The sequence below is a fragment of the Fictibacillus solisalsi genome (assembly GCF_900103485.1).
Classification (GTDB): Bacteria; Bacillota; Bacilli; order Bacillales; family Fictibacillaceae; genus Fictibacillus_C; species Fictibacillus_C solisalsi.
On sequence record NZ_FNHW01000001.1, the window covers coordinates 1,816,359 to 1,874,029 of the forward strand.

Here is a 57,671-nt window from a genome sequence, read left to right on the forward strand (position 1 = left end):
GGATTGTATTTATGATGCAGATAGCCTTCCTTTGTAAGGACATCGGAACACCGTCGGTAGAAGTTTTTCACCATTCCCTGGTAACCTGACTTGGCGATTGCCGCCGCAACCAGCGCACCGTCCCTTGGCCACATATAGCTGTAATGGTCCCTGTTATACTGCTGGATATCAGAATCATTTGCAGCCATGATATAGCCATTCTCATTGGTCTGTGTCCGCACAATAAGAAGGCTTCGTTTATAGAGAGAAAGGATTTCATCACTCAGGTCGGTTTCCGGTAAGTGAGACTTGTTTGCCCACCTTCGCCAGTAGATCAAAATTTTATCAATAGTTAAAGAAGGGCCGATTTCCTGGACATAGTCATTCAGGGCAACTACTTCATCACGGTTGCGGCCGATCGTCATCCAATAAAAGGCTTCAACCGTCTGCTCTCCGCCTACGGTATGTTCCACAGCAAAGGTACTGTCCACAGACCCCTGTGCAATAGGATTAATATGCAGGGATCCGTCCTCCGCATCCTTCCAGGTACCCTCTGCACTTTGAAACCGTTTAATACCGGTCGTATACTGCGAGATTCCGTTATTGCCAAAAAGGGCATTAAACAAAAAGTAGCGGTTCTTTTTATAGTGAACAATGGATTTTGAATCAGGAGCAAAATATGCAGTGTCCCCGACTTCTGTTTCATAAATATTAAGATCTTGGTGAAAAAACAGCCGGATCTTTTTTTCATGAGGTGAGGTATTCGTTACTTTAATTCTTCGTACAAACATGTTTTCACGCTGATGAACTCCGTCCTCAAAAACGAGGCGGAGGCCCATCTGCTTATTTTCTGCTGTACAGCAGGTCACAAGAGAATCTTTATGATAATCATTGTGAATCGACCAAGATTCAGAGGAAAGCCAGGAGAATTGGCCGTCTGACCAAATCCCCACTCTGTTGGCATGTCCTTGTACGTGATTTTGTTGTCCGACATATGGGTAATAGATATCTCTGATCTGAAGATGCTGATCGATGTTAACGAGAATCTTGCCGTTTCCGGCCACAAGCTCCCTTGGCATATTGGATCAGACCTGCTGATACTGCCGGATTTTGTTGATAAATTCCGCTGCAGCTTCTTTCGCTTGATCCATATCCGATCCCTGGGAATAGACGGTAAAGATCGGCTGCTCCACATCCGGCAGTATCAATGTCCATCCTCCCTGCGGATGAAAGACTTTAATCCCGTCAACCAGTTCTACATTGTTATCGCGGATATCTTCCATTAAGCGTCTCATGACTTTTCCTTTTTTATCCCACGGACAAGGTACATATTCTCTCAGCATATTTACATTCGGAAGTAGATCGACCAGTTCAGACAGCGAAATCTGCTGGGTCGACATCATTTCCAAAATGTGAATAAGCGCATACTGTGCATCGTATTGGAAGTTCATCACTCCACTGCCCACTTCCATGATCGACCGCGGATTCGCTTTTGTTCGGATGAGCCTTCCGTTCAGACGACCGGCCAGGCTGTCAAGATCGGATGATCCGTAAATTGGAATCGCCATTTCATTTTGTTTTCCTTCATAGAAGGTTACCAGAACATATAGGGAAAGCATTGTTTCTTCATCAAGCAGCTTTCCGGATTCTGTAATCAGGCTGAGTGTTTCTCCCGCTTCACCAACCAGAATACCGAGATTGGCATTGGTCACCCGCACAAATGATGCCATTTCCTCTGCTCCCGTCTGGGAAGGCACGGTTAAAAATTCGCAGTCCAGTTTGTTGAAAAGAATCGGAATAAAGCTCAAATATGGCTGGTGGTTATAGTTTACGACAATTCGAAACTTGGAATTTCTGATGCGCTTTGTGTTCACCGTTTGAAGGAGCGCTTCGATATATTCCTCATTTTTGAAATTGTTGTATGTCCCCTTTCCGATCATGTCAAAGGCTGCACGCCGGTAATCTTCCTGCCAATAAGCGTTTTCAATCTTTCTCTCAAAGTCAGGGTGGATAGGAAGTCCTTTGTGGTCATAGAACTCAATAAACACCTGCTTCTCTCCGCCTCTGTTCGAGAACCGGATGTACACACCGCCCTGGAGGTTCTCTTCTTCTATCGCAAACCGAACAACAGGTGCCACAGTTGGGCTTGTGTCGCATGTATTGATTCCGGAAGACAAAAGTCCCTGAATGAAGGCCCCTTTGATCAGCTCTGAAAAAGAATGGGAATCGCTTGCAATGGCAATGTGGCATCCGTGTGGAAGCACTGCTCCATAGGCTGATGCAAGTCTTGCGATATAATCCGGTGTAATTTCCACGTTGGCAATACCGGAAACCCCGCGTCCGCCGAACAGCGATTTGGTAGCTTTGCGTCCCCAGATCAATGAGGTATGAACCAGCGCTTCATCATAAATTTCTTTTTCCGGCCAGATTTTCACTTCCGGTTTTAAGGTGGAGCGTTTTCCGATTTTGCAGTGGTTACCCACAACAGCATGCTCATAAATGGTGGCTCCCTGTTCGACCATGATACCGTTGGCAAGTGTGGCACCTCTGAGCTCACACTCTGAACCCACATACACATCATGCCAGAGGATGCTCTTTTTTAAGGATGCCTGGGAGGAGATCACGTTGTTTCGGCCAATAACGGAGTAGCTTTTCACATCTGCACCTGATCGGATAACCGCACCGTCTGCTATATGAACCGGGCGTTCCAGCTTTGCCCCTTCTTCAATGACCACATTGTTTCCAACCCAGATTCCTTTATCGATTTCGTGGCCCGAAAATGGCAGATTAACCAGTCCGTCGAGCATGTCGCGGTGTGACTGGCGGTATTGCTGCAAGCTGCCGATATCGGACCAGTACCCTTCCGCAGGGAACCCGTACAGCGGGCGTCCTTCTTTCATGAGAAGAGGGAACAGGTCTTTACTGAAATCGGTTTGTACGTCCTTCTCCATATAGTTGAAAATCTCCGGTTCAAGTACATAAATTCCGGTGTTGACTGTATCACTGAAGACCTCGCTCCAGCTTGGTTTTTCAAGGAAACGGATGATTTCTCCATCCTGATTGGTCATAATAACGCCGTATTCCAGCGGAGACTCCACCTGTTTCATAAAAATGGTCACAAGTGAATCCTTTTCAGCATGATAATTAATGCCTTTTGACAGATCAAAGTCAGTTAATGCATCACCGCTGATCACAATAAAGCGCTCGTCCAAAAACTCTTCGGCATTCTTGATACTGCCCGCTGTTCCAAGTGGAGTGGTTTCCTCGAAATAATGGAGATTCACTCCGAAATCACTGCCATCACCAAAATAATTTTTGATCGCTTCAGGCATATAGTGAAGTGTGACAGCAATATCAGTAATGCCGTATTTTTTAAGCAATTCTATACTGTACTCCATAACAGGCTTATGAAGCAGCGGCACCATTGGTTTAGGTAAATTGCAAGTTAACGGACGAAGACGGGTTCCTTTTCCCCCAGCCATTATTACACCTTTCATTTATACACAGCCCCTTATACCGGATTTTTTTGTAAACATTGTTCATACAATGCGCTAGTTTGTTGAGCAATTTTATTCCAGTTAAAAACAGTTTCCGCTTCTCTTTTGCCGTTGCTGGCGAGAGTGCGCCTCAGATGTTCATTTTGAGCAAGCGTGAGGACTGCCCATGCTAGGCTTTCTGCATTACCCGGATAAATTTTCAATCCGGTTTCTTCATGACGGACAATGTCTTTCAAGCCGCCAGTGTCTGAAACAACGGTTGCTTTTCCTGCAGCCATTCCCTCCAGTGCCACAATGCCAAAAGGTTCATACAAACTTGGAAACAACGCGATATCACATTCAGACAGCAGCCGGTTACGGTCGTCATCTGAGACAAAACCGCTGAAGGTGACAGTGCCTTCGAGTCCTTCCTGATGGACCCGGCTGCGATATTCATCGAGCATCGGTCCTTTTCCGGCAATGATAAATTTGATATTGTGATTTTGCTGCCGGATTAATTGAGCCGCATCAATAATGGTTTGAAATCCTTTTTCTTTTACGACACGGCCGACAGAAAACACAAGCACTTCATGCGATTCCTTAAACCGGTAGCCATCGGTCACTTCTTCCGTTTGTATTAATTCAGGATCGACCCCGTTTGGAAGGACCGTGATCTTATCCTCCGGAACACTGAATACGGTCGCCACTTCATCTTTCATGTATGGGCTGCAAACAATCACTTCGCTCGCTTCATAACAAAGCTCCCATTCCTTCTGATTGATTTCGTATTGAAGCGCATTATGAATGCCATTGTTTCGTCCATGTTCCGTTGCATGGATGGTGGCAATCAACGGAATGTTCAGTTCATGCTTCAGACCCTTGGCCGCTACACAGACGAGCCAGTCGTGCGCATGAATGCAGTCGAAGTTAATTTTCTTCGCCAATTCCCTTCCCTGGTCCGCTATAGCCAGATTCAAACTTCCTGTCCAATGGAAAAATTGATCCGTTTGTGGCTGATTGGATTGTACACGGTACACATGAATTCCCTGATTCACTTCGTAGGATGGATATCCATCCACATGACACGTGATAACGTGTACCTCCTGACCCTGTTTTACAAGCGTTTTGGCGAGATCGAATACGTGCCGGGCCAGTCCGCCGACAACCATTGGCGGGAACTCCCATGAAAGCATTAAAATTTTTAATTTGTTTGTTTCAGAAATAGAGCTGTGATGGTGTTGGATATATTGGTCATGAGGAGTTTCAAAATAGCTGGTATCAATATCGTTTAAAAACGGAAAGTCCTGTTCAAAAGCTTCTATGGCTGCTGTGTCTTGAGGTGATTGATTTAACATTTCTCTAATGATATGGAAGCGTTCAATATGTGTGTTGAAACGCTCATTCGCATATTGTGCGGCCGTCTCATTGTCGACAATAAATGCCCAGTCTGAACTTGCGGCAAGCATCCATTCCCGGATCATCTGCTTGATGTAGCGTTTGGTAACCGGCGTAAGCGGCGAATGGGTGGCGGCAGCTGTAATGATTTCTCTTTCGCATTTATGCAAATGGCGGTACATCCAGGCATTTTTTTCGTTCAACCAGACCTCTCCGTATTCATTCCTGCCCCATGTTGAAAACGAGGCATGTACCGTTTGCAAGTCTTGATAATGACGGTTGATGAATGAATTCGGTGTTATCCATTCCACCCTTCCCTTGCAGGCTTCCTGGACAGCGGAAATCCAGTCTGTTCCCTCATACCACCAGTGACCGAATAACTCTGCGTCAAAAGGTGCAGTAATCAAATGCGGAGGAAAGCATTCCTCTTCTTTTTCGCCGAGCGTATGTTCCAGTGTTTGAACAAAATGCTCTGCATGCTTCTGTACTTTTCCTTCCGCCCATTCGCGAATATAAATTTGTTTTTGTTCAACAGGCCCGGTGATCCTGTGATACTTCAAACCTGTGTCAATCCTGATTCCTTCGGGGTGAATGTGAGGAAGGATGTAATCAAGATCCCTGTTATAAGCAATGTCGCGGTAAAACTCCCGATAGTCGGGGTCTCCAGGGTATCCGTCGACTGAACTCCAGACTTTTCCTGATATTTCGCGGTTTCTTGGAAAGAGCGCGATTCCGTGCGGTGAGAATACGGGGGATCCAATACCTCTTGTCGCTCTTGGACTGCTGTTCAGGAGAGTTTGTTCATCTACAAACGTATATCTTATGCCTTTTTGATGGAGCAGCTTATCAATGCCAGGAGTATATGCACATTCAGGCAGCCAAAAGCCCTTTGGCATTTCACCGAAGTATTTCTTAAAGGTTTTGATCCCCATATCCACCTGGGCCTCCAGCGCTTCCTGGGTTTGAATATAAGGCAAAAAGGCATGAGTTGCTGCTGTTGTAAAGCATTCAACCGCCCCACGCTGGTGATGATACTTAAATCCAGCGAGCAAATTCTGATTCCATTTGAAGAATGTCTCGCGGATGTTTTCATATCGGCCGCTGTAAAACCGAATCACTTCGGTTTCTTCTTGATCAAGGGATCGAAGCTTTTCTTTTTTGATTAAATGATCGATGCTGTCCAGATACTCCAGATATCTTCGTTGAAGCACAGGGTCTGACAGCATCTCCATTACTGGGGGAGAAAAGGAAATACTCCACGTAAAACCTTCAGGCTGGCGGTCAAGCGCCCAAAGCAACGGAATGTAGGTTTCTGTCATTGCTTCAAATACCCACCGCTCTTCCAGGCGATTGGCTTCCTTGTGCTTAACATATGGAAGATGGGCATGCAGTATAAATGTGAAATATCCACTTTTCATCGGTTAAAAGCTCCTATCTGATTTTTTGATAGTATGAATAGCTGCTGAAATTCTCCATCCACTCCGGTTCATATGCATTACCGTTTTTCCAATTCAGCACGTTTTGTGTTCGATGGTCGTTCGCAACGTCTCGCGGGGTTTCAATAGGGTTTGATCTCAATACAGTAAAGAAGCTTCCATCGAACGTTTTGGTGCCAATGTCGACCACATACGTACGGTCTGGCTCCAAATGCTGCAAAAACCAATTGTTAGTCATTTCCGGAAGGTCAATTTCAAAGCTTCGATGAGAGTTATGTCCTTGGAAGATGATATCTGTAACATCGTAGATTTTCATCTTTTTGGGAAGGTTGTTCCAGCTGGTCCGGAAATGATGTTCTACCATTTGTCGCTTCATGGCTGAAATGCTCCAATAGACAAAAATACTCGTTGGAGACTGCACCATCGCAAATAGAGTATCTTCGTCAAATTCATACGGCATTACCCAATGAATCTTGGGCGGATCTACAATCATTTCACTCGGTTCAGCCGGTTTTTCCTGAACATTGCCTTCCTTTTTGCTGTTTGGCTCCGATGCTTTACCAGCTTCCTGACGGTATTTGTTCCACCGGTATTGGACTTTGCCGATCGAGAGGTTCATCCTATCGGCAATCTGCTGAAGAGTCAGCCCTTTTTCCTTCATTTTGACAATTTCATTAATCATTTTCTTCACCCCGGTTTTTTGTCTCCAATCGCCTGCCACTTCTACCAAAATACTTTTAAAAGCCTACCGAATTATTTGAAAACATCGTATCATTATGCATTTATTTTCACAATATACAGAATTTGTAGAATTTTGTTGGTTGCTTGTCCTGTCTAAGAAAATCAATAATGTAAATTTTTTGTAACCGCTTGAATTCACTTCATTCGACAAAATCAAGGGATAAATTGGCATAATTCTACAAGAGACGTGTCACCAGCTTCTTCATACTGGAAATAACGCAGAAATCCTCGTCGAAATACCGCAAAAAGTTTAACGATTTGGCGAAATATCTACATTTCAAAGGAATACTATGGTATAAAAAATAAGGGGCAGGTTAAATATGAGGAGGTTTATATGAATATCATTATTTTTTCCTTGTTGGCTTTAGGACTGATTCTTCTTGCCATCTCTTATCGAAAAGATAAAGGAAACAATCTGGAAGTACAGCTAGAGAATTTTTCAATACAAATTTTAAAAGAAATGTACCAGCTAAAAAAGAAGCTAAAGGTCATTGAAGATGCAATGCCAACGCAAAATAAATCTAAATACTAAAATACTGGGGATTTGAGAATGACAAATACAACACTACGAGGTTTCGCTGCGGGAATGATTATATCTTCCGGATTGATCGCAGGCGTATATTATTCACAAACGCCACCCGAAAAGGAAGTAAAGGCCGAATTAAACGACAGCACAGTCAATACATATTTACATTCAAAGAACATGACAGCCATTACGACCGAAGAATTGCAGCGTCTGAAAGAAAACCGGGTGGCTGCGGCCGCTGAACCGCAAGGGCAGGAGAAGCCTGATGAAGGAAAACAAGAGAAAGAGAAACCAAAGGTTTATCAAGCGACCCTTCATGTGACAAGAGGTATGAGCACTGGAGAGGTTTGTAACTTTCTCGAAAATGAGAACATTATTAAAGACAGCAAGTCTTTCCTGAAATACTTGCGCAAAAACAAACTTGAAGGCCAAGTCCGATTTGGTACATTTAAGGTCAACAGCAGCATGGACTTTAAAAAACTCGCCGATGCCATCACATAACCTTTAAAATATTAAGAAGGGAGCCTGCAGCGTACAGGCTCCCTTCTTTGCGTCTATTCGTTTAAACCATAGCGTTTGCCTTTTACCAGGAAAATAATACTTTCAGCAATATTGGTGGCGTGGTCTGCTGTACGTTCAATATAACGGCATACAAACGACAGCTGTGTAATCTGAGCAAGAGATTCCGGATGCTTGGTCATCAGTTCCAAAAGCTCCCTGATGATTTTCCCATAGAGCTCATCAACGGAATCATCAGTATCAGCAAGATTCTTCGCCAATACAACATCTTCGTCCACATACGCTTTAATGGAATCGGAGAGCATGCCAATGGCAATCTCCGCCATTCGGGGCAGATCAACCAAAGGTTTAATCAGCGGCTTCTCTCCGATGCGAATGGTCGATTTAGCAATATTTACCGCAAAATCAGCCATCCGTTCCACATCGGAAGAGATTTTGATGGCGGCAATAATTCTCCGTAGGTCTGAGGCTACTGGTGCCTGCTTGGCGATCAGCAAAATGGCAGCGTCATTGATTTCATCCTCCAGTTGATTAATCCGCTGGTCATTCTCAATCACTTCAAGAGCTTTGTCTACATTCTGTTCTTTAAGAGCTTCAATTGATTCTTTTAATGCGTGCTCGGTAAGTTCTCCGATTTCCACAAGCATCGCCTTTAATTCGTTCAATTGAATCTGAAAGTTTTCCCGTACAACCATCTGCTTTTCACTCCTCTAATTTTTATCCAAACCGCCCTGTAACATAATCTTCTGTCCGCTTGTCAGAAGGAGCCGAAAAGATCTTGTCTGTTTGATCATATTCGATCAGTTCACCCATCAGGAAGAAGGCCGTTCGGTCGGAAACACGTGCTGCCTGCTGCATGTTGTGCGTAACCATGACAATCGAATAATTTTTTTTCAGTTCAAGTGCCAGTTCCTCTATTTTAATAGTTGAAATAGGATCGAGTGCAGAAGTCGGCTCATCCATCAAAATGACATCCGGCGTTGTAGCGATAGCTCTCGCAATACATAGACGCTGCTGCTGTCCACCTGATAGACCTAAAGCAGATGTATTCAGGCGATCCTTCACTTCATCCCATAAGAATACATCTTTTAATGAACGTTCTACAATTTCGTCCAATTTTCCTTTTTTCTTAATCCCATGGATTTTTGGCCCGTACGCCACATTTTCGTAAATGGATTTCGGAAATGGGTTGGCTTTTTGAAAAACCATCCCCACTTTTTTCCGTAAATCCACCAGATCCACCCTGTCATGCAGCAGATTTGTTTGTTCATAATTAATCTCACCAGACATTCTTACACCGGGGATATTTTGGATCATCAAATTCAAGGTTTTAATAAACGTAGATTTCCCGCAACCGGATGGACCGATGATAGCTGTAATTTCATTATTGTAAATTTTAAAGTCAATATCCTTCAATGCAAGGTTTTTGCCGTACCATAAATTCAAATTCCTGATATCAAAAACCGGTTTTTCCATTACTGGTTGTGTTGCTGTTGCTTGTCCCATTTTCTTCCCCCCTTATCCGAACCGTCCGGTAATATAATCTTCCGTATCTTTTTTGGATGGATTGGTGAAAATTTTATCGGTCTTGTCAAATTCCACTAATACACCATTTAAAAAAAACGCAGTCTTGTCCGAAATACGGGAAGCCTGATGCATGTTATGTGTTACGATGACAATTGTATACTCTTTTTTCAATCCCATGATCAAGTCTTCAATTTTGGCATTGGAAATAGGGTCCAGTGCTGACGCAGGCTCATCGAGCAACAGAATATTCGGTTTCATGGCCAGTGTTCTCGCTATGCACAAACGCTGCTGCTGTCCTCCCGACAAGGAAAGCGCGGATTCATGCAGCCTGTCTTTTACCTCATCCCACAATGCAGCTTTGCGTAAACTTTCTTCCACAATTCCATCGAGCTTTTTCTTCGAACGGATTCCGTTAAATTTTAACGCATGAACGATATTGTTATAAATGGACTTTGGAAACGGATTTGGCTTTTGGAACACCATACCGATCTCTTTTCGCAGTGCCACGACATTGATGTCATCACCGATCAGGTTGACATCATCATACTGAATCTCTCCTGTGCTCCGTGCACCCGGAATAAGATCATTCATCCGATTGATTGAGCGCAGAAATGTAGATTTCCCGCACCCTGAAGGACCGATCAATGCTGTAACCGTATTTTGGTCAATCGAAAAATTAACATCCTTTACAGCATGGTTCTCACCATAATAGATATTTAAATGTTTAACATCCAAAGCAACCGGCTTCTTCTCTGTTTTTTCTGTTAGCGGCTGTTCGGCAAAAGTTGTATTCGTTCGTTTTGGTTCCATCACAGTTTTCATGTTACCCCACCTAATTTCTAAAAATTTATTTAGAAGCTGTTATCTTTTTGTGTACGATACTGCCAATCCAGCGGGCAAGCAGGTTGAAAAGCAACACAGAAATAATCAGCACAGCAGAAGAACCATCCGCCACTTCTCGAACATCCGGGATCAGTCCTTGTGTATTGACAGCCCAAATATGGACAGCCAGGGTTTCAGCCGGCCTGAAAATATTCAAAGGCGATGTCGCATCAAACGGATTCCAATTGGAGAAATCCAGTGTTGGTGTTGTTAATCCTGCTGTAAACAGCAATGCAGCCGCTTCCCCGAATACACGTCCGGAAGCAAGAATCGCTCCTGTCAGGATGCTTGGAAAGGCTGCAGGTAAAAGAACCGTTTTAATGGTGTGCCAGTGAGTGATTCCCAGGGCCAGACTCGCTTCTTTTTGATCTCTTGCCACTGTACGCAATGCGTCTTCACACACACGGACCATAACAGGAAGGTTAAATACGGTAAGTGCAAGGGCACCACCAAGAATGGAGTAACCCCAGCCTGTCAGGTTAACGAACATCAACAATCCAAACATGCCGATTACAATAGAGGGAAGTGAAGCCAGTACTTCAATACATGTTCTAATGGCGTTCGTCAGCCTTCCTGGACGTGCGTACTCAGCCATGTAAATGCCGCCACCAAGACCAAGAGGTACAGTGAACACCATGGTTAAAAAAAGGATATAGAAAGAATTAAACAACTGGTTGCCAATTCCCCCTCCCGCTCTGAATGAGCTGGACGGTGACGTTAGAAAATCCAAATTCAGTTTGGAGAAACCATGATAAATGATATAGCCTAGCAGTCCCACCAGTACGGTTACGATGGTCGCTGCAATCAAGTAAAAAATCGTGGTTGCGATACGGTCTGCAACTTTACTGTTCATTAGAACTGCCTCCTTGAAGAAAGATAACGGATCAACAGTATAAAGATAAAGGACATAACCAACAAAATAAGGGCAAGAGACCAAAGAACATTGTTTTCAACACTTCCAAAGGTCGTGTGTCCCATATTCAACGTAATAATGGTCGTCAGTGTAGCCGATGGATCAGTAATAGCAGAAGGCAAGGAACGAACATTACCGATAACCATCTGAACCGCCAGTGCTTCTCCGAAGGCACGGGCCATTCCAAGAACGATGGCTGTTAAAAGCGTAGGCATAGCTGCCGGAACGAGTACTCTCCAGATCGTTTGCCACCGTGTTGCACCAATTGCATAGGATGATTCCCGCAGTCCTTTTGGAAGAGAACTCATCGCGTCTGTGGCAATACTTGTGACGGTTGGCAAAATCATAATGGAGAGAACGATCATTCCAGCCAGCAAGCTGAATCCTTGTCCTCCAACCGTTTCCCGAAGGAACGGAACGAGAACAGAAAGGCCGATGAATCCATAAACAACAGATGGAATACCAACAAGCAGCTCGATAACCGGCTGAAGAATCTTTTTTCCCCATGAAGGAGCAATTTCCGTCATGAAGATGGCGCCGCCAATACCGAGCGGAGCCGCTATTAAAGCGGAAAGAATGGTTACTGCAAAAGATCCTAGTATAAACGGAACCGCACCATACAATGGATTCTCAGCAGTTGGATTCCACTTCGTGCTGGTTAAAAATTCATATATACTTACGCCGTTGCTGATAAATGCCTGCAACCCTTTGGAACCAAGAAAAATGGTAATTGCAATAGTTGCCGTGATAATCAATAGAGCACTGGCCAACACCAGGTATTTTCCCCGCTTCTCTTTTTGTAGCGCGGATTTGTTTGATTTCTTTAGCAGCCTTTGACTGGCTGCCAGGGTCATTGTTTTGTTATCCATTTTCGTACCTCCCCAAAACGCCCTAACAGGGTAAATATCCACTTTCATCGGACACTTACCCTGATTTCAGGCTGCTTAACGGTTTAATCCGTTACTTCTTTGTAATCTTACCCTCTGCATCACGCTTAACTTCCATTTTGTTAGCAGGGATATATCCTTGCTCAGGTACAAGATTGTGTTGGATTTCGTCACTCATCATATAGTCAAGGAACTCTTTTTCCAATCCTTTAGGCTCGCCTTTCGTATAGGAGTGCTCATAAGCCCAGATCGGAAATTTACCTTTTTGAACATTTTCGTCTGTCGGTTTTACACCATCAATGCTAAGCGGAGTAATGCCGCTGTTGTCAGTGAAGTAAGAGAATGCAAGGTACCCGATGGCTCCAGGTGTTTCCTTGATCAATTTTTGAACAGTGTTTGAAGAATCTTCTGTTGCTGCACCTTCGACCGGTTCTTTGCCATCAAGAGCATATTTTACAAAAGTAGCACGTGTTCCAGAGGAGTCCGGACGGTTGATCAATGCAATCTTTTGGTCTTTTCCGCCAAGCTCTTTCCAGTTTTTCACTTCGCCAGTAAAGACTTTAATCAGGTCTTTTTTGGAAATATCCTTAATACCTACCTCAGGGTTTACTGCTGCAGACATACCGACTACTGCGATTTGGTGATCTTTAAGCTTGTCCGCCGGGATGCCTTCTTTCTCTTCAGCAAAAACATCAGAGTTACCAATCTTAACCGCGCCTTCTGACACTTGGCTTAAGCCTGTTCCGCTTCCGCCAGCTTGTACTTGAATGTCAGCATCAGGGTTCTTTTCTTTGAATTGTTCAGCGGCTGCTGCTACAAGCGGCTGCATTGCACTTGAACCGGAAACAACAATTGAACCGGATGCCGATTTACTGTCGCCGTTTGCGTTCCCCTCTGTGCCTTTGTTCCCACATGCCGTGGCAACAACCAGAATCAAAGCCATTACTGCCAAAAGATAAACGGATTTCATTTTCTTCATTGTCTTAGGTCCCTCCACATGTTTTAAAAGATTTTTTATTGATAGAGATCTTGCTATTTCTATACTGTCTTTGTCTCTATCGCCCACCCCCAACAATCGGTTAATCACTTTACATCTACTACAATAAGCGACCATTATTAATGCTGTTTGAACCTAATGTTAAGAGATTGTAAAGAAAGCACGACATCTGTACTAGTGTTTCTGGCAAAAAATGATTTATGCACACAAAAAAACGCGCCCAAAGGACGCGTTTTCTTTACAAACAGCTAGTTATTTCGTCTTATTTCCGTCTTTTTTCAATTTAAAATAGGCATCAAGTGCCCCTGCACCAATCTCAAGGTTGATCGAACCTTCTCGGACCTTTGGAACCACAACCGCAAATGAGACTTCCGGGTTGTCATACGGTGCATAACCAACAAGGGTTTTATTGTTTAATCCCGACTTTACATCAACCTGAGCAGTACCTGTCTTTCCTGCCGGCTGATAACTCTTGTTTTTAAAATACGCAGCCGCCGTACCATGGCTTCCCACCATAACCTCTCGGAAGCCCTGATGGACCACATCGAGGTATTCCTGTTTCATTTCAATTTTGTTCATAATATGCGGTTCAAATTTATAATCCAATTTGCCAAGCTTCCCTGGTTGAGTGGAAGGTTCCCGCACTTCTTTTAAAAGATGCGGCTGCATCCGGTAGCCATTGTTGGCAATGGTCGATACATACTGGGCCATCTGCAGCGGTGTGTACGTATCAAACTGTCCGATGGCAAAGAACATCGCCTGGGCAAGCTGATCGCTCATTCCTGTGTTATAGCCTGTCGCCTCAGAAGGCAAATCAATACCTGTTGGTACGCCGAGACCAAATTGGCTGTAAGAATCCCGCAGTACTCTGAACGCCTCGTCTACGTGGTGGTCAATAAACCGTTTATGTGAATAGTCATAGCCAGCAAGCTTCATTGCGACATGCCACATATAAACGTTGGAAGAAGCCTCGAGTGCTTCCACAGGTCCGATGCTGCCAAGACCGGAGTGCGCTGATTTCATTTTTCTTCCGTCACCGAATACGAGTGGAGCATCGTAGAAATGCGTGGCTGGTGTAATCGCCCCCTGCTGCAATCCAGTGAGCACTGTCGCACCTTTTACCGCTGAACCCATTTCAAACGAGTTATACACAGTACCGAATGGCGCGTTTTTATATTGGCCGGTTTTTTTATCGTATTTTTTTCCCGCCATGGAAAGAATCTCTCCATTTTCAGGATTCATCATAACGACATAAGCTTCCGTTAAATCTCGGTTGGCATAGGCAGAACCACCGGATTTTGCTTTTTTCATGGCTTTTTCAATAACGTCTTCCACTTTCTGCTGAAGCTCCATATTAACGGTAAGCGTAAGGTCCTTGCCTCGTGAACCTTCTACTTCTACCGGTTCGCCAACCGGGTTGCCTGCTTTGTCTGTTACATATTTAACGCTTGATTTTTTTCCTCTGAGCAAAGATTCGTATTGCTCTTCAAGAAAACTTGTTCCGACTAAATCATTTCGTTCGTTTCCCCGTGATAAATAAAAATCCATTTTGCTGGAAGGAATTTGTTTCACCTGTCCAAACAACGCTTTGAATGTATCACCATATGGATAATCCCGTTTGGCATCCGGCTTAATATCAATGCCGGGCAGCTCGGAAAGATGCTCACTGATCGTGGCGATCTCCTTTTGAGTTGCACCGATTTTTATACGCTGTGGTGTCAGGGCATAACCGCTGTCCATTTCCCTCTTGATTGCCAGTACTTCAATTTGGTGAGAAGTAAAGGAATCAAGATCCTTTTTGGTGATGCGGTCAAGCATAAGTTTGTAATACTGATCATCATTCAATTGCTTTTTTTCAGCAGGCGAAATGCGGCTTTCTACTTCCTTTTGATGCAAAAAGATAAAATAATCCTTTTTATCCCGCTCTGTTACATTTTTTGTATCTTTTTTGATATAACCAGCCAACTTTTCAGCAATGGCTTCACGGTCCTCCGCACTTGTTTTCTGTGTACGTGTATACGTAATGGAATATACCGGTTTATTATCCACCACTACACGGTTTTCCGTATCCATCATCTTCCCTCTCGGCGCATCCAGCCGTGCGGTTACATTATCCTTTTTATCCGCCGAGCGCTGATACTCTTCCCCCTGGACAATCTGTACATACCCCAGACGGAAAATTAATATTGAGAAAAGAAAGAACACCGCAAGAAACAAGGCGTTCAGACGTATAGGGACATGATTCTTTTTCTTCTTTTCTTTCGTCATTCATTCCACCCTTACCTATGTATGGAAAGAGTTTCTCCTCATTTCCATTTTCCACAAATTGATTTACTACAATAATACTAACAGTAAATCACTGTTTCGGAAAGAAAAATGTCACACTCTGCTGCCGTCTTCCCGATCTGTATTATTCTGTGAATAGTTGGATATAATATCCGATTTTTGAAGGGTTGAAAAACGAATGGAACGCACACAAAAGTAAATGACAAAATGCCCGGCTCCCAAGATTGGAAGCAACAGAGGAATGCTGTAGTCCCCATTAAAGAACTGAATCGTGATCAACAGAATAACAATCGAAAGGATTCGTCCGGCATTTAAAAAAAGTTCTCTCACGACAATATACTCCACTCTCATCGGCCCCGCATCGTCACATCTTCCGATCACATCATAGGTCAAAGAAACATAAGGAACAAGAAGGAGCGGATAGGCGATCGAGATCACTACACCGTAAAACATTAATAGTGGAAAGGTGACATTCATTAAAAACAAAAACGGAGAAAGAAACAGGATCAAACCTCCAACAAAAATGGATTTTTTCCTTCGCTCCTTTTTCATGTACCGGGATACCACAAAATAACCGATGAAGGATACCGCCGACTGAACAAGTCCAAACGTGCCAAGCGCAAATTCGCTGTCTGAAATAATATAAACCCAAATGACGATCAAAAAGATAAATGTGCCTTCGCGAAACCCCTGAAAGAAATGAGCATTCAAAATACGAGCCCAGTTTCGATTGTCCACCCGGGATTTAAGGATTTTCCAGAAAAAAAACTTTCCTTCTGCTTTTTGCCGTTTCAGAAAAAAGCTGATTATTACAGCTGTAAAAAACAAAAACAGAGATACGGTAAAAATAATGCGATATCCAGTAAACTTATCCAGCTGGGAAATTAAAAACCCCGAGGTCATGGGTCCCACCATACCTGATAACGACGTCAATACACCAAGATAGCCGTTAAACGAATCACGCGTGTCGGGCTCAGTTACCTCAAACGTCAACACATTAAATGCCAGCCAGTAAAACCCTGATCCCGCCCCAAGAAGGCCGCCAAGCATAAGAAGACGGTCGCTTGCCTGATCTCCCAGAAAAAGCACAAACAAATAAAACAGCGACAGGATGGTAACACCAATCCGAAGTACAATAACTCTGTCAATTTTTTTGGTTAATCTTCCGGCAATAAAAAAAGCAACAGGCTGAATGCACACAATGGATAAATTATATAGAGCAATGTCTCTCAATTCGCCAGACTGTTTCCACAAATAGATGTTAACAAATGTATTGGACAAGGCAGTGCTCAGCGAGAAAAGTCCGCCAATCACAAGCAATAAAAGCAATTCCTTCGTTCTGTCTGTATCTCCGAACAATTTAAATTTCATAATTCTCGCCCCTTTGCAATTCACATGTAGTTTTCACCACTTGTAAGGGGCTATTCGCCAATCAGGAAATTGGTTTTTATTGTAATCTCAAGATACAAAACAAAAGCCGGCTCCCCTGTGGAAACCGGCTTTCACCTGAAATACTTGCTTATTTTGCTTCGTTGTAGCGTTTTTCAACTTCATCCCAGTTTACAACATTCCAGAATGCGTTGATATAGTCAGGACGTTTGTTTTGATACTTGAGGTAATAGGCGTGTTCCCAAACATCAAGTCCAAGAATCGGTGTTTTGCCTTCCATTACAGGGTTGTCCTGGTTTGGAGTGCTTGTTACTTCCAACTCACCGTTATTTACAACAAGCCATGCCCAGCCAGATCCGAAACGGCCTTTTGCAGCGTTTGCGAACTGTTCCTTGAAAGCATCAAGGCTTCCAAATTTGTTGTTAATGGCATCAGCCACTTCACCAGTTGGTTCATTGGATCCGCCTGGTTTAAGGATTTCCCAGAACAAGCTGTGGTTCGCATGCCCGCCGCCGTTATTGCGTACAGCCGTGCGAATGTTTTCTGGCAGAGAATCAAGGTTAGTCAGAATGTCAACTAAGTTTTTGCTTTCAAACTCAGATTGGCCTTCAAGAGCTGCGTTCAAGTTGTCAACATATGTCTTGTGATGACGGTCATGGTGGATATTCATCGTATCCTCATCAATGTGTGGTTCAAGTGCGTTTGCGGCATAAGGTAAAGCAGGCAGTTCAAACTTTGCCATGATACATCTCCTCCTTGATATGTAGTTCATTTTTTTATTTCATTTTGGGAAAACCCAAATTGAAAACTTAGTCAACAAGAATGTTTAATAAGTAGCACAACACATACATTATCAGATTTTCCCTTATCTTTCAACGATAAACCCTTATTCACCGAAGCTTATTATGTACAACAGAATAGAGCACGATACCTTGTTTACTTTAAAATGGTTTAAAAAGCGGTAAATCTCATCCAAAATGCTGAGTTTAACAACTTTTTTTGTCAAGTCTCTGATGAAGAGCAGCAGATCTCCCCTTATTTAGCCTCATTTTGGCAGAAGATATTTACTTACTCTCGAAATCCCTGTATTATTCTCAAACATTGAATGGTTATTCTCAAAATAAAGCGATTTATTCTCAAAAAAACCCTATTTACTCTCAAACAGTTTATATCGACCCTATTCGAGTATATTCGACTCATTGATTTTGAAAGTATGCAAACAAAAAACCTTTGCCTGAAAGGCAAAGGTTACGTATGTATAGAAATGGTGGCTCGAGACGGAATCGAACCGCCGACACGAGGATTTTCAGTCCTCTGCTCTACCGACTGAGCTATCGAGCCACTTTGGTTGCGGGGACAGGATTTGAACCTGCGACCTTTGGGTTATGAGCCCAACGAGCTACCAGACTGCTCCACCCCGCGATGATATTAAGGTTTTGGACGATGAGTCCAAGTTTGTTGTCTCTTCCTCTACGCGATTTTTTCTTGAAGTGTATCCGTCGAGACAAGCCATCATTGGTGCTGATTCACCGTCGTAGGCTTGCTCCACCCCGCGATGATATTATGGTTTTGGACGATGTTTCTGTCCACAGATGAGGAACTTTTCCTCTATAAAATAAGTAAATGGAGGAGGTAGAGGGATTCGAACCCCCGCGAGCCGCTAAGCCCCTGTCGGTTTTCAAGACCGATCCCTTCAGCCAGACTTGGGTATACCTCCGTATGATTGTATGTGGTGGACCCTGTAGGACTCGAACCTACGACCAATCGGTTATGAGCCGACCGCTCTGACCAACTGAGCTAAGGGTCCATGTGGTTTCAGTATATCATATATGTAAGTAAAATGGGGCGACCGATGGGAATCGAACCCACGAATGCCGGAACCACAATCCGGTGCGTTAACCACTTCGCCACGATCGCCATCGCCTAAAAGAATGGTAGCGGCGGAGGGGATCGAACCCCCGACCTCACGGGTATGAACCGTACGCTCTAGCCAGCTGAGCTACACCGCCATAGTTGGCTCCACAGGTAGGACTCGAACCTACGACCGATCGGTTAACAGCCGATAGCTCTACCACTGAGCTACTGTGGAACAATTATGTTGTCCGCTTAGGGACAAGAATTACTATATCATTTTTCCCTTATGTAAGTCAACTCTTTTTTTCAACGCCCTTTTGGCCGTTGTCGAGAAGACAGATATAAATATAGCATGTTCCCATCCGCTTAGCAAGTACTTTTTTACAAAACGACGTACAAAAAGTATCCTACCATGATCAATTGAATGACGATCTTGACTACCGTCCCTCCCAAAAAGCCAAGAACTGAGCCTACACCGACTCGGAAGGAATCCATGGGTGATTTGCGTCCAATAACGAGTTCTGCCAGAAACGCCCCGATAAAAGGACCTGCAATAATACCGGCTACCGGAATGACAAACGGCCCGACAAGCAGGCCGATGGTACTCCCCCATATTGCCGCTTTCGAACCTCCCCGCCTCTTGACTCCATATAAATTGCTGACATAATCCACAGCAAACAAACTCGCCAGCAGAACGGACTGCACAACGATAAAGAAGATCGTGTAGGAGTGAAAGGAATAAAACAGGCCATACAAAACAAACCCCAGTACAAGAAACAGTGCGCCTGGCAAAATCGGATAGATTAAGCCGGCAAAGGCCAACAGAAAAGACAAGATGATCAGCGTCCAATATAAATAATCCAACGTTTTACCTCCAACTATCCTGCATTTTTCATCGCTCAAGAACAGCTTCTGCAATATTAACGGAATGATCACCGATGCGTTCCAGATTGCTGATGAAATCAACATAGACAACACTTTCCTGGCCGGTGCTCAAATTATTGTTGATATCCTGAATATGCTTCTTTCTCAACGTTCTTTCCATTTCATCAATATCATCTTCAATGGACAGTACCTCTTCAGCCATGAACTTATTATTGGTCTCCAGCGCCTTAATGGCCTTTTCCAGACAAGACTGGGTAAGAATCATCATATTCTCAAAATCCCTGGAAGTGACCTCTGAAAGCTTAATATTGTTTCTGCCCATAAAACAGACCAGATCAATCATATTTTTCATATGGTCCCCCACCCGTTCGATATCCTTGCAGAGGTTGAGCAGCATCGTATGCTCAGTTGATTCGTTTTTGGAAAGAGAATGGATCGATAATTTTACGAGAAATTTTGTGATTTGTCGGTCAAACCGGTTAATTTCCTCTTCATACTGCATGGCAGTGTCAGCATAACGGTTTTTTCGTGTTTGAAAAAAAAGCAACGCCAGTCTAAGGCCTTCCCGGGAATAGGCCGCCATTTTCAGCAATTCCTGTCTCGCCTGATGCAAGGCAAATTCAGCTGAACTGTTAATCACTTTTTCATCAAGCTTCACCGTTTGGGTATCAACGGTCCATTCATCATCCCTGATCAAACGGGTTACAGCATAAACCAACAATGAAATGAACGGAAACAAAATTATGACGCTTGCCACATTAAAAAAGCCGTGTGCAAATGCGATTTCCATCGCCGGCTTTAAATTCATCGTGCGTGCAACCCATTCAATAATGCTTTTGTAGGGGATAAAGAAAATGAAAAAAATGACGGTGCCGATTACATTAAAAAGCACATGAACGAGCGCCGCACGCTTGGCATTCTGAGAAGCTCCGATGGCTGCAATTACTGCGGTGATGGTTGTTCCAATGTTTTCACCAAACAATACAGCAAGGGCACCGTTCAGATGAATCCAATCCATGGAAAACATTTGTTGAAGAATTCCTACAGTTGCACTGGAGGATTGCATAAACATAGTAGCTAGTGTCCCAATGGCTATCCCCAAAAAGGGCTGGTCATTAAGTTGGTCATTTAAATTTTTAAAATCCAGGACTTGCAGCGGCTCAATTCCCGATGCCTTCAACTGTAATCCAAAGAAGAGTGCGCCAAGTCCAAAAAGAATTCGTCCAATGGAAATATATTTATAGCTGCGAATAAAGAAAACAAAAAATCCACCCACTGCGAGCAAAGGCAAACCGTAGGCTGCTGCATCAAAGCCAATAATAAAAGTGGTAAAGGTTGTGCCTATATTAGCTCCCATAATGATTCCCACTGACTGTCTCAATGTAAGCATGCGTGCATTAACAAGTCCGACAGTCATTACAGTGGTGGCGGAGCTGGACTGAATTAATATCGTAAAAAACAGACCAGTGAGAACCCCTGTATATGGATTTGTTGTTAAACTGTCAAGAATGTTTCGTAGCCGGTCTCCGGCAGAATTCTGAAGCCCTTCGCCCAAATATTTGATTCCAAAAAGAAAAAGGCCGAGCCCGCCCAAAAACTGAAACAGCATATCCTGAACACTCAATGTATTTGACAACCCCTTTTAACTAATCATCCTTCTGATATTATCTAGTTTTATAAATGTTCTGTAAAGATGCTTCCGAAAACCTTAACAAACCAATGGCTGCACATTGTTTGTTTTCTCATTATTCGCTAAAATTAATTGAGACCATTTAGGAAATGAGGAGTTCCATGAGAATTGTCAATCATTTTATTAAAAGTCTGTATTCCCCGCAGACTGTGGCGCGTCTGCGCTTTCAAGGGGTTGGAAAAGCAATCGGATACATATTTTTTCTTATTTTTCTCACTTCCATTCCCTTTGGAATTACATTTTCCACGGCCTTTAAATCAGGCATCGAGGAATTTGAGCAATCCATGAAGTCCGATATACCAGACTTCACTTTAAAGGATGGAATGCTTACTTCCCAGCTCAAAAAACCCGTCATACAAACGGATGACAATCAAACTTTTATTTTTGACACAACAGGAACCGTAAAAGAAAGTGACCTAAATAAGTACAATGATGTCATTGCAATGCTAAAGAACAAGGCGATCATTACATCGGGTGGTGAAACACAAGACTTTCCGTATCAGACACTGGGTGATGTAACACTGACCAAACAGGATGTGAATTCCTTGATCAATAAGCTTTCGGATTTACTACCTATATTGCTTCCATTGATTTTTTTGTTCATTTACCTCTTTACTGTAGCCATGAAGTTTATCGGGGTAACTGTACTCGCCGTCATCGGCCTTGTTTTGCAGAACTTCCGCCGCCGCAGCCTTAATTATAGGAGATTGTGGGTTATGTCCGCCTATTCCGTTACCCTGCCTACGGTTTTCTTTGCGGTCATGAAGCTATTACATACCGAGGTACCCTTCTCCTTCCTTATTTATTGGGCCGTAGCTTCCCTCTTCCTTCATCTTGCTATTAAAGAAACACCTGAGCCAAGGGCATAAAAAGAGGAGCCGGTTTCGGCTCCTTTTCGTATGGCCTTTTACTTTTGGAAAAGACCTTTTATGCCATCTATGATGGAAATAATGAAATCAATGAATTTTTGAAGAAACGATTGTGTTTCTTCTTTATTGAGAAAACCATCAAGATTATCTCTGACGTTCTGCAGCTGGTCCCGAACTTTATCCCAGTTAATGTTCAAATCCTTCATCTTGTTAAATAGTGAAACCAGGCTGTTTAATTCATCATCCGTCAATGTGATTCCCAGTCGTTCAGCTACGCGTTTGATCAAATCACGGAGTTCACTCTCATTTTTTACCGGATGATCCGCAAGCTCCTGTTTGATTTCGGTAATCAGCTGGGTCGCTTCTTTGGTTCCAATACGGTCACCAAGCTCAGCGGTTTTAACTACTTCCTCATTGGCTACCTGCTTTTTTTCTTCGGGAATGTTTACATCTGCTTTTTGTTCATATGCTTTTAAAATTCCTGTAAGGGCTGCTGTACCCGATACCTCAAAAGGGGCGGTCACATAAATGTCGGCGTCTTTCACGCCCGCGGTAACAAGAGCATTCACAATCATACTGTCTGTTACCCAATTAATGTTTTTAGCTTCGACATGAAGCCCTTTCCCCTTTTCTGCCAGGGTAACTTTTGAAGATGAAATCGCCCGGGTGCCCAACTGGGCCTTTGAAACATATTTACCGAGATATTGATGTTCCTCCTCGTTCGTTACGGTAACAGTATCCACATCTGAGGATACGCCCATTTCATTCAAAATTTTTGTTTTTTGATCCGGAGTCAAATCTTCCCCCAATGTAACGATGACATCTCCGGGAGCTGCGTCAGCAAATGCTTTTAAAGGAACCATAAATACAAGTGCAAGCAGCATTGGAATTAACCATTTTACATTCCGATTCATGTTTATACTCCACCTCATAATTTGTTTTTCCCATCTGTACCCATGTATCTTTCTCTCTCTTTTTAAGATACATCTCCCATTTTACACCACACATCTTTCTCCCCGCAAACTTATCCTTGAAGCTTCAACAGCGACAAAAAAGGAATAAATTTATCGCTCGTACATATACATGTCCTAAATAAAGGAGGACAAGCTCATGAAAAAGTTTATATACATTTGCCTGACCCTTGTTGTCGTTTATACGATTGCCTATGATCTCAAGGTTGGTACCCTTCAGCCGTACAATCAAAAGGCGGCTCCTGTTGCCGCAATTAGTATCCAAAATAGCACACCTTATCAAAAGGTCAAAATTTCTTCCGGAGATACGGTACTGTCAGTGATTGAAAGACTGAATCCATCCTCCCTTTCCAAACCGATCCCCGACCTGACAAAGGACTTTCAGCGTTTGAATCACGGAATACGTCCGGAAAGTATCCAGGTGGGCAAAAGCTATAATTTTCCTGTGTACAAAAAGAACTAAAGGACTCGTTTCCTTGCCAAACTAAAGACATCCTTGCTAAAATAGACTATTGTACAGATAGAAAAGATCTGTTGTTATGAATAAATAGAGATTAAAGGAGCGGTTCACCTATGAGTGAAATTACGCATCGTTCAAAAACCAGACCTGTAAAAGTAGGCCCTTTAACCATTGGCGGAAACAATCAGGTTATTGTTCAAAGTATGACAACAACGAAGACTCATGATGTGGAAGCAACTGTTGCTGAAATTAAACGCCTTGAAGAGGCAGGCTGCCAGATTGTGCGTGTCGCCTGTCCTGACATGCGTGCAGCAGAAGCTATTGCTGATATAAAAAAACAAATCTCCATCCCTCTTGTGGTTGATATCCACTTCGACTACAAACTAGCTCTTAAAGCCATTGAAGGCGGAGCTGATAAAATTAGAATCAATCCGGGAAACATTGGACGCCGGGAAAAAGTGGAGGCTGTCGTTAAAGCAGCCAAAGCAAAAGGCATTCCAATTCGAATTGGTGTAAACGCCGGTTCCCTCGAAAAAAAATATCTTGAAAAATACGGATATCCAACAGCGGAGGGAATGGTTGAAAGCGCCCTTGATCATATTAAAATCCTTGAGGATCTGGACTTTCATGACATCATTGTTTCCATGAAAGCATCCGATATCAATCTGGCCATTGAAGCTTACGAAAAAGCGGCACAGGCCTTTGACTACCCGCTTCACCTGGGTATTACCGAATCCGGAACCTTATTTGCCGGAACTGTAAAAAGTGCTGCCGGACTGGCCGTTATTTTAAACAAAGGTATTGGAAATACACTTCGTGTTTCCCTTAGTGCCGACCCGGTAGAAGAAGTAAAAGTAGCAAGAGAACTTCTTAAATCCTTTGGATTGCTTTCTGATGCTGCTACACTCATCTCCTGCCCGACATGCGGAAGAATTGAAATTGATCTGATTTCCATTGCCAATGAAGTGGAAGAATACATTTCCAAAGTGCGTGCTCCAATTAAAGTAGCCGTTCTCGGATGTGCCGTAAATGGACCTGGCGAGGCACGAGAAGCCGACATCGGAATCGCCGGTGCCAGAGGCGAAGGACTGCTTTTCCGCCACGGCGAAATTGTACGTAAGATTCCTGAAGATCAGTTGCTTGATGAACTGAAAAAAGAAATTGACAAGCTGGCTGAAGAATATCATGCAAAACAGCAAGCTGAACTTGTATAAATGGAAAACCCCTGCCAGCGCGGCAGGGGTTTTTTTTATGTGCTCCACAGGTTGTTTCTAAAAGAAAGGTGCAAACAGCAAACTGATTACGATAGAGGCAATTCCAATTCCGATCGCCCAGTAACCGGAAGTGGCAGCTCCGCGCCTTACAGCAACAAATCCTCCGATAATACCGGCAGCGCCAAAAAGAACGGGAAGAATGAACAATGAAAGGACAGAGAGAATAACCGAAAACATGCCAATGACTCTTCCGGTTTGGCCTTGATCCTCCCTGGTTTCCTGCCCTTTTCGCCTTTCATGAATCTCTGAGTTGTCTTGCGGACGCTCGTATTCCCGCAGTGCTGTACCGCTTGTGATGGGCACAACATCAGCAGCCATTTCCTCTCTGTAATCCGGATCACGGTTAACAGGCTCCTGCCTGTATTCCGATTCAAATTCCTTATTTTCTGCCATACTAATCCCTCTCTTTCTAAATTGGAGCGTTTTTAGTATGTCTTGATCCTGTTGAAATATAGTTGTTAATAATTATGAAATCCATAAAAGGCCCATAATAAAAAGGAGCGCTCGGCGCTCCTTTCTTTTTATTACTGCTTTGGTTTAAACGTATGGCAGCATGTTTCAGCCGATTTATCAGCACTGTCTTTATGCTTTGCGTCTCCAATCAGCTCTCCGCTTGCTTCCATTTTGTAATCCTTATTTGCATGCTTATCAATTTCAACAAGGATGGCATCAGCAACACAGTTGTTGCCTTCTCCCCAATAGGTACAATTTGCGACATTACATTTAACGGTTGGCAAATGACTCTCCTCCTTTTACAGCTAGGATGTGCCATTTGGAGAACCATCATACCCTCCGATTCAATTTATACAAACCTGGCATACACCGTAAATTTCAAACTTATGGCCTGTTACCTGAAAGTCGGATAAATCCGTTGTTACATTTTCCATCGGACAGGCGTTGATCTCTTTTGTCTTTCCACATTTCAGACAGATGAGATGATGATGATGCTCTTTGGTGGGACACGTAAATCGGAACTTCTTTTCTCCTTCGAGTTCAGTCTCTTCTAAGATATCGAGTTCTGAAAAAGTGGAGAGGTTCCTGTATATGGTATCAAAACTGAGCCCCGGATAATTCTCTTTTAAGGCATCCTGAACCTCTTTTGCACTTAGATAGCGTTTTTCATCCGAAAACAATTTCAGCAAATCTCTGCGCTTGTCTGTGTATTTAAAGCCCTTCTTTTTTAATAAATCCATCGCCGTTAATACATCCAATTGTTGCCACCTCCACTATTCACTCAATATCGGTTTTCTGGCTCTCCATTTTTTCCAGGAAAGGGAGAGCAACAATATCAGCACAGAGAGCATGACAATAGTTCCCCCGGGAGCCAGGTTCAAGTAATACGAAGAAATTAAGCCGAGAATGACAGCTGTCTCGCCAAAAATAACTGAGAGAACAAACGTCTGCTTAAAGCCATTGGCAATGCGAAGACTTGCCGCCACAGGCAGTGTCATCAGCGCGGAAACCAGGAGAATCCCGACAATCTTCATGGAGGATGCAATAACCAAGGCTACCATGATAATAAACAAAAACTGTATCCACTTACCTTTAATTCCGGAAACCGCTGCCTGTTCTTCGTCAAAAGAAAGCACAAAAAGTTCCTTGTACAAAAACAGGACAAATGCAAACACGAGCAAAAGGATGAAAAAAACGGTCCAAACATCCGATTTTTTCACGGCCAGCACACTTCCAAAAAGATAATTAAATAAGTCCGTATTAAAACCATTCGCCAATGAAATAAAAATGACGCTAAGTCCAATACCTGCAGACATAATGATAGGAATCGCCAGCTCTTCATAATGCTTGTAAACCTTACGAAGCTGCTCAATTCCAATTGCTCCACCTACTGAAAAAGCCATCCCCATATATAGCGGGTTCAACCCCTGGAAAAAGCCAGAGCTGCGGCCAAGCATCAAATTCGCCGCGATGCCGGCCAGCGTAATGTGTGAGAGTGCATCAGCGATCAGGGACTGTCTTCTGACAACGATAAATACGCCAAGAACCGGGGCCAAAAGACCGATCATGATGCCGGTTAAAAACGCATTTTGTAAAAATTCATAATGAAAAAACGGAAATGACATCCAAACTTCCTCCGGTTAATGATGATGTTCCAGTACATGGACATGATGCCCATACATCTGAGAAAAACCCTCTTTTGAAATTTCTTTAAATTCTTTTGTGTTTCCATGAAAATGCAGCTGTTTATTTAAACAGGCGACATGGGTTACATAGTCGGACATAACACCAACGTCGTGGGTAACGAGCAATAAAGTCAGTCCTTTTTCTTCATTGAGGCTCTTAAGCATCTCATAGAAGTTGGATACAGATGCTGCATCCACTCCTACCGTCGGTTCATCCAGTATAAGCAGCCTGGGATCACTTACCAGGGCTCTTGCAATAAATACTCTCTGCTGTTGTCCGCCTGAAAGTTCACCGATGTTCCGGTGAATAAAGTTAGTCATTCCAACCGTTTCGATGGCCTCCAATATTTTTTGTTTATGTTTTTTCGTTAAAAAACGGAAAAGCCCGACCTTACCGAACAACCCCATCGACACCACTTCATAGACGGTTGCAGGAAAAGCCGTGTTAAAACTGTTTGCTTTTTGGGAGACATATCCAACTTCTCCCCAATTTTTAAATCGGCTGAGAGGAATACCAAAAAAGGATACCTTTCCAGATTGAGGCTTCAGCAATCCCAGAATGCATTTAATCAGTGTGGATTTTCCGGAGCCATTTGGGCCGACAATCCCCATAAATGCGCCATTTGGTATTTCAAAATTTATACGATCAAGAACATACCTGTCTCCATAATGAAAAGATATATTCTCAATTTTCACGGCAGCCGTATTATCGTGTTTTGACATAAGCGCCTCCATGCAATAGTAACGATTACGATTTATATTCCTGTAAAGTATACAAGAAACCCTTTATTTTGTAAAATCCCTCGCCTGCACGCCAACTTTGCGTAATAAGTATTCATTAAGTTGCTGATGATGCTTCAAAATGTTATTCGCCAAATTCAGTTTCTCTTCAGGCAATGTAGTTAAAAGAGCCAGAACGAATGCTCCTGAGGACACAGCTGCCTGGATGCCAAGTGGTGCATTTTCAACAACGATCCATTCATTTGGATGGTATGAAAATTGCGCAAAGACCTTTTCGTAAGGCTCAGGTGAAGGCTTACCCTTTTCAACATCATCACCTGTAATCACCGCATTAAATCTTATACCCATCTCCTCAAGCTTTTCCAGTACCTCATTCACAAATTCCTTCCTGCTGCCCGTTGCCAAACCAATGGGAATTCCGGATTGTGATAAACCTTTAAGCGCTTCTATGGTGTGCTGATAAAACCCATACTTGGAATGCTTCACAAAGTGAGCCCGCTTATTGCGGTAGATGGCTTCCTGCTGTTCCAAAGCAAGCTGAAGTCCGTGAATACGGTTCACATGAAGAATGGTCTGCATCCCTGGCATACCTTCGAGCTCGTAAAAATCAGCCGCTTCGATCACGTGCCCCTGTTCTCGGAACGCGTGGTGCCAAGCTTTGGCGTGATCGTCCATCGTATTTACCAGTACTCCATCCATATCAAAACAAACTGCCTTATGGTTCATATGTATCATCCTTTTTAGCTCAACGCTAATCCCATTGATCAAAAGAAGAAGTAGTCAAATGGTTAGCATTGCGTTATAATTTTAAATTGGCAGCCTGCGATTACAGGATGCCGGGTGGGCGAGGGATAAGTAAATAAAGAAGGGAAACACTTGAAGTTATCAAGATTTTTTGAAGTAGAAAAGCACCACAGTACAGTGAAACGGGAAATATTGGCGGGGGTTACATCGTTTTTTACGGTCGCCTACATCATCATCGTCAACCCGCTGATTTTGGCGGATGCCGGAATGCCCTATTACGGTGTACTGCTGGCTACCATTCTGACATCAGTTGCCGGATGTTTCTTTATGGGGTTTTACGCCAATGCCCCTATCATATTGACTCCGGGTATGGGCGTCAACGCTTTCTTTACCTATACGATTATACAGGGTATGGGGCTGTCCTGGAGAGAAGCGCTCGCTGCTGTTATTCTCTCAGGTATTTTATTTCTTATCATCGCATCAACAAAGCTTAAAGATGTCCTTTCAGAAAGCATCCCAGCTTCCTTAAAGCATAGCATAACCGTAGGAATTGGATTGTTCCTGGCATTTATCGGCCTTCAAAAAGGCGGTATTATTGAAGCGAGCACAACCACATTTGTGAAACTTGGCCATTTAAGCCATCCCACAACCTTGCTGACAATCATTGGGCTTATTATTACTCTGTTTCTTTTTTCAAGAAACATAAAAGGAAGCTTTCTTATCGGAATTGCGGTGACCTGTCTGATTGGCTATGTGACAGGATGGGCACATGCGGCGGAAGATTCACATACCAAATTGGAACTTGCTCCATTTATGCAGCTTTTCTTCGGGGCCGATTTTAAGGGAGTGTGGAGCCTTCCTTTTTGGATCGCTACATTTTCCTTAACCATGATTGTAACGTTTGAAAACATGGGACTCTTGCACGGCCTCCTTCCGGACCAAAAAAAGTTTCCAAAAGCGTTTCAGGCCAATGCGGTCACATCTCTTATTTCCGGAGTTTTCGGGACAAGTCCTACCATTTCTACTGTAGAGAGTGCAGCCGGTATATCAGAAGGCGGTCGAACCGGGTTGACAAGTGTGGTGACTGGAATCCTGTTCCTTGCCTCCATTGCCGTTACACCATTTTTAAGTCTGATTCCGGATGGGGCAATTGCTCCTGTTCTGATCATTATTGGAGGATTGATGGTTCAAAACATACAGCAGATTCCTCTGTCTGATTTCACAGAAGGTTTTCCTGCATTTTTGATCATTGCGCTCATTCCGCTCACATACAGTATTGTGGACGGGCTGGCATTTGGCTTCATCGCATACCCCATCTTAAAAATGGCTGTTGGGCAACGAAAGCAGATTCCTGCTCCGATGTACATCATCGCTTTATTATTTTTAATTAACTTTGTCTTTCATTCTTTCATATAAATGTTGCACTCAAAAAGCCGTATTAAACGGCTTTTTTCTGTTCACTTTTTTTCCGCTCCTTCATAGGATAGGGTGACAGGAGGGGATATCATGAATCCGATCATGGTTCATATGATCAACAACAAGTTGAATCAGCTTACTGCTCAAGAGCTCGTCAGTCTGGCAGCACAGCACCAGTTTCCGGTTTCTATGCAGGAAGCCACTCAGGTGGTAAACATTTTAAGAAGATATAACATAAACATAATGAATGCTGCACAACGGGAAGAAATCATTCAAGCCATAGCTCAAGAAGTCAATCGCGAAAAAGCAGCAACCATCCAATACTTAATCAACAATTATTTAAACAGATAAAAAAAAGACGGACATGAACTGCACGCACTTAGTGCAGTTCACCTTCCGCCTCTTTTTAGTTATACCATTAGTAGCTGCTCCTGGAGAGTAGGAACAAATTCTTTATTCTTCAACATCTGGATCTCCAATTGATAAGGAGGCTTTTTGTTGTTCTTATCCGTTCCCACATAAGGAGTTTCTAAAATTTTTGGAATATCATCGAGCTGCGGGTGATGAACGATGTAATTCAACGCATCAAATCCGATTTTCCCAAACCCAATGTTTTCGTGACGGTCTTTGCTCGCTCCGCATTCGTTTTTGCTGTCATTGATATGAAGGACTTTCAGGCGGTCAAGCCCGATCATTTTATCAAATGAATTTAGCACGCCATCAAAGTCATTGATAATGTCATAGCCGGAATCATGCGTATGGCACGTATCAAAACAGATGGAAAGCTTGTCATTTAGATGTACCCCTTCTATAATGGCTGCAAGCTCTTCAAAGGTACGTCCGCACTCTGAGCCTTTTCCGGCCATGGTTTCAAGCGCAATCTGCACGGTTTGATCCTGGGTAAGTACTTCATTTAATCCTTCAATGATCTTTTTGATCCCCTCTTCTGTTCCGGCACCCACATGCGCACCCGGGTGAAGGACAATCTGCTTTCCGCCGATTGCTGCGGTCCGTTCAATTTCAGAACGCAGAAAGTCTACTCCCAATTGGAACGTTTCGGGCTTCAATGAGTTTCCGATATTTATAATATATGGAGCATGCACCACGAGTTCCGTCATGCCGTTTTCTTGCATATGCTTGATCCCGGCCTCAATGTTAAGGTCTTCAATCTTTTTTCTGCGCGTATTTTGGGGAGCGCCGGTATATACCATAAAAGTGTTTGCTCCGTAGGAAGCAGCTTCCTCACTCGCGCCAAGCAGCATTTTTTTGCCGCTCATAGATACATGTGATCCTAGTTTTAGCATGGCTTGTTCTCCTTCTCTAACCGGTTTGTTACTTTTTATTGCGGTTTTGCCTTTTTTCCATTCTTCTCTTTTCTTCCGCCATCTTTTTCTTGTAGCCTGGTTTTACTTTTTTCGGTTTTGGAACGCTGACACCAGACTTCCCTTTTGGAACGGCTGCTCTTCTTATCCGAACTGGAACCTCGATCCATTCCCCATTTTTAAGTTCTTCCTGAACAAAGTGGATGTTTCGGCTTTGCAATTTTTGAATCGCCAGTTGGTCAGATGGTTCATAAATTGTAGCTGCAATACCAGACATGCCCGCACGTCCCGTTCTGCCTGTACGATGAATATAATAATCCAAATCGGACGGCAGTTCAAAATTAATGATGTGGCTTATGCCTTTAATATCGATACCGCGCGCAGCCAGATCTGTCGCAACTACATATTGAAACTCGGCTTTTTGTACGCGCTTCATAATGTTTTTTCGCTCACGCGGAGGCACATCCCCATGAATGCGTTCAACGTTCATTCCTTCTGCAAGCATAGCATCCGCGACCTCGTCCGCAGTTTTTTTCGTATTGACGAAAATTAAGCAAAGATATGGATTATAGGCCTTTGCCACCTCAATCAATGTTTTCTTCTTATCCCTGTGCTTTAACGGGATTAACACGTGCTTGATTTCTTTGGCTGTTGCCTGTTCAGGGCTGACATGAACATGCCGGGGATTATTCATGTACTTTCTGAGGAAAGGCTGCAGCTTTTCAGGTATCGTTGCCGAAAACACCAGCATTTGAATTTCATTTGCCATGCGTGAGGCCACCTGGTCCACATCCTCAATGAATCCCATATCCAGCATCTGGTCCGCTTCATCAACAATAAGTGTGGTCGCCGAAAAAATACTGATTCCTTCATTGTTAACCAGATCCTTTATGCGGCCCGGTGTTCCTATGATAAGATGGGGTGCATTCTTCAAACGGTCTGCCATTCGTTTTCGATCTGTTCCACCGACAACGGTTTTGGCCCGCACATGCTGATCTTCGGGAAAATAAGGAGCCAGTTTTTCGTACTCATCAAAAATCTGTTGTGCCAATTCTCTTGTTGGTGCAGTAATCACAGCCTGAATTTCATTTCTCGCTGGATCGATCTTGCTCAGAACTGGAAGCAAAAAAGCAAGAGTTTTTCCTGATCCGGTTTGTGACTGGCCGATAATATCGTGGCCGTTCAATATTCCTGGAACAACCCGCTCCTGAATATCGGTTGGTTTTTTAAATCCTTGCTCGGTCATTGCGTTTAATAAAAAAGGTTTTATATTTAAACGGTCAAACGCTGTTTTCATTTTTATCACCTGACTTTTTACATTTGTAGGGTCTACTTTTAGTATTATAGAGGAAGTCTTTGAATTTAGCTATGTAGAATAGGAAATCTGCCTAATAGCATGACATCCGCACACCTCCTGGCCTTCCATTTCATATCTTTAAGGGAAGGGTATTTTTTTGAAGGGAGGGTCAAAACCATGTATCCATTTCCCCCTAAAGGTCCTCAGGGCGGACGTACGCCTCATGCCAATGTAACGCCCGGACAACGATTCGCTCCTACAGGCGGCATGCGGTCCCTGCCCGGCCTGGGCGGTGCGGCAAGATCACCATTGAACATGCTGACCATGGTGGAAAACGTACAAAAAATGCTGCAAGTTGCTGAAACAATGGGCCCGATGGTTAAACAATACGGACCAATGGTTAAAAATCTGCCAGACATGATGAAATCGCTGAAGGAATTCAGGGATAATACCAATAAAGCCTTTAAAGAAAAAAAGGAAGCAAGAGAAGAAGCCAAAGCTCAAAAAGAAACCATGATCCAGGTTCAGGCAGAAACACCATCCAAAAAGAAACCAAAGCCTGCTGCTCCAACCAAAAAGACACCAAAAGTCCAGCAAAAGCCCCAGTCCAAGTCACCTGTTAAAATCGAAGTAAACAGTGAATGGCTGGATGAAAGCAGTTTTCCTTATGATTTGCCTGTAAATGGGGAGAGCTCAAGCTTTCCATATGATATTCCCGAAGGAACACCTGAAGATGCAAAAATTATGATCGGTCCTGCTGCTGCCCCAGCTGCTCCAAAGGTAAAGAACATCCAAGCACCGCCAAAAGCTCCGAAAAAAGGACCGGTCAAAAAGCTGCAGCCTGCACCCAAGCTGTTTATCTAGCGGGGCAGGGTCCCTTCATTGTTTTCTGATACACTCTCCTTTATAATGGTATAAGGTATTCAGAACCGTCTTCGTGACGCATTCTGCATATCCTACTTTTACGTTGTATAAGGGAGAGATGTACATGAAGGTAGTAAGAATATCTCCTCGAGGTTATTGCTATGGTGTTGTTGATGCCATGGTATTAGCAAGACAGGCGGCTAAAGACCCATCATTGCCCCGTCCTATCTATATTCTGGGCATGATTGTTCATAATAAACATGTAACCGATGCTTTTGAAGAAGAGGGAATTATTACATTGGACGGCAAAAGCCGTCTGGATATTATCCGAAACATTGAATCCGGTACAGTGATTTACACCGCCCATGGTGTATCACCTGAAGTGCGGCGCCTTGCCCATGAAAAAGGGCTGATGGAAATAGACGCCACGTGCCCCGATGTAACCAAGACCCACGATTTGATCCGTGAAAAGGAACAAGACGGGTATGAAGTGATTTACATTGGAAAAAAAGGTCACCCTGAACCCGAAGGAGCCATTGGTATTGCTCCCCATGCGGTTCACCTGATCGAGAATGTGCAGGATATTCAAAACTTGCAAATTGATAACAAAAAAATCCTGATCACTAACCAAACAACTATGAGCCAGTGGGATGTAGCCGAGATTATCAAACAGCTTCTAGTAAAATATCCTGAAGCCGAGGTCCACAAAGAAATTTGCCTGGCTACTCAAGTTCGTCAGGAAGCAGTTGCCGAACAGGCTAAGGAATGTGATCTCGTTCTTGTGGTTGGAGACCCAAAAAGCAACAACTCCAACCGCCTTGCTCAGGTGTCGCAGGAAATCGCAGGAACACAGGCTTACCGGATCGCAGATGTGACTGAAATTGAGCTGGATTGGCTAAAAGGTGTGAAGACACTCGGTGTTACTTCAGGAGCCTCTACCCCAACCCCGATTACCAAGGAAGTCATCTCTTTTCTCGAACAGTACGACGAGATGGATCCTTCAACATGGGAAAAAGAACGAAAAGTAAGTTTGGCCAAAATATTGCCAAAAGTAAAAGCAAAATAAAAAAAGTCTGGTTCAAGAAAATTGAACCAGACTTTTTTTGTTTAGAAAAAGAGAAACGGATCGGTATGTACCTCGGAAGATACGACTTCGGTTACGTATCCCTTTTTTGCCAAACTTGCCGTAAGATACTCCCGGAGCCCTTTTTTCATGATTTTCTCCACATTATGTCCGGGATCCACAATCGAAAGGCCCGCCGCCTGGGCATCATGTGCATTGTGATAGTACATATCACCGGTTACAAGAACATCTGCACCTTTCATAACCGCAGAAGAAATGAATTTATTTCCGTCCCCTCCAACCACTGCAACCTTTTGTACCTTTTTATTGTTTCCTTTCACCGCTCGCAACGAGGGAACATCCAGCGTTTTTTTCACATGGGCAATAAAGGCTTCAAACTCCATCGGTTCTTTCAGCATTCCGATTTTTCCAATTCCCAGAGCTTCTCCTTCGTTTTTTAGTTCATATAAATCGTAAGCCACTTCTTCATAAGGATGAGCCTGAACCATGGCCGCCAGCACCTGGTTCATTCTTGCTTCCGATACAACGGTTTCGATTTTAAGCTCGCTGACCGCCTCTAACTGGCCTTTTGTTCCAATGAAAGGATCAGTCCCTTCGAGCGGTTTAAATGTGCCTTTGCCTGATGTGTTAAAGGTACAATGGCTGTAATTTCCAATGTGTCCTGCTCCTGCGGCAGCCATCGCCTCTCTCACTTTAGTGCTATGCTGTTCAGGAACATAAACGGCCAGTTTGTACAGCCGCTTCCTAACAGTGGTTTTAAGCACTTCTGTGTTTTGAAGCTCCATCGCATTTGCCAGCCAGTCATTCACTCCACCTTTAGCAACATCAAGGTTGGTATGGGCTGCGTAAACCGCGATATCATGCTTAATCAGCTTTTCAATCAACCTTCCCTGTGAAGTGGATAGATCAACTTTTTTTAAGGGACGGTAAATCATGGGATGGTGAGCAACGATGAGCTGCACTCCTGATTCAATAGCTTCATCTACCACTTCCTCCAATACATCCAGGGCAATCATTACCTTTTTTACCGGTTGATTAAGGTTTCCTACCTGCAAACCAATCGGATCCCCTTCTTCTGCTAATTGTTTAGGTGCGAGCACATGCAGATCTGAAATAATCGTTTGTCCGTTTGCAAATTTACTCATAGATTTAGCTCCTCCTTCACCGAATCAATACGCTTTTGCAAACTTGCTTTTCTTTCGGTCAAATCCGGGGATTCACTTAGTTCCATCTGCTGCAGAATCTTTTCCCACTGATGAAGTTCGCCTTTCCACTTTTCAACAAATGCCTTATTTTTCTCTTTCATGAGAAACGGACCTAGAAGCAATTCCAGCTCTTCTTTTTCGCTATAAGGCTGCTCCATTTTGTCCGAATCGGCCACAAGAACTTCGTATATTTTACCGTCCTCTTTAATTATTTCTTCATGGACAAGGACCCAGTTTTCTTTTATCAACCATTTTCTTACAGCATCTGAACCAACATTGGGTTGCAGCACGAGTCTTTTTACCCCTTCAAGCTTCGTTTTTCCCTTTTCCAGAATACTCGATATTAATTGTCCGCCCATCCCGCAAATGGTGATCACATCTGCCTCGTTTTGAGAGAGTATGTCCAGGCCATCTCCCTTGCGCACTGATATTTTGTTTTGAAGGTTGGCCGCCTGAACTTCGCGGAGAGCGGATTGGTATGGACCTTCATTGACTTCACCGGCAATCGCATAGACCACCTGGTGTTCAAGGATCAAATAACACGGAAGATAGGCATGGTCAGATCCGATATCCGCCATCACTGCCTCCCTGTGTACATAGGCTGCCACCGTTCTCAGCCTGAGGGAAAGGTTATCTCTTTTCATTAATTCCACCTGCTTTTATTTTCATAGTTCTTATTATGAACAAGTCGTGCTAAAAAAACAAAAAGCCGGCTCTGCACAACACATCAACTGTGTCGTCCGGAGTCAGCTTTTCTGTTACTTTTTCTTTGAAAGCCAGTCAGCGATAATTTGTTGCTCTTCACCTTTTACAACACCCGCCGGCATTCCGCCTGATTTACCATTTTTAAGAATGTCGGTAATCTGCTCTTTTGAATACTTGCCCCCAACCTTTTGAAGGTTCGGTCCAACCGCGCCTTCAAGGTTTTGTCCATGGCAGGAAGCACAGTTTTGTTTGAAAATCGCTGCCGGATCCAGTGCTGCCTGTTCTTTTTCTTTTTTCGCTTGTTCCTGATTATGTATTCCCCAAAACGACATGCCAATAACGAGAATAATACCAATCACTGCAGTGAATATAAAAGGAATAAGCGGATTTCGTTTCATGATTTTTCCTCCTTCGTCTGTTATACAATTGATGTACATTCTGCCTGCTTATGTAAGTGCTAACAATCCATATCCTATTTTACTTGAAAATAGAGTTGAAGGAAAGAAAAAGTTAAACTTTTGCTAGTTTTGTCAATCTTACACAAGTATCGGTACAACGCTTTACTTTGAGCCCGCCTCTTCGATCTGATGAGAAAAAACCGTCCGCTGGGCGGACGATTTTACCTTACCAGGTCTTCTTTTACGTTCATCAGTCGTTGTGCCTCTTCACGAAGTTTATACTTTTGAATTTTGCCGGAGGCCGTCATGGGATAATCTTTCATAATGAAAATATGCTCCGGGATCTTAAACTTTGATATTTTCCCATGACAATAATCCACCAATTCTTCCTTGGTCAGCTGCTGCCCTTCCTTCAACTGGACACAGGCCGCTACTTTTTCACCATACTTCTTATCGGGTATCCCAATCACCTGAACATCAAGAATCGATGGATGGGAATATAAGAATTCTTCCACTTCACGAGGATAAATATTTTCTCCGCCGCGTATGATCATATCCTTTAAACGGCCTGTGATTGCCACATAGCCATCATTGTCCATAACAGCCAGGTCGCCTGTATGCAGCCAGCCTTCAGAGTCAATGGCATTGGCTGTGGCTTCAGGCATCTTATAATAACCTTTCATCACATGATAACCTCTGGTACAAAGCTCTCCCTGCATTCCAGCTTTCAATAAATTTCCTGTAACTGGGTCGATCACCTTTACTTCAACCCCAGAATGCGGCTTTCCTACAGTCTCCACCCGTTTTTCAATGGGATCATCAGGAACCGTCTGTGTAAACACCGGAGAGGTTTCCGTCTGGCCATAGGCAATGGTGATTTCTGACATACCCATTTTGTTGATAACACTTTTCATCACTTCAATTGGACAGGTAGACCCCGCCATCACACCCGTTCGCAGCGACCTAAGATCATAGCGTTCAAAGTCGTCGTGGTTTAGCTCAGCAATAAACATGGTTGGAACGCCATGAAGAGCCGTGCATTTTTCTTTTTCAACGGTTTCCAGCACTTCTTTCGGGTTGAACTGGACGACAGGCACCATGGTGGCGCCTGCCGAAACGGCTGTAAGCGTTCCTATGACACATCCAAAACAATGAAAAAATGGAACCGGGATGCAAAGGCGGTCCTCACTGGAGAGTTTCATTGCTGCAGCCAGCCGGTGAGCATTGCCCATTATATTGTTATGCGTCAACATGACGCCTTTGGGAAAACCAGTTGTCCCTGACGTATATTGCATGTTGATGACATCATCCGGGTGCAGGCTTTGCTCTCTTTGGGCAAGATCATCATCCGAAACGGCTTCGCCAGCGTTCAGCATTTCTTCCCAGGACAACATGTTGTCCTGTGCTTCATTCCCCATAAATATCAGCTTTTCAAGATATGGGAATTGTTCTTTTTTCACCTGAATGCTTTGTGCCATTTGCACATAGGATGTATCTTTAAATCCTTCGATTAAAAAAAGAGCTTTGGCATCCGACTGTTTTAGAAGATATTCAAGCTCGTTTTGCTGATAACTTGTATTTACCGTTACAAGGACAGCACCAGCTCGTGCAGACCCAAATTGAAGCAAAATCCACTCCGGAACATTGGTCGCCCAGACTGCAATATGGTCCCCTTTCCTGACCCCGAGGGCCATTAAGCCTTTTGCCACTTTTTCGGTTAACTCATAAAACTCCTGATATGAATAACGAATTCCAAGCGTGCTGTAAACAACGGCTTCATGTGACGCCAGAGCGTGTGCCTGCCCTTGAAGGTATTTGCCAATTGTCAAAGAACCATTCACAGCCATAGTCCACCCCTTATACTGGATTTAACAGCCAATTTCTCTTGCGATAACCATACGTTGGATCTCCGATGTGCCCTCACCGATTTCTGTTAGCTTGGCATCCCTGAAATATCGTTCTACGTGATAGTCTCTCATATAGCCGTAGCCGCCATGGATCTGTACGGCCTCGGAGCAGATTTGCATGCAGATTTCGGAAGCATAGAGTTTCGCCATCGCCGCTTCTTTTGAAAACTTCTTACCCTGGTCTTTCAGCCATCCTGCCTTATAGACCATGTTTCGTGCCAATTCAATCTTCATGGCCATATCCGCAAGTTTGAACTGAATCGCTTGAAATTTGGAAAGAGAGGAACCGAATTGCTTCCTTTCCTTGGAGTACGCAAGAGCTTTGTCGTAGGCTGCCTGGGCAATGCCTACAGCCATCGCTCCGATGCCGATCCTTCCCCCGTCCAGGGTTATCAAGAATTGCTTAAAGCCATCCCCACGTTTTCCAAGCAGATTTTCCTCCGGCACTTTGACACCGTCGAGTATCAATTCAGTTGTATTGGAAGAATGAAGCCCCATTTTTTCATAGTTATCAATAACCTTAAAACCTTCCACATCCGTTGGAACGATAATAGCGCTGATTTCTTTCTTTCCGTCACTCTTTCCTGTAACCGCCGTGAGCGCGAGGTGCTTAGCATAACTCGCGTTTGTGATATAGCACTTGCTTCCATTGATGACCCATTGACCATCCTGCTCGGTCGCTGTTGTCTGTGTGCCTCCAGCATCTGAGCCAGCGTTCGGTTCGGTTAGTCCAAAAGCACCCATCGATTCACCTGTACAGATGGGCACAAGGTATTTGTGTTTCTGTTCTTCCGTTCCAAACAAATAAAGAGGAGCGCCTCCCAGGGATACATGTGCAGAATAGGTAATGCCTGCAGAACCACAGGCTCTGCTGAGCTCTTCTACGGCGATAGCAAACGATATGGTATCTGCTCCTCCCCCTCCGTATTCTTCCGGAAATGGAAGACCCATGATTCCAAGCTTCGCAAGCTTTTGAAAAATTTCCAGAGGAAACCTTTTTTCTTTGTCGCGTTGTTCGGCACCCGGCGCCACCTCTTCATCCGCAAATTCCTTCATCATTTTTTGAATCATTGCCTGTTCATCTGTTAATGCATAATTCATGGCAGACCCACCTTTTGTGTAATTTCACCATTGTGTGTAATCGCTTTCAAGTTTATTATAGATATAAAGGCAGAATTTTTACAACATTAACATTTTTAATTTCCTTCCTTTTTACCTTTTATTGGAAGTCGATTGATCTCGAAGGCATTTGCATTCCGTTCACAGAATCAGTAAAATACATATTAATAAATGGTAACCTTGGAAATTTCATCAACAAAAAAGCCTGCCCTAAGGCAGACTTGATTGTACCCTATTCTATTCCAAAAAGTCCTTGAGTCTTTTGCTTCGGCTTGGGTGGCGAAGTTTACGAAGAGCTTTTGCTTCGATTTGGCGAATCCGTTCACGTGTTACGCCAAACACCTTGCCGACTTCCTCGAGCGTTCTTGTACGCCCGTCATCAAGACCAAATCGTAAGCGGAGCACGTTCTCTTCCCTGTCGGTAAGGGTATCAAGAACATCTTCCAGCTGTTCTTTTAAAAGCTCATAAGCAGCTGCCTCTGAAGGAGCAAGAGCATCCTGGTCTTCAATAAAATCACCAAGGTGGGAATCATCCTCTTCCCCGATCGGTGTTTCCAGAGATACAGGTTCTTGAGCGATTTTCAGGATTTCACGCACCTTGTCAGGGGTAAGCTCCATTTCTGCTCCTATCTCTTCTGGAGTTGGTTCACGGCCCAAATCCTGAAGAAGCTGCCGCTGGACACGGATCAGTTTATTGATGGTTTCAACCATGTGGACAGGAATACGGATGGTTCTTGCCTGGTCCGCTATCGCACGGGTAATTGCCTGCCTGATCCACCATGTGGCATAAGTACTGAACTTATATCCTTTACGGTAATCGAATTTTTCAACGGCTTTGATCAATCCCATGTTACCTTCTTGAATCAGGTCGAGAAAGAGCATACCGCGGCCAACGTACCGTTTGGCAATACTGACAACGAGCCTGAGGTTGGCTTCGGCCAGACGGCGTTTTGCTTCCTCATCTCCTTCTTCAATTCGCTTGGCAAGGGAAATCTCTTCTTCAGCGGAAAGAAGGTCCACACGGCCGATCTCTTTCAGGTACATCCTGACGGGGTCATTAATTTTAACACCTGGAGGAACACTCAAGTCGTTGAGGTCAAATTCCTCTTCTTCTTTACCGGCTTCAAATTTCGGCTCTTCCTCATCACCATCTGCTTCATCAGCAACCTCTACTCCTTGTTCTTCAAGGAAGTTGTAGAACTCATCCATTTGTTCGGAATCCTGATCAAAAGGAGCCAGTTTATTTGTGATGACGGTATACGTCAACACCCCGTTCTTTTTACCTGCTTCAATTAGTTGCTCTTTTACTTGATCGATGGTTAATTCGCCTTCCGTCTCCTGACGGTTTGGTTTTTCAGCCATTCGATCCCCTCCTTCCACACTTCACCAAAAAAATTATGAACCTTTTAACTCTTTTTGCATCTGAAGTATTTCCATTGCTATTTGGGCCGCCCTGGCAAAATCCTGCCCGCGTTCCGCTTCCTTTTTTTGTTTCTCTTTACTCTGTATCTCCAACCATTTCGGATAGTTGGTGATCTGCCTTATATAATCACTCATTTCCCTGTCGGAAAGATGTTCATTGACAGTCAGCATGGCCAGTTCGGATGCAATCTTGTTTAACCTTTCATCTTCAATGCGCTGCAGGAATAAACCAACATTGGGCAAATTTCCTTCTTCGTAGAAGGCATATAAATAAGCTGCAACTGCATTGTGTTCTTCAATGTTAAATGACGCTCCTACTGACTCCTGAACCCTAATGGCCACATCGGTGTTTTTCAGCATATGTGCAAGAAGAATCCGTTCAGCATTATGATAGGCAGGCAAAAGCGGTTTGTTAAAATATGTTTTATACCTAGGATTATTATTCCTGTTTGGTTCCACATTATCCTTTTTTCGCTTCTGCTGCTTTGCTGTAAGAAACTGCTGCTGTTTAAGTGCCTCCAGAGAAAGGTTGAATTCATCGGAAAGCTGCCGTAAATAATGGTCTTTTTCGACAGCATTGGACAGCCTGCTGATTTCCTTAATAATCTCTTCGATGTAGAGCATGCGTTCTCCTTCATCGTTAAGATTTTTCCCTCTTCTGAAGTATTGAATTTTGAATGCCATTACGGTTAAACTTGCCCCTATTACATCCCTATTAAACTTCTCAGTGCCAAATTTTTGGATGTAGTCATCGGGATCAAGTCCATCAGGCATTTGTGCAATTCTGACATTGACACCTGCTTTTTGAAGAATGGAAGAAGCCCTGAAGGCCGCTTCAACACCCGCATTGTCCGAATCATAGCAAATGACAACGGAAGGAACATTCCGTTTCAGCAATTTAGCCTGCTCCTCGGTCAGGGAAGTGCCGAGTGTGGCCACCCCGTTCTCAACGCCAGCCCGCCATGCCGCAATTGTATCAACATAGCCTTCAAACAGGACCGCCTGCTCTTTCTTCCTCATTTGCGGCCGGGAGAGATGCATGGCATACAGGTTGTTCCCTTTATTAAACAGCATGGTTTCAGGACTGTTTAAATACTTGGGTTCACCGCTGCCGAGTATCCTTCCGCCAAACGCAATGACCTTGCCGTTTCTGTCCCAAATCGGAAACATAATCCGGTTTCGGAAACGGTCAAAAAACTTCCCGTCAAAATCACGTGTACCGAGCAAGCCCGCTTTTTCACAGAGACCGAGCGAGAATTTTCTTCTCTTTAAGAAATTTGTCGCCGCATCCCATGAGTCAGGAGCAAAACCGATCTGAAAGCGTGAGATAACTTCATCCGTAAACCCCCGGTTTTTTAAATACTCCAGCGCCTTAAGCCCTTGCTCAGTGTTGAGCAGGTAATGGTGATACAATTTCGCCAATAGCTCGTGGGCATCTGTCATCACCGCACGGTTATCGGAAGCCTTGGAATTCCCCTGCTGGCGTTCCAGCTGAGGTAAATCTATTCCGGTTCGCTGTGCAATATGCTTGACGGCTTCCAGAAAAGAAAACCCTTCAATGTTCATTAGAAAAGAAAAAGCATTTCCGCCCGCCCCACAACCAAAACAGTGATAAATCTGTTTGTCCGGTGCAACGGAAAAAGAAGGAGATTTCTCACCATGAAAAGGACATAACCCAAAATAGTTGCGCCCTTGTTTCTTTAAGTTTACGTATTCACTGACAAGCTCAACAATATCTTGAGACGTTCGAACCTTTTCAATCAGTTCGTCCGGAATTCGTTCTGCCATGTTTAAACACCGCTTTATTTACTTTCCTGTCTCAGAAAAATTCAGACAGGTAATAATTATTCGTTATAAATTAATGAAGTCCTTCAATATTCGACAATAATTTTTGAAATTGTTCAGAGAACCTTTCCAGATCACTTTCACGGAACTTGGATGGGCCCTTTGTCCGCTTCCCTGCTCTTCTCTGTTTCCCGGAAATGTATCTTTCAAAAAGTATTTTTTCCATTTCTTCCTCCCGGTAAATAAAACCTCGGGGATGAAAGGTCACAACACCTTTTGGAACGAGAATGCTCGCCAAGCCAAAGTCCTGTGTAACGGCAATATCTCCCTTCACTGAATGATTCATAACATATAAATCTACTTCTTCCCGGTTGGAATCAACTAGTACCCATTCCACACCAGGCGCAGGATCCGTGTAATGGGCATAAGAAATAACAAAAAATACCGGTACTCCAATTTCACGACAATGTTCGATAATTGCCATTTTTACCGGAGCCGGACATGCATCCCCATCAACCCATACTTTTACTTTGGAATTTAGCATAAATTACAATTCTACATCCTTCATAGGATTCCTTCTGTTAAAACCATATTGTCGAAGAAAACCTCTTTTTGTTTTATTGCTGTAGAAGAATGTTGTTTCATAGAATTCCGCAAACATGCCCTTTCGAAAGAACATTCCAGTCCTATTCTTGGTTGCATCGCTAACTTTTAATCACAATTTTATATTATAACTAAAAATTAATCATAATGCCAGAGAAAGTAATTACCAGGAAAAAGCGCACAAAATCCATTTGATTTCGTACGCCAGACAGACTTTATCTGTAATTTTTCCCTGTGTAAATATTGTAGATTAAATTTGCCGATTCTTCGACGGCTTTGTTTGAAACATCAATCACTCTGCAGCCGATCCGGTCTATCGTTTTATTGAAATAATCAAGCTCCTGGCGAATGCGGTCCATATTCGCATAGTTCGCCTCTGAATTTAGCCCGAGAGCCATCAGGCGTTCACGCCGGATATTATTCAGCTTTTCAGGCGTAATACTTAAACCGAAACACTTTTTGGCAGAAACCTTAAAAAGCTCCTCTGGCGGTTCAACTTCGGGTACCAGCGGGACATTGGCCACCTTTAACCGCTTATGTGCCAGGTACTGGGACAACGGAGTTTTCGAGGTTCTTGAAACTCCCACCAGAACAATATCTGCCTTCAAAATTCCGCGTGGATCTCTTCCATCATCGTATTTGACGGCAAATTCGATCGCTTCTACTTTTCTGAAATAATCATCATCCAGTTGATGAACAATTCCAGGCTCATAACGTGGAACCTGTTGAAGCAACTGCTGCATCTGGCTCATCATTGGACCGATAATGTCCACAGCAACTACCCCTGATGCCAACGCCTGTTGAAGCAAGAACTCTTTCATTTCAGGTATAACGAGTGTGAACGCGATCAGCGCTTTGTGCTCTTTTGCCAGGGCAACGACTTCCTTAATGGTGCCCTGGTCCTCCACATATGGTACTCGTTTCAATTCAATAGTAGCGGTATTAAACTGGCTGGCCGCGGCTTTAACCACAAGCTCTGCCGTTTCCCCCACAGAATCGGATACAATGTAAATCATTGGTCGATCTATTTTGTCAGTCATCCTTACCTCCTGATAGTTAAGATCAAAGGATCATTTCATCCCTGGCCAATTCAACAAAGGCCTTGGTGACGTTCGTTTTTGTAATCCTGCCCACTACTTCATAGCCTTCGCCGGCCGAGGATTGCTTTACGACCGGAAGTCCGTCAATTTGCTTGTCAATCATGATTTGTGCCACATCGAGCAAATGGTCTTCCTTGAAACAAAACGTGATATTCGGCATTCTGGTCATAATAATATTGATGGGAATGGCATTTAGTTCCTGTTTGCCCATACTTGCCCTCAGCAGATCTTTTCTTGAGACCACACCAACAAGATGAGACTGTTTATTTACGATAAACAGTGTTCCTACGTCTTCGAGAAACATGGTACAGATCGCTTCATAAACCGTCGATGATTCTGAGACTACGACTGGAATAGATGAAAATTCGTGGACCTGTATTTTTTTGATCTTCTCGGTCAATAGCTGCGATCCCGTTTTTCCCGTATAAAAATAGCCTACTCGCGGCCTGGCATCCAAATAGCCAGCCATTGTCAGTATGGCAAGGTCCGGCCGCAGCGTGGCCCTCGTCAGGCTCAGACGGTCTGCTATGTGTTCCCCGGTTATTGGCCCATGATCTTTTACGATCTGCACTATTGTTTCTTGCCTTTTATTGAGTTCGATTGTTCGCACCACCTTAGCAAACTTTTAAATGTGTTATACTCTTAATTAAACATTATATACTAATCAAGGGAGCAAACGAAACCATAATACAGGGTTATTCAAATTTATTCAATTGGTTGAGAAATTTCTTTGATTTAAAAACCATGCCTGAATTTTCATCAATATATGTAGTCAGGACAAAACGGATCTGATCTTTTGTTTGTTTTTTTAACGATATATTCCCAAGACGATTCAGGTCAAAATGATAAAAAAGCCGGAGAAGCCTTGCTGCCGGCTGTAACAAAGGAATTCTGTTCGGATCCAAATGGCTGCATCTCTCACAAAGCAGGCCACCCTCCCGAATCGAAAAGGAAAACTGTCCTTCCGTTCGGCCGCAATTGGCGCAGTGATCCACCTGTGGGCCGATTCCGGCCTGCTGCAGCATTTTCATCTCAAAAATAAAGGTAATAACTTCAGGATCTGCTCCTTCGTCTAGTTGGTGAAGGGATTGCCACAGGTGCTCAAATAAATAAGGCTGAGGATTCTGCTCCTCAGTCACTTTATCCAAAAATTCAATCATATACGCACAATAGGCGGTTTTAAACAAATCTTCTTTTATTCCCCGAAATGAATCAATAATTTCTCCCTGATTAAGGGCACCAAGGCCTCTGCCCTGTTGATATACAAAATGACCGTATGTAAAAAGCTGCGCAACAGAAGAGAGGCGACTCTTAGGTTTCTTCGCCCCTCTTGCCATAACACCGATTTTACCTTTTTCCCGTGTAAAAAGAGTCAGAATGACATTTGTTTCACCATAATCCACTTTTCTGATGACAATTCCTTCAACCTTTTGCAGCAAGTTTACCACCACCAGGTTCTTTTAATGAAGGCTCCTTATTGGATGGGAGAGTCAATTGGTGCTTGAGGGTCCTCCTCATGTACCGTTCTCGCTGACATGTCTACTTCAAGTTCTTTAAACAACAAATAGGTATCGATACTGCCCGTTTCGCAAAATACCTTCCAGGTAAATTCTTTCATGGGAATGCTCCACCTTTCACGTTGTTTTTTAAAACTCTCTCTTATCCTTAGGGTTGCCTTAAAACAAAAATTAAATGTGAAGGAAAATATGGAAGCTTAATACTCGTCTTCGTTAAATCCAAATTCTTTCAGATTGCTCGTTTTATTTCTCCAGTCTGCCTGAACCTTTACAAACAGCTCTAGAAAGACTTTGGTTCCCAGCAAGTTTTCAATATCAGTGCGTGCCCGCTTTCCCACTTCCTTGAGCATGGAACCCTGTTTTCCAATAACAATACCTTTTTGCGACTTTCGTTCAACAATAATAGTTGCATTGACAAAGACGACATCACGATCTTCACGTCGCTGCATCTGTTCAATCACTACCGCAATGGAGTGAGGAATTTCCTCACGGGTCAGATGAAGCACTTTTTCCCGGATCAGTTCTCCGACAATAAAGCGTTCCGGATGATCGGTAACCTGGTCCTCAGGATAATACTGCGGTCCTTCCTCAAGGTATTCTGTAATCTGATTCATCAAGGTGTTTACATTATTTCCCTGAAGCGCGGAAATAGGAATCACTTCCTGGACCTCGACTTTATTGCGGTAAAATTCAATAAGCGGCAGAAGTTCGTCGGGATGAATGGTGTCAATTTTGTTGATCACCAAGAAAATCGGCTGGTTGATCCCCTGAAGTTTATCAATAATAAATTGATCACCCCGTCCATAGCCTTCTTCCGCATTAATGACAAAAAGGATCAAATCCACTTCTCTTAATGTCTGCTGGGCAATCTTTGTCATAAAATCACCCAACCGATGTTTTGGTTTATGAATACCCGGAGTGTCTATAAAAATAACCTGTGCTTTGTCGGTTGTATAAACTCCCTGGATTTTGTTTCTTGTTGTTTGCGGCTTATCACTCATGATGGCAATTTTTTGGCCGATGATATGGTTCAATAACGTTGATTTTCCTACATTTGGCCGTCCAATGATGGATACAAAGCCTGATTTATAACCTGTTTTATTCATTTAAATCCCCCGGTGAAAACGCTCCAGGAAGCAGTTCTTCCACAGTCGTTTCCAAAATGTCTCCTTGTAAATTGGTTAAATACACTTTCATGTCAGATGGGCATAATTCCGAAATAACCTGTCTGCAGGCTCCGCATGGTGGAACCGGACGTTTTGTGTCTGCCACAACAGCCAGTGCAGAAAATTCTTTATCGCCCTCTGAGACCGCCTTAAAAAGTGCAGTACGCTCCGCACAGTTTGTCACACTGTAGGCGGCATTTTCGATATTGCAGCCATGATGGACCTTTCCGTCTTTGGTCAGAAGGGCTGCCCCCACCTGGAATTTGGAATAGGGAACGTACGCCCGTTCTCTGGCTGTAACCGCTTCCCTGATCAGTTTGTCTTTTTCCATATTCGTTCCACCTTTCAACATTCATCCCTTATCCTACTGATTGATTCAATGCTTCATCTATTTTAAGTTTACGTTTTGGCGTTTAAAAAAGATAGTGCAAGGCAGGTTTTACAAATAGCAGTAATCCGATTATAACAGCAATCAGCGAAAAAACCAAAACGGCACCCGCTGCCATGTCCTTGGCCTGCTTGGCCAAAGGGTGGAATTCCTCCGTAACAAGATCTACGACCCGTTCAAGAGCTGTATTGACGATCTCTAACGAAATGACTACTCCAATGACAATGAAAAGAATCGCAAATCGCACTTCAGAAAAGTCGAGCACATACGCAGCAATCAAAACAACCAGGCTGATCAATAAGTGAATTTTAATATTTTGCTCCCCGGCAAAAGCGGTCTTTATGCCGGACCATGCAAATTTGAAACTTCGAAAAAACCGGCGGGCAGCCATCTCCTGTTATCTCGTCAGGCCATAGGCATTCAGGATTTCATCCTGCCTGCCAAACATGTGTTTTTCATCCTGCTCGTTTAGATGATCGTAGCCTAAAAGGTGAAGAAAACCATGTACCGCAAGGAAACCCATCTCCCTCATCAAGGAGTGCCCGTATTCGTCTGCCTGCTGCTTTGCAGTATCCACGGAGATAATGATGTCTCCAAGAATCCTTGGCAGTTCGGCTCCTCTAATTTCAATCTCCCCCTCGCCCATTTCTTCCATGGCGAATGATATCACATCGGTTGGCCGGTCCTTGTCCCGGTATTGTCTATTGATTTCGTGTATCCTCTCATCGGATACGAACGTTAATGACAGCTCGGTTTTATCAGGCAGCTCCTCCATGGCAGCAGCATGATTGAGAAGATTCGTCAATTCCTCTACCTGTTTCGACGATACCTGATCAGTTTCGTCAGTAAAATCAATGTGTAAGCTCATTTATAAATCCACCTTCTTTTTAATTTGCTGCTCGGGATATTCAATCCTCGAATGGAAGATACCGTTCAATGTCTGGCTTAGCGTTTTGGCGACGGTATCCAATTGTTTAAAGGTCAGTTCGCATTCGTCAAACTGGCCATCCTCCAGCCGGTCTGTGATGATTTTGCGAATAATGGAGTCTATTTTAACCGGTGTTGGCTTAGATAACGAACGCACCGCTGCTTCGACACTGTCTGCAATCCCCACAACAGCAGATTCCTTTGATTGCGCTTTTGGCCCCGGGTACCTGAAATCCGATTCCGGAATATCTTTTTCGCTCTGTTCCGTTGCCTTATGGTAAAAGTATTGAAGCAGCGTAGTTCCATGGTGCTGTTCGGCAATATCTATAATTTCTGCCGGCAAGTTATATTCTTTCAACAACTCCGATCCATCATACGGATGCGCAATAATGATGGTCTTGCTCAGCTGTGGAGTTAATTTATCATGCGGGTTTTCCATATTCATCTGATTTTCAATAAAAAAGTGAGGCCTTTTTGTTTTTCCCAGATCGTGATAATATGAGCCCACCCTTGCAAGCAACCCGTTCGCACCGATAGATTCACATCCTGCTTCGGCCAGGTTGGCAACCATTACGGAATGATGATACGTCCCCGGCGCTTCAAGCAAAAGCTTGCGCAGAAGGGGGTGATTCGGATTTGAGAGTTCAATCAGCCGGGTTGTGGATAACACACCGAACCATGATTCAAATACAGGCATCAGTCCCAACGCAAGCACAGATGCCAAAAATCCCGAAATAAAACCAAAACCAATCTCCAGTCCGATTTGTACGGGTGAATATTTTCCGTTTTGGAGCAGGAGAATGATCAGGATTGATACAACATTAATAAACGAAACGAGTAGCCCCGCTTTCAGTATCCGTGATTTCAAATGGCGCTTGCCCAGATAAATAACACCTGCAATACAACCCAGCAGTACATAGATTCCTAACGGAAAGTTAAATGTACCAGTAGATCCTTCATTAAACATCAATGTGGCGCACAGCGCAAATAAAACACTTGAAAGTATGGCTGTAAATTCGTCCAGAAGCATTTTGATCATCATGGCTCCCGCTGCAATAGGAACGATAAAAAAGATACCTGTAATCTCCATTTTGTCAATAAAGCTTGTCAGTTTCATTACCAGGAGGGAAAAAGCCATCAGGATGATATATAGGAGAATCTGCTTCCTTTTGCTGCTCTCTTTGGCAGCAAAAGAATCCCTTATTAAATAATACAAGCCTATAACGAGGATAAGAACAAAAAGGAGCAATCCAACATAAGGATACACCGCAACTTCTTTATCCAGCAGGCCGACGAGCTTTAACTGTTTAAATTTTTCAGGCGTTATGACATCGCCCTCTCTTACGATGATTTCCCCTTCTTTAATCTCCACAGGCTCTGCTTCATCAATGGCTTTTTGCTTGGCAAGTTTCGTTTTATCCACATCAAGCAGATAATTGGAAACAATATTGCTTCTCGTCAGTTCGATTACTGCACTTTTTAACGAAGAAGAAAAGTTGGAATTTTGCTGAATATTATCTTCCGCCCGGTCGCGAAAAAATTCGAGTTGGTCCACTCTGATTTTATTTTTCAGCGTGTCGTTGATAACCGAACTGGCCAAATCTCTTGCTGAACGCAATTCGGAAGGAGATGCATTAAACAGAGCGGTATAAGCTTCGGGAGAAATTTGATTGTTGCCAACCATGCCCTTGATTTGATCGATTTTCTGATCAAGTGTAAGTGATTCTTTGTCCTTGTCCTTTTTTTCCGCTTCGTTAATCTTTTCAATGGCCTTAAAGATTTCATTTGATTTTTCAGCTTGTTTGAGCGGACTGTCTTCATCATAAGAATAGAGATTTTCCACCTTATCCGCGGCATCCTTTTGCTTTTTTAGCGTTTCTTCCTTCATTTCAATGGTAATCGGTGATTGGATGTCCCGAGGAGAGATGGAATACGGCTCAGCATCCACCGTATCAGGTGTGACATTGCTTAATAAAGTCGAATAAATAATCACTGCCAAGAATCCAAAGAGCAGGATTGACCAACTTTTAGGTGAGTTCTTCCTTTTAAACTTTAACCGTTTTATCACATTATTGCTCATCACATTCAGCCCCCGCCTGTCACTGCTTTGTATCTACATATTAACAAAAACTGGACAGAGAAGGTATAGCTGAATTGCAAGTGTTTTTTCTCTGCAAAAAAGAAGAAGCCTCAGGTTTTCTTTTTAAAAAACCTGCTGCTTCTTCTACTTGCCTCCCTCGTTCTTTTCGTAGGCCGAAATGATGCGCTGAACTAACGGGTGTCTTACCACATCAAGCTGTTTTAAGAAAATAAACTGTACGCCCGGAACACCGTTCAAGGTGCGTTCTGCCACTTTTAACCCTGATTCTTTCCCTCTTGGGAGGTCAATTTGTGTTAAATCGCCGGTAATGACCATTCTTGAGCCAAAACCAAGGCGTGTCAGAAACATTTTCATCTGTTCGGGAGAGGTATTTTGAGCTTCATCAAGAATGACAAAGCATTCATCGAGCGTTCTTCCCCTCATATAGGCGAGCGGCGCAATTTCGATGGTACCTCTTTCAATCAGACGTTCTGTATGTTCCATTCCCAACAAATCGTGAAGAGCATCATACAGCGGACGCAAATAGGGGTCGACCTTTTCTTTCAGGTCGCCGGGAAGAAAGCCAAGGCTTTCACCAGCTTCAACTGCCGGCCTTGTCAAAACAATCTTTTTGATTTTCCCTTCTTTCAAGGCAGCTACTGCCATGACCACAGCCAAGTAGGTTTTTCCTGTACCGGCAGGGCCAATCCCAAAGACCAGGTCCCCTTTTTTCATCGCTGTTACATAATGACGCTGACCAAGTGTTTTTACTCTGATTGGTTTGCCTTTTACGTTGGTTGTAATCTCCTGCTGATACAATTCAGTGATTTCATCGAGCATTTCCCGTTCTGCCAGCTGAACAGCATAAACAATGTCTCGTTCGGAAATATGAATTCCTTTTCGGATCAATCCCAGAAGCACAATCAGCACATCTTCCACCTTTTGAACGGCATCATCCGCTCCGGTAACCGATATGTCTTCACCTCTTGTGACAATGGTAACTGAAAGCTTATCTTCGATAATATTCAGAAAAGCATCGTTCGGTCCGAAAAGCGCCAGGGCCTCTCCCTGATCTTCTAGTTGTAATCGCTGTAATTTAGTGGTTTCTGACAAACTACTCAGTCTCCTTGTTGGATAAGTATAGGTTGTTCAGATGCAATATTTTCAATTACCTGGTAGTGCATCGATAAATTTACTTTACCATTTGAAACGGACTGGCGCAAAACTTTTTCTCCCTTAATTTTTGCGTCATGTGACAGCAGTTTCCTTACTTCTTTCTTGGCCATTGCTTTCCCTGCCTGGATGGCTTGGGATCTTGTATACACCCGTTTCACGCCATCCGTTTCCCTGATTTCCTTCTTAATATAGGAAACCGGCAGTGACCATTTCCAAAACTTCAGAGGAGTTTCATTTTTGCTGACCACTTGTGTTTTATATTCCCCGTCATTCCATCCCCAAATTGGAATATTAAGACCAAACAGGTTGATTTTATGCTGTGTTACCATGTTTCCAGTAAAGGTTTGAAAATTCGTTTTTAGCGGAACCGTCACACTTGTTGTATACCATGTTTCCCCCCAGACAATTCCCTTGGCCGGAACAAGCTTGGTTTTCCCTTCCTTTCCGATATACCCGGATACGAGGAGACTGCCTTTATACACAAACTGATGCGGGGAAACCACGGGTTGTCCTTTTTCAACGAACATATCATAAATCACCGCATCCTTTTTGGCCACCAGATGCTTTGGTGATGACGTTTCTTTTCGTTTGGGAATCTCCTTTTCTACAACCTGAAAGTTATAGGTTGTCCCGTTCAGACTGACTCCGATCCAGGTGACATTGTCCATGGCGTTGGTCAGCCGCTGCTGTAGCTGTCTGACATTGGGGAGAAGGAAGATAAACTTGCCTTTTTTAATCCCCATATCTTTTGCCGCTTTGAGAAGCTGGTATTCTGTTTTAGGATTTGCTCCTGTCACATTAATATTCCAAACCATATTGGATAGAAGAAATAAAACAACAAAAAAACCTGCAAGACCAAGCAAGAGGCCGTTCCTTTTCCACATCCTGGCTGCCCAAAACGGCAGACCGTTCTTCTCGATCACGCGAAACTTACACCTTGTTTGCTTCATAAGCGGCCGTACTTCGTTCATATTTTTCGTATAAAGGCAGGCGGACACTGATCCCTCCCCTGTCCGTTCGATGTTCCAGATTGCGATCCCCTGAGCCAGGCATTCATTAATGAAACTTTCCAGATCATCGCCTCTCAATTCAATTTTAACATAACTGTTTATCGGCTCCAGCCAGTCCTTTTTCATAGCGGCCTCCCGTACTGGTTTTTATGTGGATTTGTCATAATAGACCCCTTCAATGGTGCCTTCAAGCAATATTTCTTCGGGAAGAATGGTTTTGATTACAAAATCCTGACCTTTGATCACAAGGTGTCCCTGTTTTAATCGAAGCTTTAGTTCTTCCCTCGAAAAAGCCATAACTCCTCTGTGATTCTCTATATAGATATGTAACTGGCCAATCATTGTAATGCGGGGCAAATCCATCATGGCATCCGCTGGGAGATCAAGTTTTTCCACTAACCATTTTGTTACTTGCTGTCTCCACTTTGCCATCAGCAACACCCCTCTCATCTCATTTTTATGAAAGGATGGGATAAACTATCACCATAAATTTAAAAAAGGACCGCATAAGATGCAGTCCCTTTGACACATGGTTCTTCTTCATTTTTTTCTGTGAAACGGCTGATGAGCTCTTGGCTTGCCAAGAATCTCCGACCAAATGATTCCTTCCACAATGTTCTCCTTCTTGACAGCAAAAGAAACAATTTCTTCACTGCGGTCTTTGTACCTGTTGTTAGGTGACATAACAGACGCAGAAGAAGCCCGCGGTTTTCCCTGAATGTTTTGATACCTTTCGTGCATCGTAGAAGCAGATGATGCTTTTGACCTTTCGTTCTTTGTGGTTTCTTGTACTTTGGCTTTCTTGGCAGTTGCAACATCCGAAGGGTCAGCTGTTCTCCTTTGGACCCGCCGTTTTTGCTGAGGATCACTTTGCTGCGTCAGACTTCTTTTAATCAATCCATACAGTCCAACCACCACAAAAATGATAAATGGAAGCAAATCACCGATGGCATCGAAAAGATGATTGATAAGGATATCCATTATTTCTTCCCTTTAGTACCAGGCAAATCATCCTCACCCAATGAAGGATTCGCTTGTTTTCCAATCGATTCTCTCATATTTGTATCCGCAATCACGTTGGTCAAATTAGCGTAATCAAGGACACCCATATTTCCTGAACGAAGTGCCTCGGCCATCGCAAGTGGAACCTCAGCCTCTGCTTCCACTACTTTCGCACGCATTTCCTGAACTTTGGCGAGCATTTCCTGTTCATTGGCAACTGCCATTGCTCTTCGTTCTTCCGCTTTCGCCTGAGCAATGTTTTTATCAGCCATCGCCTGGTCGGTCTGCAGAGCTGCCCCAATATTCTTGCCGATATCGATATCTGCAATATCGATAGACAGGATTTCAAACGCAGTTCCGGAATCCAGCCCTTTGGACAACACTGTTTGGGATATGGTATCCGGGTTTTCAAGGACTTTCTTGTGATTTTCGCTCGAACCGATCGTGGAAACAATTCCTTCCCCTACACGGGCGATGACCGTTTCTTCTCCGGCGCCCCCTACCAGGCGTTCAATATTCGCTCTAACGGTTATTCTCGCCTTTGCTTTTACTTCAATGCCATCCAGTGCCACACCGGCAATAAAAGGCGTTTCAATAACTTTGGGATTAACACTCATCTGTACGGCTTCAAGGACGTCTCTCCCAGCTAAATCAATAGCAGCAGACCGTTCGAAGCTCAATTCAATATTGGCTCTGTGTGCGGCAATCAGAGCGTTTACAACACGGTCTACATTTCCCCCCGCTAAATAATGGCTTTCGAGCTGGTTGGTCGTAAGGTTTAACCCAGCTTTTTGGGCCTTGATCAACGGATTAATGACCCTTGAGGGGATAACACGTCTTAAGCGCATGCCGATCAATGTAAAAATACCCACCCTTACTCCTGCTGCAAGTGCTGAAATCCAAAGAGCAACCGGCACAAACGTGAATAGAACCGCAAGCACGATAATAATAACACCAATTAAAACAAGCGTGGCGATGGAACCTGAAAACATTTAATCTCCTCCTTTTTCTGATAAATCTTCTTTTACTTCTCTAACTACGATCCTTGACCCCTGTACTTTAACAATCTTTAACTTTTTCCCCTTTTGAATAAAGCTGCCTTCTGTTACAACATCCAGATATTCCCCATCGAGATCTGCTGTACCAGACGGCCTAAGAGGTGTGATGGCTTCAGCAATCCTCCCCGTAAGATCCGCTCTCTGATCATTTGAAATGTATCCCTTTTCCGTGCTCGTGCTGTCAAACAGGATCAGTTTTCTCAGCGGTCCCCGATAGCCAAAATATTTAAGAAAAAAGAAAGATCCTACCACAGTAACAACAAAAGCAATTCCTATCGAAATGGCTACAGTCGTTACCGATCCTGCAGCCATAACCAAACTTGCAATCACTGCAACCACCCCCAGCACTCCTATAATGCCTCCCGGAACAAAAATTTCCAGGAACAAAAACACAAGACCCAGCACAAAAAGCGCAACGGATTCCCACCCGGCAAGTCCTGCAATCATATGACCAAAGAAATAAAGACCCAATGACAAAAGACCGATGGTGCCTGCAATACCAAAACCAGGTGTGAAAAGTTCAATGGCAAGCCCCAAAAACCCAACAGAAAAAAGGATGGCTACTGCAATCGGACTTGTGACCACACGAGCCACTTTTTCGGCCAGGCTTAAATTTGCTTCCATAACTTTTGCGTCATCCAGCTTCAGATAAGAAAGAAGTTCCTGCCGGTCATTCACTATTTTTTCGGCATAACCCACCTTAAGCGCCTGATTGGCCGTCAGGGTTAACAATTTCCCTTTTTTAAGCCCCAAATCCTTGATTTCTATTTCTTCATCTGCCATGGCTCTTGCATACTTGGGATCGCGGTTGTTGAGTTCTGCTGCCGCTTCCATTTCAGCAACCCAGGCGGATTCTGCTTTTTTCCCAGCCGTATTGCCCTGAGCATTAATGACGGCAGCCGAGCCCATCGTTGTTGACGGTTTCATAACGATTTCATTTGCATTCAATGCAATATACGCTCCGGCAGAAAAGGCATCTTTAATTATGTAAGCAGTAGTGGGTATTTTCGTATTTCTGATCTGCTGCGCAATCTTATTGGCTGAATCCACTCTTCCTCCCGGCGTGTTGATTTCAAAAATAATGTGATCTGCACCTGCTTTTTCGGCCTCGTTCAAACTTCTCTCAAGGAAAGCTTCAAGACCTCTTTCAATTTCCTGCTGTACCGGAATTATATATACCGTCTTTCCATCCCCTTCACCGGCAGCCGGTTTGATGGCCGTCAGCAGCGGAATCATCAATAGACCAAGGAAGAATATCAACCGGATTATTCTCAACGTTCCCCCCCCTTTTAAATCCTCATATATTCATACGACTGATCAACCAAAAAAGTTTCAATATCTGGAAAGTCCCCTTTACATTGTACTGTATGCATTTACGAAAGACCAACCATGAATGGAAAATCAACGCAAAAAGACGCCTGTGAGGCTAAGCCTCAAGGCGTCTGTTCGATTTAAGATAAATTTTGTTGGACGAGCTTGTTGACAAGAGAACCATCAGCTTTGCCTTTTACTTGAGGCATCACCACACCCATCACCTTGCCCATATCCGCTTTTGATGAAGCGCCAACTTTCTCGATGGCTGCCAGGACAATCTCTTTCACTTCATCCTCTGATAACTGTTGTGGCATATAATCCGTAATGATGGCAATTTCTTCTTTCAAAGGATCTGCCAAATCATTGCGTCCAGCTTTTTCAAATTCTTGGAGGGAGTCTTTTCTTTGTTTCATTTCACGTGCAAGAACAGTGAGCTCTTCTTCTTCATTCAGGTCGTGCCCGAGCTTGATTGATTCGTTTTGAAGGGATGCCTTCACCATGCGAATCACAGAAAGCTTTTGCTTGTTTTTGTCCTTCATCGCTTGTTTCATATCCTGGTTTAATCGATCAAGAAGACTCATAAACTTACACCTCTCTTAGAACTTACGCTTTCTTGCTGCCTCAGCCTTCTTCTTACGTTTAACGCTTGGCTTTTCATAATGCTTGCGCTTTTTCACTTCTGCCAAAGTTCCATCTTTGGAAACGGATCTTTTAAAACGACGAAGAGCATCATCAATGGATTCGTTCTTACGAACACGAGTTTCTGCCATTTTCTTTCCCTCCCTCCAGACCATTTCAGTCACAATTAGTGATAGAAATGCGTCACATATCTTTTGCCATTATAATATATCAATTGATAATGGTCAACAAAAATCCGCTTTGTTTTAATAATCCGATTCAGAGCTTTCGCCTTTAACAATCGCAATTCCTGCACTTGCCCCAATCCGGGTTGCCCCAGCTTCCACCATAGCAAGTGTGGTCTCCCTGTCGCGTACACCACCTGAAGCTTTTACGCCAATATTCGGGCCGACCGTCTTTCGCATAAGGCGGATATCTTCAACTGTGGCTCCTCCTGTGGAAAATCCGGTAGAGGTTTTCACAAATTGAATGCCGGATTTAACTGCGATTTCACAGGCCATCACTTTTTCTTCATCTGTAAGCAGGGATGTTTCAATAATGGCCTTTGTCAGTGCGCGCCCTTTTGCAGCTTCAACAACCGCACGGACA

The 57,671-nt window shown here is 43.5% G+C and carries 58 protein-coding genes, 7 tRNA genes and 1 pseudogene (2 of these 66 cut by a window edge); 9 read left to right on the plus strand and 57 right to left on the minus strand.

Annotation, left to right across the window (positions count from 1 at the left end; genetic code table 11):
* The 4 genes in view from BLT53_RS09345 to BLT53_RS09360 are tightly spaced (at most 14 nt apart) and all read right to left on the minus strand, a layout consistent with a single transcriptional unit that may run on beyond the window.
* A protein-coding gene (locus tag BLT53_RS09345; protein ID WP_090234347.1) for a glycoside hydrolase family 15 protein crosses the window boundary here: on the minus strand, positions 1-1,058 show its 5' portion. 910 nt of this gene lie to the left of the window's left edge; 1,058 of the gene's 1,968 nt are visible here — the first part of the coding sequence; it begins with the start codon at positions 1,056-1,058; its stop codon lies off the left edge, out of view.
* A 6-nt stretch (positions 1,059-1,064) separates the two neighbouring features.
* Entirely contained in the window at positions 1,065-3,476 is a 2,412-nt protein-coding gene (locus tag BLT53_RS09350) for a sugar phosphate nucleotidyltransferase (RefSeq protein ID WP_090234349.1), read from the minus strand.
* A 14-nt stretch (positions 3,477-3,490) separates the two neighbouring features.
* On the minus strand, positions 3,491-6,268 hold the full coding sequence (locus BLT53_RS09355) for a 1,4-alpha-glucan branching protein domain-containing protein (protein WP_090234350.1): 2,778 nt from the start codon (positions 6,266-6,268) through the stop codon (positions 3,491-3,493).
* A gap of 13 nt (positions 6,269-6,281) precedes the next feature.
* On the minus strand, positions 6,282-6,968 hold the full coding sequence (locus tag BLT53_RS09360; RefSeq protein ID WP_139168386.1) for a DUF4912 domain-containing protein: 687 nt from the start codon (positions 6,966-6,968) through the stop codon (positions 6,282-6,284).
* A 393-nt stretch (positions 6,969-7,361) separates the two neighbouring features.
* Between BLT53_RS09360 and BLT53_RS09365 the strand changes: the two genes are divergently transcribed.
* On the plus strand, positions 7,362-7,559 hold the full coding sequence (locus BLT53_RS09365; protein ID WP_090234353.1) for a hypothetical protein: 198 nt from the start codon (positions 7,362-7,364) through the stop codon (positions 7,557-7,559).
* Between the two features lie 18 nt (positions 7,560-7,577).
* On the plus strand, positions 7,578-8,054 hold the full coding sequence (locus tag BLT53_RS09370; RefSeq protein WP_090234355.1) for a hypothetical protein: 477 nt from the start codon (positions 7,578-7,580) through the stop codon (positions 8,052-8,054).
* Positions 8,055-8,107: 53 nt separating this feature from the next.
* Here the strand turns inward: BLT53_RS09370 and phoU are convergent, their stop codons facing one another.
* The 18 genes from phoU to BLT53_RS09460 all read right to left on the minus strand — a co-directional run bounded on the left by phoU (position 8,108) and on the right by BLT53_RS09460 (position 21,316).
* Entirely contained in the window at positions 8,108-8,767 is a 660-nt protein-coding gene (gene phoU, locus BLT53_RS09375) for a phosphate signaling complex protein PhoU (RefSeq protein ID WP_090234356.1), read from the minus strand.
* A gap of 22 nt (positions 8,768-8,789) precedes the next feature.
* Complete coding sequence (pstB, locus tag BLT53_RS09380; protein ID WP_090234357.1) at positions 8,790-9,578, minus strand: phosphate ABC transporter ATP-binding protein PstB; 789 nt, start codon at positions 9,576-9,578, stop codon at positions 8,790-8,792.
* A gap of 12 nt (positions 9,579-9,590) precedes the next feature.
* Positions 9,591-10,421, minus strand: a complete 831-nt coding sequence (gene pstB, locus BLT53_RS09385) for a phosphate ABC transporter ATP-binding protein PstB (RefSeq protein WP_090234358.1) — start codon at positions 10,419-10,421, stop codon at positions 9,591-9,593.
* Between the two features lie 25 nt (positions 10,422-10,446).
* The gene (gene pstA, locus BLT53_RS09390; RefSeq protein WP_090234360.1) at positions 10,447-11,334 is read right to left on the minus strand and encodes a phosphate ABC transporter permease PstA; all 888 of its coding nucleotides are present in this window, start codon (positions 11,332-11,334) and stop codon (positions 10,447-10,449) included.
* Entirely contained in the window at positions 11,334-12,248 is a 915-nt protein-coding gene (gene pstC, locus BLT53_RS09395) for a phosphate ABC transporter permease subunit PstC (protein ID WP_244520479.1), read from the minus strand. The genes pstA and pstC overlap by 1 nt, the downstream gene beginning before the upstream one ends.
* Positions 12,249-12,354: 106 nt before the next feature.
* Positions 12,355-13,260: a phosphate ABC transporter substrate-binding protein gene (locus tag BLT53_RS09400; RefSeq protein ID WP_090234362.1), complete on the minus strand. Its 906-nt coding sequence runs from the start codon at positions 13,258-13,260 to the stop codon at positions 12,355-12,357.
* Positions 13,261-13,530: 270 nt separating this feature from the next.
* Positions 13,531-15,546: a peptidoglycan D,D-transpeptidase FtsI family protein gene (locus BLT53_RS09405; RefSeq protein ID WP_090234363.1), complete on the minus strand. Its 2,016-nt coding sequence runs from the start codon at positions 15,544-15,546 to the stop codon at positions 13,531-13,533.
* 111 nt (positions 15,547-15,657) lie between these two features.
* Positions 15,658-16,935, minus strand: coding sequence for an MFS transporter (locus tag BLT53_RS09410; RefSeq protein ID WP_170834291.1), 1,278 nt, complete (start codon positions 16,933-16,935; stop codon positions 15,658-15,660).
* Between the two features lie 148 nt (positions 16,936-17,083).
* Positions 17,084-17,695, minus strand: a complete 612-nt coding sequence (locus BLT53_RS09415; protein ID WP_061971094.1) for a superoxide dismutase — start codon at positions 17,693-17,695, stop codon at positions 17,084-17,086.
* A gap of 523 nt (positions 17,696-18,218) precedes the next feature.
* Positions 18,219-18,294: transfer RNA gene (locus tag BLT53_RS09420), tRNA-Phe, on the minus strand.
* Positions 18,295-18,298: 4 nt separating this feature from the next.
* A tRNA-Met gene (locus BLT53_RS09425) sits at positions 18,299-18,375 on the minus strand.
* Positions 18,376-18,577: 202 nt separating this feature from the next.
* Positions 18,578-18,670 (minus strand) — tRNA-Ser (locus BLT53_RS09430).
* 13 nt (positions 18,671-18,683) lie between these two features.
* Positions 18,684-18,760: transfer RNA gene (locus BLT53_RS09435), tRNA-Ile, on the minus strand.
* A 34-nt stretch (positions 18,761-18,794) separates the two neighbouring features.
* A tRNA-His gene (locus BLT53_RS09440) sits at positions 18,795-18,870 on the minus strand.
* Between the two features lie 15 nt (positions 18,871-18,885).
* Positions 18,886-18,962: transfer RNA gene (locus tag BLT53_RS09445), tRNA-Met, on the minus strand.
* A 5-nt stretch (positions 18,963-18,967) separates the two neighbouring features.
* A tRNA-Asn gene (locus tag BLT53_RS09450) sits at positions 18,968-19,042 on the minus strand.
* Between the two features lie 146 nt (positions 19,043-19,188).
* Positions 19,189-19,671, minus strand: a complete 483-nt coding sequence (locus BLT53_RS09455) for a DUF456 domain-containing protein (RefSeq protein WP_090234365.1) — start codon at positions 19,669-19,671, stop codon at positions 19,189-19,191.
* Between the two features lie 28 nt (positions 19,672-19,699).
* Positions 19,700-21,316 (minus strand): Na/Pi cotransporter family protein, encoded by a 1,617-nt coding sequence (locus BLT53_RS09460; RefSeq protein WP_342027849.1) that lies wholly within the window; start codon positions 21,314-21,316, stop codon positions 19,700-19,702.
* A 167-nt stretch (positions 21,317-21,483) separates the two neighbouring features.
* On the opposite strand from BLT53_RS09460, the gene BLT53_RS09465 reads away from it, so the two are divergent.
* Positions 21,484-22,251 carry a DUF1189 domain-containing protein gene (locus BLT53_RS09465; RefSeq protein ID WP_170834292.1) on the plus strand — a complete coding sequence of 256 codons (768 nt, stop codon included), beginning with the start codon at positions 21,484-21,486 and terminating at the stop codon, positions 22,249-22,251.
* A gap of 38 nt (positions 22,252-22,289) precedes the next feature.
* Here BLT53_RS09465 and BLT53_RS09470 read toward each other — a convergent pair whose 3' ends face one another.
* A complete protein-coding gene (locus BLT53_RS09470; protein WP_090234368.1) occupies positions 22,290-23,165 on the minus strand; it encodes a DUF1002 domain-containing protein in 876 nt (291 codons plus the stop codon).
* Positions 23,166-23,361: 196 nt separating this feature from the next.
* Here BLT53_RS09470 and BLT53_RS09475 point away from each other — a divergent pair, with 196 nt between their 5' ends.
* Both BLT53_RS09475 and ispG read left to right on the plus strand, forming a co-directional pair.
* Positions 23,362-23,685 (plus strand): hypothetical protein, encoded by a 324-nt coding sequence (locus BLT53_RS09475; protein ID WP_090234369.1) that lies wholly within the window; start codon positions 23,362-23,364, stop codon positions 23,683-23,685.
* A gap of 110 nt (positions 23,686-23,795) precedes the next feature.
* Complete coding sequence (ispG, locus tag BLT53_RS09480) at positions 23,796-24,896, plus strand: flavodoxin-dependent (E)-4-hydroxy-3-methylbut-2-enyl-diphosphate synthase (RefSeq protein ID WP_090234370.1); 1,101 nt, start codon at positions 23,796-23,798, stop codon at positions 24,894-24,896.
* Between the two features lie 57 nt (positions 24,897-24,953).
* Here the strand turns inward: ispG and BLT53_RS09485 are convergent, their stop codons facing one another.
* From BLT53_RS09485 to BLT53_RS09510, 6 genes are all read right to left on the minus strand, one after another.
* A complete protein-coding gene (locus BLT53_RS09485; RefSeq protein WP_090234372.1) occupies positions 24,954-25,349 on the minus strand; it encodes a hypothetical protein in 396 nt (131 codons plus the stop codon).
* Between the two features lie 131 nt (positions 25,350-25,480).
* On the minus strand, positions 25,481-25,693 hold the full coding sequence (locus BLT53_RS09490) for a DUF1540 domain-containing protein (protein ID WP_090234373.1): 213 nt from the start codon (positions 25,691-25,693) through the stop codon (positions 25,481-25,483).
* Between the two features lie 60 nt (positions 25,694-25,753).
* A complete protein-coding gene (locus BLT53_RS09495; protein ID WP_090234374.1) occupies positions 25,754-26,167 on the minus strand; it encodes a Fur family transcriptional regulator in 414 nt (137 codons plus the stop codon).
* 15 nt (positions 26,168-26,182) lie between these two features.
* On the minus strand, positions 26,183-27,034 hold the full coding sequence (locus BLT53_RS09500) for a metal ABC transporter permease (protein WP_090234375.1): 852 nt from the start codon (positions 27,032-27,034) through the stop codon (positions 26,183-26,185).
* Between the two features lie 15 nt (positions 27,035-27,049).
* Positions 27,050-27,817 carry a metal ABC transporter ATP-binding protein gene (locus tag BLT53_RS09505; RefSeq protein ID WP_090234376.1) on the minus strand — a complete coding sequence of 256 codons (768 nt, stop codon included), beginning with the start codon at positions 27,815-27,817 and terminating at the stop codon, positions 27,050-27,052.
* 63 nt (positions 27,818-27,880) lie between these two features.
* On the minus strand, positions 27,881-28,561 hold the full coding sequence (locus tag BLT53_RS09510; RefSeq protein ID WP_170834293.1) for an HAD family hydrolase: 681 nt from the start codon (positions 28,559-28,561) through the stop codon (positions 27,881-27,883).
* 150 nt (positions 28,562-28,711) lie between these two features.
* On the opposite strand from BLT53_RS09510, the gene BLT53_RS09515 reads away from it, so the two are divergent.
* Both BLT53_RS09515 and BLT53_RS09520 read left to right on the plus strand, forming a co-directional pair.
* Positions 28,712-29,995, plus strand: a complete 1,284-nt coding sequence (locus BLT53_RS09515; protein ID WP_090234380.1) for an NCS2 family permease — start codon at positions 28,712-28,714, stop codon at positions 29,993-29,995.
* A 90-nt stretch (positions 29,996-30,085) separates the two neighbouring features.
* Positions 30,086-30,346 (plus strand): DUF2624 family protein, encoded by a 261-nt coding sequence (locus BLT53_RS09520; RefSeq protein ID WP_090234381.1) that lies wholly within the window; start codon positions 30,086-30,088, stop codon positions 30,344-30,346.
* Positions 30,347-30,405: 59 nt separating this feature from the next.
* Here the strand turns inward: BLT53_RS09520 and BLT53_RS09525 are convergent, their stop codons facing one another.
* Together BLT53_RS09525 and BLT53_RS09530 are read right to left on the minus strand one after the other, a co-directional pair.
* Complete coding sequence (locus BLT53_RS09525; RefSeq protein WP_090234383.1) at positions 30,406-31,299, minus strand: deoxyribonuclease IV; 894 nt, start codon at positions 31,297-31,299, stop codon at positions 30,406-30,408.
* A 28-nt stretch (positions 31,300-31,327) separates the two neighbouring features.
* Positions 31,328-32,614 carry a DEAD/DEAH box helicase gene (locus BLT53_RS09530; RefSeq protein WP_090234384.1) on the minus strand — a complete coding sequence of 429 codons (1,287 nt, stop codon included), beginning with the start codon at positions 32,612-32,614 and terminating at the stop codon, positions 31,328-31,330.
* A gap of 177 nt (positions 32,615-32,791) precedes the next feature.
* Here BLT53_RS09530 and vrrA point away from each other — a divergent pair, with 177 nt between their 5' ends.
* Together vrrA and BLT53_RS09540 are read left to right on the plus strand one after the other, a co-directional pair.
* Entirely contained in the window at positions 32,792-33,478 is a 687-nt protein-coding gene (vrrA, locus tag BLT53_RS09535) for a VrrA/YqfQ family protein (RefSeq protein ID WP_170834294.1), read from the plus strand.
* A 124-nt stretch (positions 33,479-33,602) separates the two neighbouring features.
* The gene (locus BLT53_RS09540; protein ID WP_090234387.1) at positions 33,603-34,544 is read left to right on the plus strand and encodes a 4-hydroxy-3-methylbut-2-enyl diphosphate reductase; all 942 of its coding nucleotides are present in this window, start codon (positions 33,603-33,605) and stop codon (positions 34,542-34,544) included.
* Between the two features lie 41 nt (positions 34,545-34,585).
* Here BLT53_RS09540 and BLT53_RS09545 read toward each other — a convergent pair whose 3' ends face one another.
* The 26 genes and pseudogenes from BLT53_RS09545 to deoC form a co-directional block, all read right to left on the minus strand.
* Entirely contained in the window at positions 34,586-35,707 is a 1,122-nt protein-coding gene (locus BLT53_RS09545) for a Nif3-like dinuclear metal center hexameric protein (RefSeq protein ID WP_090234388.1), read from the minus strand.
* On the minus strand, positions 35,704-36,411 hold the full coding sequence (locus tag BLT53_RS09550) for a tRNA (adenine(22)-N(1))-methyltransferase (RefSeq protein WP_090234390.1): 708 nt from the start codon (positions 36,409-36,411) through the stop codon (positions 35,704-35,706). Before BLT53_RS09550 ends, BLT53_RS09545 begins: the two co-directional genes overlap by 4 nt.
* 114 nt (positions 36,412-36,525) lie before the next feature.
* A complete protein-coding gene (gene cccA / locus BLT53_RS09555; RefSeq protein WP_090234392.1) occupies positions 36,526-36,870 on the minus strand; it encodes a cytochrome c550 in 345 nt (114 codons plus the stop codon).
* Between the two features lie 221 nt (positions 36,871-37,091).
* Positions 37,092-38,717, minus strand: a complete 1,626-nt coding sequence (locus BLT53_RS09560; protein WP_090234393.1) for an AMP-binding protein — start codon at positions 38,715-38,717, stop codon at positions 37,092-37,094.
* A gap of 21 nt (positions 38,718-38,738) precedes the next feature.
* Positions 38,739-39,878, minus strand: coding sequence for an acyl-CoA dehydrogenase (locus BLT53_RS09565; protein WP_090234395.1), 1,140 nt, complete (start codon positions 39,876-39,878; stop codon positions 38,739-38,741).
* A gap of 255 nt (positions 39,879-40,133) precedes the next feature.
* On the minus strand, positions 40,134-41,258 hold the full coding sequence (gene rpoD, locus BLT53_RS09570) for an RNA polymerase sigma factor RpoD (protein ID WP_090234396.1): 1,125 nt from the start codon (positions 41,256-41,258) through the stop codon (positions 40,134-40,136).
* Positions 41,259-41,846: 588 nt separating this feature from the next.
* A pseudogene (gene dnaG, locus BLT53_RS09575) lies at positions 41,847-43,106 on the minus strand (DNA primase); the annotation flags it as partial.
* Between the two features lie 70 nt (positions 43,107-43,176).
* Positions 43,177-43,647 carry a YaiI/YqxD family protein gene (locus BLT53_RS09580; protein WP_244520387.1) on the minus strand — a complete coding sequence of 157 codons (471 nt, stop codon included), beginning with the start codon at positions 43,645-43,647 and terminating at the stop codon, positions 43,177-43,179.
* A 274-nt stretch (positions 43,648-43,921) separates the two neighbouring features.
* On the minus strand, positions 43,922-44,746 hold the full coding sequence (locus BLT53_RS09585) for a pyruvate, water dikinase regulatory protein (RefSeq protein ID WP_425284666.1): 825 nt from the start codon (positions 44,744-44,746) through the stop codon (positions 43,922-43,924).
* Positions 44,747-44,768: 22 nt separating this feature from the next.
* A complete protein-coding gene (ccpN, locus tag BLT53_RS09590) occupies positions 44,769-45,419 on the minus strand; it encodes a transcriptional regulator CcpN (protein WP_090234399.1) in 651 nt (216 codons plus the stop codon).
* An 82-nt stretch (positions 45,420-45,501) separates the two neighbouring features.
* Complete coding sequence (gene recO / locus BLT53_RS09595) at positions 45,502-46,245, minus strand: DNA repair protein RecO (protein WP_090234401.1); 744 nt, start codon at positions 46,243-46,245, stop codon at positions 45,502-45,504.
* 35 nt (positions 46,246-46,280) lie between these two features.
* On the minus strand, positions 46,281-46,424 hold the full coding sequence (locus BLT53_RS09600; protein WP_090234403.1) for a YqzL family protein: 144 nt from the start codon (positions 46,422-46,424) through the stop codon (positions 46,281-46,283).
* Between the two features lie 96 nt (positions 46,425-46,520).
* Positions 46,521-47,429 carry a GTPase Era gene (gene era / locus BLT53_RS09605; RefSeq protein ID WP_090234404.1) on the minus strand — a complete coding sequence of 303 codons (909 nt, stop codon included), beginning with the start codon at positions 47,427-47,429 and terminating at the stop codon, positions 46,521-46,523.
* A complete protein-coding gene (locus tag BLT53_RS09610) occupies positions 47,422-47,820 on the minus strand; it encodes a cytidine deaminase (RefSeq protein ID WP_090234406.1) in 399 nt (132 codons plus the stop codon). The genes era and BLT53_RS09610 overlap by 8 nt, the downstream gene beginning before the upstream one ends.
* Before the next feature lie 82 nt (positions 47,821-47,902).
* Complete coding sequence (locus tag BLT53_RS09615) at positions 47,903-48,268, minus strand: diacylglycerol kinase family protein (protein ID WP_090234407.1); 366 nt, start codon at positions 48,266-48,268, stop codon at positions 47,903-47,905.
* A gap of 6 nt (positions 48,269-48,274) precedes the next feature.
* On the minus strand, positions 48,275-48,745 hold the full coding sequence (gene ybeY / locus BLT53_RS09620) for an rRNA maturation RNase YbeY (RefSeq protein ID WP_090234409.1): 471 nt from the start codon (positions 48,743-48,745) through the stop codon (positions 48,275-48,277).
* Complete coding sequence (locus tag BLT53_RS09625) at positions 48,746-50,884, minus strand: HD family phosphohydrolase (RefSeq protein WP_090234411.1); 2,139 nt, start codon at positions 50,882-50,884, stop codon at positions 48,746-48,748.
* 144 nt (positions 50,885-51,028) lie between these two features.
* The gene (locus tag BLT53_RS09630) at positions 51,029-51,997 is read right to left on the minus strand and encodes a PhoH family protein (RefSeq protein ID WP_090234413.1); all 969 of its coding nucleotides are present in this window, start codon (positions 51,995-51,997) and stop codon (positions 51,029-51,031) included.
* A 5-nt stretch (positions 51,998-52,002) separates the two neighbouring features.
* A complete protein-coding gene (gene yqfD, locus BLT53_RS09635) occupies positions 52,003-53,196 on the minus strand; it encodes a sporulation protein YqfD (RefSeq protein ID WP_090234415.1) in 1,194 nt (397 codons plus the stop codon).
* 21 nt (positions 53,197-53,217) lie between these two features.
* Positions 53,218-53,505, minus strand: a complete 288-nt coding sequence (yqfC, locus tag BLT53_RS09640; RefSeq protein WP_061971698.1) for a sporulation protein YqfC — start codon at positions 53,503-53,505, stop codon at positions 53,218-53,220.
* 105 nt (positions 53,506-53,610) lie between these two features.
* On the minus strand, positions 53,611-54,051 hold the full coding sequence (locus BLT53_RS09645; RefSeq protein ID WP_090234417.1) for a hypothetical protein: 441 nt from the start codon (positions 54,049-54,051) through the stop codon (positions 53,611-53,613).
* Positions 54,051-55,064, minus strand: a complete 1,014-nt coding sequence (gene floA, locus BLT53_RS09650; protein ID WP_090234419.1) for a flotillin-like protein FloA — start codon at positions 55,062-55,064, stop codon at positions 54,051-54,053. The genes BLT53_RS09645 and floA overlap by 1 nt, the downstream gene beginning before the upstream one ends.
* Positions 55,065-56,405 (minus strand): NfeD family protein, encoded by a 1,341-nt coding sequence (locus BLT53_RS09655; protein WP_090234420.1) that lies wholly within the window; start codon positions 56,403-56,405, stop codon positions 55,065-55,067. It lies immediately after the preceding gene.
* Between the two features lie 176 nt (positions 56,406-56,581).
* Complete coding sequence (locus BLT53_RS09660; RefSeq protein WP_090234422.1) at positions 56,582-57,025, minus strand: GatB/YqeY domain-containing protein; 444 nt, start codon at positions 57,023-57,025, stop codon at positions 56,582-56,584.
* Positions 57,026-57,040: 15 nt separating this feature from the next.
* A complete protein-coding gene (gene rpsU / locus BLT53_RS09665; RefSeq protein WP_007202240.1) occupies positions 57,041-57,214 on the minus strand; it encodes a 30S ribosomal protein S21 in 174 nt (57 codons plus the stop codon).
* 114 nt (positions 57,215-57,328) lie between these two features.
* Positions 57,329-57,671, minus strand: the 3' portion of a protein-coding gene (gene deoC / locus BLT53_RS09670; protein WP_090234424.1) for a deoxyribose-phosphate aldolase. The gene runs 332 nt beyond the window's last position; 343 of the gene's 675 nt are visible here — the last part of the coding sequence; its start codon lies off the right edge, out of view — the gene reads right to left on this strand; it ends in the stop codon at positions 57,329-57,331.

Coding starts and splice junctions, on each gene's coding strand:
- BLT53_RS09350 (WP_090234349.1), bottom strand. CDS start 3,476: ATGAAAGGTGTAATAATGGCTGGGGGAAAAGGAACCCGTCTTCGTCCG.
- BLT53_RS09355 (WP_090234350.1), bottom strand. CDS start 6,268: ATGAAAAGTGGATATTTCACATTTATACTGCATGCCCATCTTCCATAT.
- BLT53_RS09360 (WP_139168386.1), bottom strand. CDS start 6,968: ATGATTAATGAAATTGTCAAAATGAAGGAAAAAGGGCTGACTCTTCAG.
- BLT53_RS09365 (WP_090234353.1), top strand. CDS start 7,362: ATGAATATCATTATTTTTTCCTTGTTGGCTTTAGGACTGATTCTTCTT.
- BLT53_RS09370 (WP_090234355.1), top strand. CDS start 7,578: ATGACAAATACAACACTACGAGGTTTCGCTGCGGGAATGATTATATCT.
- phoU (WP_090234356.1), bottom strand. CDS start 8,767: ATGGTTGTACGGGAAAACTTTCAGATTCAATTGAACGAATTAAAGGCG.
- pstB (WP_090234357.1), bottom strand. CDS start 9,578: ATGGGACAAGCAACAGCAACACAACCAGTAATGGAAAAACCGGTTTTT.
- pstB (WP_090234358.1), bottom strand. CDS start 10,421: ATGAAAACTGTGATGGAACCAAAACGAACGAATACAACTTTTGCCGAA.
- pstA (WP_090234360.1), bottom strand. CDS start 11,334: ATGAACAGTAAAGTTGCAGACCGTATCGCAACCACGATTTTTTACTTG.
- pstC (WP_244520479.1), bottom strand. CDS start 12,248: ATGACCCTGGCAGCCAGTCAAAGGCTGCTAAAGAAATCAAACAAATCC.
- BLT53_RS09400 (WP_090234362.1), bottom strand. CDS start 13,260: ATGAAGAAAATGAAATCCGTTTATCTTTTGGCAGTAATGGCTTTGATT.
- BLT53_RS09405 (WP_090234363.1), bottom strand. CDS start 15,546: ATGACGAAAGAAAAGAAGAAAAAGAATCATGTCCCTATACGTCTGAAC.
- BLT53_RS09410 (WP_170834291.1), bottom strand. CDS start 16,935: ATGAAATTTAAATTGTTCGGAGATACAGACAGAACGAAGGAATTGCTT.
- BLT53_RS09415 (WP_061971094.1), bottom strand. CDS start 17,695: ATGGCAAAGTTTGAACTGCCTGCTTTACCTTATGCCGCAAACGCACTT.
- BLT53_RS09465 (WP_170834292.1), top strand. CDS start 21,484: ATGAGAATTGTCAATCATTTTATTAAAAGTCTGTATTCCCCGCAGACT.
- BLT53_RS09470 (WP_090234368.1), bottom strand. CDS start 23,165: ATGAATCGGAATGTAAAATGGTTAATTCCAATGCTGCTTGCACTTGTA.
- BLT53_RS09475 (WP_090234369.1), top strand. CDS start 23,362: ATGAAAAAGTTTATATACATTTGCCTGACCCTTGTTGTCGTTTATACG.
- ispG (WP_090234370.1), top strand. CDS start 23,796: ATGAGTGAAATTACGCATCGTTCAAAAACCAGACCTGTAAAAGTAGGC.
- BLT53_RS09485 (WP_090234372.1), bottom strand. CDS start 25,349: ATGGCAGAAAATAAGGAATTTGAATCGGAATACAGGCAGGAGCCTGTT.
- BLT53_RS09500 (WP_090234375.1), bottom strand. CDS start 27,034: ATGTCATTTCCGTTTTTTCATTATGAATTTTTACAAAATGCGTTTTTA.
- BLT53_RS09505 (WP_090234376.1), bottom strand. CDS start 27,817: ATGTCAAAACACGATAATACGGCTGCCGTGAAAATTGAGAATATATCT.
- BLT53_RS09510 (WP_170834293.1), bottom strand. CDS start 28,561: ATGAACCATAAGGCAGTTTGTTTTGATATGGATGGAGTACTGGTAAAT.
- BLT53_RS09520 (WP_090234381.1), top strand. CDS start 30,086: ATGAATCCGATCATGGTTCATATGATCAACAACAAGTTGAATCAGCTT.
- BLT53_RS09525 (WP_090234383.1), bottom strand. CDS start 31,299: ATGCTAAAACTAGGATCACATGTATCTATGAGCGGCAAAAAAATGCTG.
- BLT53_RS09530 (WP_090234384.1), bottom strand. CDS start 32,614: ATGAAAACAGCGTTTGACCGTTTAAATATAAAACCTTTTTTATTAAAC.
- vrrA (WP_170834294.1), top strand. CDS start 32,792: ATGTATCCATTTCCCCCTAAAGGTCCTCAGGGCGGACGTACGCCTCAT.
- BLT53_RS09540 (WP_090234387.1), top strand. CDS start 33,603: ATGAAGGTAGTAAGAATATCTCCTCGAGGTTATTGCTATGGTGTTGTT.
- BLT53_RS09545 (WP_090234388.1), bottom strand. CDS start 35,707: ATGAGTAAATTTGCAAACGGACAAACGATTATTTCAGATCTGCATGTG.
- BLT53_RS09550 (WP_090234390.1), bottom strand. CDS start 36,411: ATGAAAAGAGATAACCTTTCCCTCAGGCTGAGAACGGTGGCAGCCTAT.
- cccA (WP_090234392.1), bottom strand. CDS start 36,870: ATGAAACGAAATCCGCTTATTCCTTTTATATTCACTGCAGTGATTGGT.
- BLT53_RS09560 (WP_090234393.1), bottom strand. CDS start 38,717: ATGGCTGTGAATGGTTCTTTGACAATTGGCAAATACCTTCAAGGGCAG.
- BLT53_RS09565 (WP_090234395.1), bottom strand. CDS start 39,878: ATGAATTATGCATTAACAGATGAACAGGCAATGATTCAAAAAATGATG.
- rpoD (WP_090234396.1), bottom strand. CDS start 41,258: ATGGCTGAAAAACCAAACCGTCAGGAGACGGAAGGCGAATTAACCATC.
- BLT53_RS09580 (WP_244520387.1), bottom strand. CDS start 43,647: ATGCTAAATTCCAAAGTAAAAGTATGGGTTGATGGGGATGCATGTCCG.
- BLT53_RS09585 (WP_425284666.1), bottom strand. CDS start 44,746: ATGACTGACAAAATAGATCGACCAATGATTTACATTGTATCCGATTCT.
- BLT53_RS09600 (WP_090234403.1), bottom strand. CDS start 46,424: ATGAAAGAATTTACCTGGAAGGTATTTTGCGAAACGGGCAGTATCGAT.
- era (WP_090234404.1), bottom strand. CDS start 47,429: ATGAATAAAACAGGTTATAAATCAGGCTTTGTATCCATCATTGGACGG.
- BLT53_RS09610 (WP_090234406.1), bottom strand. CDS start 47,820: ATGGAAAAAGACAAACTGATCAGGGAAGCGGTTACAGCCAGAGAACGG.
- BLT53_RS09615 (WP_090234407.1), bottom strand. CDS start 48,268: ATGGCTGCCCGCCGGTTTTTTCGAAGTTTCAAATTTGCATGGTCCGGC.
- ybeY (WP_090234409.1), bottom strand. CDS start 48,745: ATGAGCTTACACATTGATTTTACTGACGAAACTGATCAGGTATCGTCG.
- BLT53_RS09625 (WP_090234411.1), bottom strand. CDS start 50,884: ATGAGCAATAATGTGATAAAACGGTTAAAGTTTAAAAGGAAGAACTCA.
- yqfD (WP_090234415.1), bottom strand. CDS start 53,196: ATGAAAAAGGACTGGCTGGAGCCGATAAACAGTTATGTTAAAATTGAA.
- BLT53_RS09645 (WP_090234417.1), bottom strand. CDS start 54,051: ATGGATATCCTTATCAATCATCTTTTCGATGCCATCGGTGATTTGCTT.
- floA (WP_090234419.1), bottom strand. CDS start 55,064: ATGTTTTCAGGTTCCATCGCCACGCTTGTTTTAATTGGTGTTATTATT.
- BLT53_RS09660 (WP_090234422.1), bottom strand. CDS start 57,025: ATGAGTCTTCTTGATCGATTAAACCAGGATATGAAACAAGCGATGAAG.
- rpsU (WP_007202240.1), bottom strand. CDS start 57,214: ATGGCAGAAACTCGTGTTCGTAAGAACGAATCCATTGATGATGCTCTT.